Source organism: Burkholderia sp. PR2, from assembly GCF_052372875.1.
Classification (GTDB): Bacteria; Pseudomonadota; Gammaproteobacteria; order Burkholderiales; family Burkholderiaceae; genus Burkholderia; species Burkholderia diffusa.
In genome coordinates this window covers 1,885,628-1,941,137 of record NZ_JBQRWH010000001.1, presented here as the reverse complement: position 1 = coordinate 1,941,137, position 55,510 = coordinate 1,885,628, and the positions used below count along the sequence as shown (strand labels likewise).

The window sequence follows — 55,510 nt, the reverse complement described above, 5'->3', positions numbered from 1 at the left end:
GCCGGTGTCGGTGCCGAGCGCGGCGTCGACGACACCGAGCCCGACGAGCGACGCCGATCCGCTCGACGAGCCGCCGGGAATGCGCGTCGGGTCCTGCGGATTGACCGGCGTGCCGGTGGTGTCGTTGATGCCGGTCATGCCGAACGCGAGCTCGTGCATGTTCGCCTTGCCGGCGATCTGCCAGCCGGCGTCGAGCAGCAGGCGGACCACGTCCGCGTGCTGCGCGGCGGGCGGCGCGTCGGCGAGTGCGCGGCTGGCCGCGCGGGTCGGATGGCCTGCGATGTCGATCGTGTCCTTGATCGCGATCGTCGGACCCGGGCCGCCCAGCGTGAAGGTATCGATGAAGCCTGTCATGGTGCGATGGCGTGGGAGCGGAGTGAAAGGGTTCAGGATTGCGGCGCGGCGGCGAGTGGCCACGGGCCGTCGAGCACGCGCTCGGTGCGGAAATGGCGGATCAGCCAGGTCGCGCCGCCTCCGGCCGGCGCGAAGTCGACGCTCAGCCGCGCGGCGATCAGCTCCGCCGTGCCGTCCGCGTAGCGCGACGCCTGCAGCATGATCCAGCGGCCCCGTGCGCTCGCATGGTCGGCGCCGACGTCGATCGACTCCGACGTCAGGAAATGCAGGTTCGCCGCGAAATGCGGATCGGGCGGCAGATAGCGACGCAGCATCGCGACGATCGCATCCGTGCCTTCGAGGCGGCCGAACTTGCGCGCGTACTGCGGGCCGATGCCTTCCCACACCGCGTCGGACGTGAACAGCGCAGCGAGCGCCGGGCCGTCGCCGGCGTCCTCGGGCACGTCGCACAGCGCCATGTAGCGCGTGATCGTCGCGCGCACCGCGCGTTCGGCGTCGAGCGCCGCTACGCGCCGTTCAAGCGCTTCGAGCGCCGCGATCGAGCGCGAAGAATCGGGGCCGGTCATCGCGCGCCTCACGCTGCGGGTTTCGCGGCCGGCGGCACGGTCAGCGCGCGGCCGACCCGCGCCTCGATCTTGCCATAGCGCCACAGGTTGTATTCGCCGACCGGCGTCGTGCGGTACAGGTTGCAGACCGCGACCGTCGTGTCGAAGTCGGCGACGTCGGCCATGATGTAGAACGTCCACGGCGCGCCGTCGGCCTGGCCGACCACGAGGCGGTCGTCATCCATCACGCCGAGCACGCGCACGCCGGGCATCGCCTCGACGGCGGCGAGCATCGCGCCATACGCTTGCCACACTTCGCCGATCTTCTCGCGCGGCAGGTCAAAGAAGTTTTGCGACACGCCGCAGCAGAACAGCACGCGCAGCGGCAGCGGATTCGAATCGGACATGACAGGTTCTCCTGAAGAATGCGTTGAGCGGCGTTGAAGCGAATCGATGCGAATCGACGCGGATTACAGATAGCCGGGAAACGGCGTGACGCCGGTGAACACCGCGCCCGCGCCGTCGAAGTTGCCTTCGCCGAGAAACGCGTGCTGCGTGACGACCATCGCGTCGCGCAAGAGGCGCTGCAGTGGATGCGTGCGATAGATCGCGGCCGTGCCGCCGAGGCGGTACGCGCGCTCGACGACGCTCGCGCCTTCGCGTGCGATATGCGTGGCGGCGAGTCTCAGCAGGCTGACCTGCTCGGGCGTGACCGGGTTGCCGGCCAGAATCGATTGCCAGACCGAGTCGGTCGCGTCGTAGAAGAACGCGCGCGCCGAGCGCAGCTGTGCCTCGGCCTTCGCGAGTTCGATGCGGAAATACGCGCGATCGGCGAGGCGCGGCGCGCCGGTGGTCGTCTGGCGGCCGCCCGACATGCGGTTCGCGACGTCGAGCGCCGCGCGGGCCAGCCCGAGGTTGACCACGGCGAGCACCTGCGCCGCATATGCGACGGTCGGATAGCGGTACAGCGGCTCGTCGACGGTCGCCTCGCCGCCGCGCACGAAGGTCCACGCTTCGGGCACGAAGCGGTCGTCGACGCGCAGGTCGTGGCTGCCCGTGCCCTGCATGCCGACCACGCTCCAGTTCTCGACGATCTCGACTTCGGTGGCACGGAACACGGCCGTGCGGGGCTTGTTCGGCGCGGCATCCTGCGCGCCGGGCACCGCGATGCCGACGCCGAGCCAGTCGGCGCCCTTGCAGCCGCTCGCGAACTTCCACGTGCCCGTTACGCGCCAGCCGCCGGGTGCCGCCTGCGCCGGCTGCACGGGGAACAGCCCGCCCGCGAACACCTGGTCGGGGCCGCTCGCGTACAGCTCGGCCTGCGTGGCGAGCGGCAGCGCGGCGAGATAGGCGTTGGCCGAGCCGAAGCTCGCGACCCACGCGGCCGACCCGTCGGCGGTCGCGATCCGCTCGATCATGCCGAGGAACGCGGTGGGCGCGAGCGCATCGCCGCCGAAGCGGCGCGGCGTGCCCGCGCGATAGATGCCGGCCTCCTTGAACAGCGCGATCACGTCGCGCGGCACATGCGACAGGCGGTCGAACTCGTCGCGGCGCGCGGCGACGGTCTCGATCACCGCGTCGAGCGGCGACATACGTGCGGCCGCTTCGCGGACCGCATGCGGCGAGGGGGGCGCGGCGTCGATGGCGAGGGCGGCGTTGGGCATGGCTGTCTCCTGGGGATGGGGTTCGATTGCGGGGATGGACACGGCATGGACCTAGTCTAGAAACGCCGAAAACACGCAGCAATTGGTGCGTAGGGCTGCGTGACTGGTGTCGCTCCGTGCCGGGCTAAAGAAATCTTCAGATGCGGGCCGCGCACGCCGGTGCTATGTTGGACATCCGGCCGCGCGACGCCGCGTGCCTTCATCCGGATCCGATCATGAGTTTTCCCGACGAAGACGATTTCCACCGGCTGCTCGACGCATTGACCACCTGCGTGCTGCTGCACGACGCGCATACCAAGGCGATCGTGTGGGCGAATCGCGCCGCGTGCATCGCGCTCGGCTTTTCCGTCGAGGAACTGCTGCCGCTGAAGGCGCCGGACATGACGCGTCCCGAACCGAAATACCAGCGCGAGATCGCCGTGAGTGCGTGGGATCGCGCGCTCGTCGACGGGCCGCAGGTGTACGAGTGGTGTTACCGCTCGCGCACGGGCGTCGACATGCTGTCGGAGGCGACCGCCACATACGTGCCGCTGCGCGGTCGCGACGTCGTGATGGTGCAGTTCCGCGACATCAGCGCGGAAGAAGCGGTGCGCCAGCAACTGCGCCGCTACGAAGCACGGCTGCGCGAGTTCATGCAGGACCTCGATGAAGGGATCGCGGTCGTGACGCCGCACGGCGGCGTGCAGTTCATCAGCGAGTCGGGCCGCCGCGTGCTCGGGCTCGCGCCGGACGAAGCGCTCGGCGAGGTGCTCGACTATTGCAGCGCGGCCGACCGCGACCGGCTCGTCGCGCAGCTGCGCGATGCGCCGTCCGCGTGCCCGTCCGAGCCGCAGCGTTACCGGATCGTGCGGCGCGACGGCTCGGCGTGTTGGCTGCGCATCCAGTGCCGGCAGGTCGAGATCGAAGGCGATCTCGACGGGCTGCTCGTGCAGTTTCGCGACGTGAGCGACGAAGTGGCGATCGAGGATGCGCGGCGCGCGCAAGCGCGGATGCTCGAATACGCGAGCCGCTACAACGCGATGGGCGAGATGGCGAGCGTGATCGCGCACGAGCTGAGCCAGCCGCTCGCGGCCGTGCGCAACTTCATCGAGGGCGCAGTGCAGCGGCTGAACGCGCGCGGGGCCGTCGACGACGCGATCTGGGGCCTGCGCAGCGCGGACCGGCAGGCCGAGCATGCGGCGCTGATCATCAAGAGCGTGCGCGAGTTCATCGTGAAGCGCGAGCCGGTCGTCGCGCTCGCCGATTTGCGCGAGATCCTCGCTGACGTCGCGTATTTCATCGAGCTGCGCGCGAAGGAGGCGGGCGTGACGGTGACGATCGTGCAGGCCGATGTGCCGCTGCCGATCCGCTGCGAGCGCGTGCTGATCGGGCAGGTGATGCTCAACCTCGCCTTCAACGCGATCGAGGCGTTCGCCGGCTGCGAGCGCGCACCGTGCATGCTGACGCTCGGCACCGCGAACGTCGACGGGCACGCCGAGCTGCGCGCGATCGACAACGGACCCGGTATCGCCGAAGGTGCGCACGATCGGCTGTTCGACGGCTTCTCGTCGTCGAAGGCCGGCGGCAACGGGATCGGGCTGTCGCTGTGCAAGAGCATCGTCACGCGCCACGGCGGGCGCATCGGCGCGAGCCCGGCCGAAGGCGGTGGGCTCGACTGCCGCGTGACGCTGCCGCTCGCCGGAGCGCACGCGTAGCCGCTGCGCTGCATCGCGTGCATCACATGCGTCACGGCAGGGCAGCGACGCGCGGCACACGGTCAGCGCCCCAGCGCCCGCGCGGTCTGGCCGCCGATCCCGAAGTCGGTGTTCGGGATGTCCTTGATCATCACGCGCGTTGCCTGCAACGGCGCATCGAGCACGTTCGCGGCAGCGTCGGACAGCGCGGCGATCAGCGCGCGTTTCTGCGCATCGGTGCGGCCGGCGATCAGGATCGCGACGATCACCGGCAGCGACGGCGGCGCGCCGTCGGCGGCCGTGCACCCGCCGAGGCCGATATGCGTCGCGGGCAATTCGGTGAGCAGCACGCGCACCGATCCGATCGGCGCGCTTGTCGCGTCGACGGTCGCGCTGCTGAGCCGCGCAATCAGCTCGGCCTTGCAGGCGTCGTCGTGGCCGGCCGGCAGGAAAACTTCGAGTGTGGGCATGGTCGTCCGTAAAGGTGAAGGTGACCGGTTCACCGTTGCGGATTCGGCGGTGAACCGGCGGCGGCTTACAGCAGGAAGCCGATCGCGCTGAGCGCTTCGGTCGAGTCGATCAGGCGCACGACCTTCTCCGCGATCCGCATCTCGCCGTCCGCATCGACACGCAGCTTGTGCGTGACATTGGCCGCGAACAGGGTCGCGACGCCACGCTTGTATGCGACGACAACCTGCGCGGATTTCAGCTCGACGGTGTCGGCGCTGCCGCTTTCCAGCGTGAAGCGCGACACGGTGCGCACCGTGCGCGCCGCGTCGGACGCCGACGCCGAATAGCCGGACAGCATCCGCTGCACGCGCTTCTCGCGCATGTCATGGTCGTCGAACACGTAGTTCAGCGTCGCCGCGAAGTCGGTCGCATCGGGATCGATCGGCACCACGTAATGGCCGGCCGGATCCCACAGGTCGAGCCATGCGCGATAGTCGCGACGGTCGAGCATCTCGGCTTCGCGCCACACGAATTCGACCGCGCGGGCGAAGGTCTGCTCGGAAAAAAGGGCGTTGCGGTCATCCATCACTGTTGCTCCATCATTTTTCGCCATTGCTGGTAGGCCTCGCGCATGCCCGTCTCGTCGGTGGCATGCGCGGTCTTTTCGCCGTTCGCGGCCGTCGTCTCGCGGTTCAGCCCGCGGTTCACGAGGATCGGCACGTCGGGGCCCGCATGCGCGCCGCGCTGTACGCGCTCCCAGGCTTCCGCGTCGTCGGGGCTGCCGAAGCCGAACGGGCCCTGGAAGTGCTCGTGGATGCGCAGCCGCTCGCGGTTCGCCTCGTCCGGGCCGCCGTCCATCGCGAGCGCGACGTGGCGGATCTCGGTCTCGTTCGCCGAGATCGGCCGCAGCACGCGGAAGAACGCCATCGATAGCGCGAGGTTCGGAAACAGGTTCAGGTTGAAGCCGACGCCCATCAGCGAGCGCACGATGCGGCGCACTTCGTCCGGCGCGTGGCGCTCGGCGAGCTTCGCCGCGAGCGGCGCGAAGCGCTCGGGCAGCGGCGCGCCGTCGTCTTCGTCGAGATCGATCAGTTCGGGCATGAGCACCGCGAGGCTGTGGCCGTTGCCCAGCGCGCGGCAAAACGCGTCCTCGCTCGTCATGAAGCTCGTGATCGCGGCGGCCGTCTCGTCGTCGATCGACTTCATCCACGACTTGTGCACGACGGGGAAGTGATAGAGGTCCGTCGTGTTCTCGAGCTGGATCTTCCAGTTGCCCTTGAACTTGAACTTGTGCTCGCCGTTCGCCTTGATTGGGTAGCCTGCACCCTGCTTCATGAACAGGTCGATCCACGGTTTCGCGCCGCCGAGGAAATCCTCGAGCGGTTCGATGGCGTCGTTGAAGCTCGCGAAGATCAGCCCCTGGTACACGCCGACGCGCAGCTTCACGAGCGGCAGGTCGCCCTTCTCGCACACGCCTTCGTAGCCGTCGCCATACGGCAGCGCGCGCAGCGTGCCGTCGAGCGAGTACGACCAGCTGTGATATGGGCACGTGAAGCCTTTCGCGTTGCCCTTGTGCGATTCGCACACGGTCGCGCCGCGATGGCGGCAGCGATTCTGCAGCACGTTGATCTCGCCGGTCTTGTCGCGCACGACGATCACTGGCTGGCGGCCGATCGTCGTCGTGATGAAGTCGCCCGGGTTCGGCAGCTCGCTTTCGTGCGCAACCCAGATCCAGGTGCGGTAGAAGATGCGGTCGAGCTCGGCTTCGAACAGCGCGGGATCGTGATACATCGCGGGTGCGATGCGGTCGGGCTGCGCGAAGCCGTGCAGCGCGCGGGTGTCGATCGTCTGGTAGGAAATGTCGCTCATCGTCGTCGTGGGGAAAGAGTCGCGAGGAAGTGCGGGTCCGGTCGGGCGGACCTCGCACGGATAGCGGGACCAGTTTCGTCGCCGCGTTTTCATCCGTCAAATTGATCTAAAAAAGGCGATCAAATAAGCGCGATGGATAATTAGATGGGCGACTCGCGGCACGGCATGCCCATGCATGCGATTCATGTTCATCATTTTTGGCGGGAATTTGACCGTATTCCGCTGCGCTCTTATCGTGATTCGGACGCAGTGAACAGATTCGATCGCGGACCTGCCGCCCGATGCGGGACAGGCAGGACAACTGAACTTATCCCCCAACACACCATGAACTCACCAGCGCCCCTGTCAGCGGTTTCGTTGCCCGTTTCCCGCAGCACGAGTTCGGTCCGACGCGCGGTCGCGACCGCCGTGCTCGGGCAGGCACTCGAATGGTACGACTTCTTCCTGTACGGGACGGCCGCCGCGCTGCTGTTCGGCAAGCTGTTCTTTCCGGTCGGCAGCGATCCGCTGACCGGCACGATCGCGGCGTTCGGCGGCTTCACGGTCGGCTTCGTCGCGCGTCCGATCGGCGGGCTGCTGTGCGGGCACATCGGCGATCGCTACGGGCGCAAGACCGTGATGATGCTGACGATGTTGACGATGGGCGCGGCGACGGTCGGTATGGGGCTGTTGCCGACCTATCGCGAGATCGGCGTCGCCGCGCCGGTCGCGCTGGTATTGCTCCGCGTGCTGCAGGGGCTCGCCGCCGGCGGCGAGTGGAGCGGCAGCATCCTGCTGATCCACGAGAACGCGCCGGTCGACCGGCGCGGTGCGCTCGCCGCATGGAGCCCGTGCGGCGCGGCGTTCGGCTTCGTGCTGTCGACTGCCGCGTTCCTGCTCGTGCAGCAGTTGCCGGCAGCCGACGTCGAGCGCTGGGGCTGGCGCATCCCGTTCCTCGCGAGCATCGTGCTCGTCGGGTTCGGCCTGTGGATGCGCCGCTCGATCGGCGAGAGCGCGGAATTCGCCGATGCGCGGTCGACACGGAAGTCCAGCGCGACGCCGCTCGTCGACGTGCTGCGCGAATGCCCGCGCGAAGTGCTGACCGTGTTCGGGCTGCGGTTCGGCGAAGGCGCGGTGTCGTACCTGTTCTTCGCGTTCTCGCTCGCGTACGGCAAGTTCATCGGTCTCGATGCATCGTGGCTACTGAGCGGGCTCGTGATCTCGATGCTGCTGATGATTCCCGTGACGCTGCTCGCGGGCCGCCTGACCGACCGGATCGGCCGCAAGCCCGTCTACTTGCTCGGCGCCGTCGCCGTAGTGCTGATCGCGTATCCGTACTTCACGTTGCTGCAGTCGGGCCGCTTCTCGCACGTGATCGTCGCCCTGCTCCTGGCCAACAGCATCGCGATCGGCATTCTCGAAGGCGCGCAGCCGGCGTTCATCAGCGAACTGCTGCCTGTGCACCTGCGGTTCTCGGGGCTCGGAATCGGTCGCGAGATCGCGTCGGTGCTCGGCGGCGGGCTGTCGCCGGCAATCGCGACCGCGCTGCTCGCGCACTACCGCAGCGCGACGCCGATCGTCATCTATCTCGTGCTGCTCGGCGCAATCACGGTCGTCGCAACCTGCATCGCACCGGAAACCCATCCGAAGGCGATGCGCGATGCTGCCCGATCGCGCTGACCGTCGCACCGTCTTTCCTCCATACCTTTCGCCTTTTCAGGACATCACCATGCAAGCTCATTCCGCCATCCGTGCCGTCGTGCCCGACGTGCCCGTGCCGCCGCAACCGGCCGACCGGTCACCTTTGCCTCTCGATACGGTGATCGCCGAGGTCGAACGCCGGCGCGACGAATTCGACCGGCTGTCGCACGTGCCGCGCGACGTGATCGCGATGATGAAACGCGCGGGTATCTTCCGCGCCGGCACGCCGGCGCGCTTCGGCGGCGACGCGCTGCCGCCGCACGTATTTCTCGCGATGCTCGAACGGATCGCGATCGCCGACGGTTCGGCCGCGTGGGTCGCGGCATTCGGCTCGGCCAACACGTATCTCGCCGCGCTGCCGCTCGACACGCAGCGCGCGATCTACGCGGACGGCCCCGACCAGGTGTTCGCGGGCGGGCTTTACCCGCTGCAGCCGGCCCGGCCCGCACCGGGCGGCTACCGCGTGACGGGCCGCTGGCGCTTCGCGAGCGGCTGCAAGGGGGCGGACTGGATCGGTGTCGGCATCGGCGGTGCGCCGGCCGACGGCGGCGCGCCGGGCAAGCCGTTCACGGCCGTGTTTCGCGCCGAGGACGTCGAGATCATCGAGAACTGGCACGTGGTCGGCATGCAGGGCACCGGCAGTCACGACCTGGCGCTGAACGACCGGTTCGTCGACGCAGCCTGGACGTTCGTGCGCGGCGGCGAGCCGACCGTCGACGAACCGCTGTACCGCTATCCGGCGGTCGCGTACCAGGCGCAAGTGCATGCGGCCGTGAACGTCGGCATCGCGCGCGCCGCGCTGGACCTGCTCACCGCGATGTCGGGCGCGACGAAGACGACCACCGGCGCGCCGCGCCTCGCCGATCGTCCGTATTACCGCGAAGGGCTTGCGAAGGCCGAGGCCGACTGGCGCAGTGCGCGGGCGTTTTTCTACGAGACGGCGGAAGCCGCGTGGGCGTCGCTGGCCGCTGGCCGGCCCGTATCGCCGCAGCAGGCGAACCTGCTGCGCCTGAGCGCGACGCATGCCGCGCAGGTGTGCGCGAAGGTCGTGATGCAGGCCTACCAGCTTGCCGGCACGGCCGCGATCTATCGCGAGAACCGGCTGCAGCAGCTGGTGCGCGATTCGATCGTGGTCACGCAGCACGCGTTTCTCGGCGAGGCGACCTACGACGGCTCCGGCGCCGTGTTTGCCGGCATCGTACCCGTTACGCCGTACCCGTGATCGGCACCACGCCGATTCTTCGCAGCAGGAGCACAAGATGAACGAAGCAACGATCCAATGCGACGTCCGCCAGGATTTTCGCGAGGCGATGTCGCGCCTGCCGGCCGGCGTCAATGTCGTCACCACCGACGGTGCGCACGGCCGCTGGGGCATCACCGCGAGCGCGGTCTGCTCGGTGACCGATATGCCTCCGACGATGCTGGTGTGCATCAACCGCGGCAGCCGCGCGCACGACATCATGCGCGGCAACGGGCGCGTCGCGATCAACCTGTTGCCGTCCGCGTGCCAGGAGGTCGCGAGGACGTTCGCCGGCATGACGCCGGCGCCGGGCGATACGCGCTTCGACGACACGCGCTGGCTGGACGGCAAAACCGGCGTGCCGGTGCTGGCCGATGCGAACGTCAGCCTCGAAGGGCGCATCATCGACAGCAAGTCGGTCGGTTCGCATTCGGTGATGTTCGTCGAGGTCGATCACATCGCGCTGCATGCGGCGGCCGACGGGCTGATCTACTTCGGCCGCGCGTTCCACCGGCTCGCGCATCCGCTGGCCGCGCGGGCGGGGTGACGGATGGAAGTCTGCCTGTTCCTGATCGTCGAGCATGGCGCCGATGCCGCCGCTGACGTGCCGCTGGCCGGCATCGGCGATGCCGTGGCGGCGTTGCGCGCCACGCCCGGGCTGGAGCGGCTGGTCGTCCATCGGCCCGTCGCATTGGCCGCCGACCGTGCCGACCCCGTGGCGCGGCCGCCATCGCCCGCATGCGTGCTGCAAGGCTATTTCGCCGAGCTCGACGCGCTCGAAGCGACGCTTGCGCCGACGGGCGCCGCATACGCCTGCATGGTGCGATGGCAGGCGGCAGCTTGGCGCGTCGCGCAGCAGGCGATGGCCGTGCGCCGGATTCAGGTGGCGGGCCCGGGTGTGGGCCCGGGCGCGCGAAGCTGTACCTTCCTCGTCAGCTATGAAGGCGAGGCCGAGGATCCGAACGCGTGGCTGTCGCACTACCTCGATCGTCATCCGCCGCTGATGGCGCAATTGCCGGGCATCCGCGCGATCGAGATCTACACGCGCGTCGATTACCGGAGCGCGCTGCCGGCGCCGCGCGCGCACGCGATGCAACGCAACAAGGTCGTGTTCGACGATGCCGATGCACTGGCGCACGCGCTGGCGTCGCCGGTCCGCCTGCTGATGCGCAGCGATTTCGATGCGCTGCCGCCGTTTTCGGGCGCGACGCCGCATTTCCCGATGGCGAGCGAAAGTTTTGAGATAACATCGGCCGAGTAGTCTGCGCCGCGTCGCGCGACCGCTTGCCGGTCGTGCCGACGCGCCCCCGCCGCGGCTTGCGAGCGCCATGACCAAATCCCATCCGGTCGTCACCGACCTCAACCTGTTGCGGGTGTTCCTCGCGATTTCGGAGCTGCGCAGCCTCACCGTGGCCGGCGAGCGGCTCGGGCTCACACAGCCGGCCGTCAGCCACGCGCTGCGGCGCTTGCGCAATCTCTTCGACGATCCGCTGTTCGTGCGCACGCCGGCCGGCATGGCGCCGACCGACGTGGCGCGCCAGCTGCACGGCCCGCTGACGCGGGCATTCGGAATCATCGATCTCGCGGTGCAACAGGTCGCGCATTTCGATCCGGCCACGGCCAGCCGCACGTTCCGCCTCTCGATGTCCGACATGTCGGAGTTCTATTTCCTGCCGCCGCTGCTCGCGAAGCTCGCGGAAGTCGCGCCGGGCATTCACGTCGAGATCGCGAGCGCGGCGGTCGAGGCGGTCGGCGCCGCGATGCGCAGCGGCGAGATCGATCTCGCGCTCGGCTATGTGCCCGACCCGGGCCTCGGCTGCGTGAGCGAGACGCTGTTCTCGGACGAGCATGTATGCATGGTTCGAGCGGGCCACCCGCTGCGCAAGCGCGCGCCGACGCAGGAAGACCTGACCGCGCTGCGCTACGTCTACGCGAGCAGCAATGCGACCGGCCACCGCATGGTCGAAAAGTGGCTCGACGAGCTGCACGTCGAGCGCACCGTCGTGCTGCGGTTGCCACATTTCATCGTCGCGCCGGAGATCGTTCAGCACACCGATCTGGCGATCATCTTTCCGCGCAGCGTCGCCGAGCGTTTCAATCGCGGTCGCGCGTTCCGGATCTTTCCGCTGCCGTTCGTGCTGCCGCCGATCGAGATCCAGATGCACACGCACGTGCAGTTCGCGGCGGACCCCGGCATCGCATGGCTGCGCGGTGTCATCCACGAGATGTTCCATCGGCCGGAAACCTGACGGCGAATTCTCGCCGCCCGCGTAATAATCCGCTTCACTGATTTAGAATGCGTTCACGCATCAATTGGACGAATAGTGGAGGCGGTCATGACATCGGTCGATCATCTCGATCTGAACCTGCTGCGCGTATTCCAGGCGATCGTCGAGGAGCGCAGCCTGACGAAGGCCGGCGAGCGGCTCGCGCTGTCGCAGCCGGCCGTCAGCTATTCGCTCGGCCGGTTGCGTACGCTGTTCGACGATCCGCTGTTCGTGCGCACGCGCGCGGGCATGCAGCCGACGCCGGTCGCGCTCGAACTCGCGGGCATCGTCGGCAAGGCGCTCGACATGGTGCGTGTGGCGCTGCGCTACGCTGAGCGCTTCGATCCGGCCACCAGCACGCGCACGTTCCGGCTGTCGCTGTCGGACGCGGGCGAGATGGCGTACCTGCCGGCGATCTGCCAGGCGCTGCGCGAGCGTGCACCGCGCGTGACGCTGAGCGTGCAGCCGCTGCCGGTGGAGGAGATCGAGGAAGCGTTGCGCGCGAGCCGGCTGGATTTCGCGATCGGCAACCTGCCGGAGCTGATGCCGCGCACTCGTCACCAGGTGCTGTTCGAGGAGACCTACGTTTGCATGACGGGCCGTCGGCGCGGGCTGCCAGGTGGCGCCGTGCTGAGCCTCGACCAGTTCGTGCGCGCCGCGCACGTCAACGTGAAATCGGTCGAGCACAGCCATCACGCGCTCGACGACGCATTGCGCGCGCAGGGCGTGGGCCGCAACATCGCGCTCGAAGTGCCGCATTTCGTCGCGCTGCCGAGCGTGCTGTCGGTCACCGATCTCTATGCGACGCTGCCGAAGCGGCTCGCGCAGATCCTGAACCGCGATAACGCGTTCCGGCTGTACGACCTGCCCGTCACGCTGCCGCCCGCGCCGGTGACGATGCACTGGCACGAGCATTTCCACGAAGACGAGGGCAACGCGTGGATGCGTGCGCTGCTCGCCGAGATAGTCGAGCGGTTCGACGCGTGACGGCTGCGCGGCGCGTGCGCGCCCGCATGTCGGTTCTTCCATGCATCAAGGCATCAGAGATCGAGGACGAGCACCGCCGATCGCGCACGCGACACGCAGCAGCAGATCACCGTATTGCTCGCACGCTCGGCCTTGCTGAGGCAGTGGTCGCGATGATCGGGCTCGCCGTCGAGCACCGGCACCATGCAGGTGCCGCATACGCCTTCGCCGCATGAGGTATCGACCTCGATGCCGATCCGCGCGAGTGCGTCGACGATCGACGTGTCGGGCGTGACGCGTACCGACTGCCCGCTGCGCTGCAGGCGCACTTCGAAGCCGTGTGCGGGGCCGGCGCCGGCATGGTCCGCACCGATGGCGGCCGGTTCGGCAGCGAAGCGTTCGAGATGAATCGAATCGTCGGGCAAGCGCGTCGCGGCTGCCGCGACGACTGCATCCATGAACGGCCCCGGGCCGCACGTATAGACGTGTGCGTGCGCATCGACCGATTCGACGCAGCGGCCCAGCTCGGCCGCGAGCGCATCGGGCTCGATGCCGTAGTGAAACGTCACGTGCGACGCGAACGGTTCGGCCGACAGTTCTTCGACGAATGCCGCGTGATCGCGGCTGCGCGCGAAGTAATGCAACCGGTAGCGCGCGCCGCGCTTGTGCAGCGCATAGGCCATCGACAGCAGCGGCGTGATGCCGATGCCGGCCGCGATCAGCACGTGCTCGCTTGCGTCATCCGTCAGACGAAACAGGTTGCGCGGCGCGCCGATCGACAGCTCGGCGCCGACGGTCACGTCGTCGTGCAGCGAACGCGAGCCGCCGCGCGACTGCGCTTCCTTCTTCACCGCGAACAGGAAGCTGCCGCGCTCGTCGGGGTTGCCGCACAGCGAGTACTGCCGCGTGATGCCGGACGGCGCGGTGACGTCGATATGGGCGCCTGGTTCGTATGCGTCGAACGGCTGGCCGTCGACGCGCGAAACCCGGAAACAGCGGATATCCTGCGCCGCGTCGATCAGCGCGTCGATCCGGACTTGGTGGCGGTTCGCTTGCATGGGTAAATCCGTGGGGGAGGAGGAACGCGGCGCGGCAGACACCGCGCCGTCATGCGATCGAGAATAGGGAGAGGCATCGCATAAATCAAATCGATTAAAAAGCGATGCCTGAATCAGTGAGATGGATGATGGCCAGGCGACCGATTGCGCTCGATGTTCAGCGGGCGGCGATCGCGTTGGCAGCCTCGGCCGCCTGCGGCGCGGCTGCCGATGCATGGCCGCGTTCGCGATCGAGGCTGCGGCGATAGTGCCGGCACCCGGCTGCCAGCAGCAGCGCGGCGAGCGTGGCCGCCGCTACGTTGACGATCGACATCGAATGGCCGACCGCGGCCGGCGCGCCGAATACGCGATCGGTAAACAGCGCGACCACGGTCGTGCCGATACCGAGCGCGATCAGGTTCGACACGAGCAGGAACAGCGCGGAGATCTGCGCACGCATCTGGTTCGGCGCGAGCGTCTGCATCGCGGCGGTCGACGTCGGCATCGGAAACGACGCGAAGAACATCGCGACGACGAGCATCGCGAGCGACGCCGGCAGGCTGTCGAGCTGCGTGAACAGCGTCGCGGGAATCGCCATGCATGCGGCACCGATCGCGCCGGCACGCATCGGCGCATCGGTGCGGCCGCGCCGCAGCAGCCAGTCGTTGAGCCAGCCGCCGCAGAACACGCCGGCCGTATTCGCGACGAGCAGCACGATGCCGAGCGTGTAGCCGGCTTCGACGGCCGTCATGCCGAAGCGGCGGATGTAGAACGCGGGCGTCCAGCTCAGCAGGCAGTACAGCGTCATCGCGTAGAACGAAAAGCCGAGGTAATGGCACGCGAAGGTTGTGCGATGCGTGCCGACGAAGCGCAGCGAGTCGCGCATGGACACGCGTCGCACGGCGCCCGAGCGATCCTGCGCGAGCCCCTTGCGCTGCGGGTCGCGCACGGTGGCCGCGAACAGCAGCGCGACGAGAATCCCCGGCAGCCCGACGATCAGGAACGTGACCTGCCACGCATGCACCTGCCCGACGACCGGCAGCGTGAACGCGCTCGCGTGCTTGAGCAGCGCGATCACGTAGCCGCCGATCAGGAACGCGACGCCGCCGCCGATGAACGAGCCGAGCGAATACACGGCGATCGCGCGGCCGAGCCTCTCCTTCGGGAAATAGTCGGCGAGCATCGAATACGCGCCGGGCGACAGCGCGGCCTCGCCGACGCCGACGCCCATCCGCGCGACGAACATCTGCACGAAGTGCTGGCTGAACCCGCAGGCGGCGGTCGCGACGCTCCACAGCGCGATGCCGAGCGAGATGATGCGCGGACGTGCGTAGCGGTCGGCGAGATACGCGACGGGCAACCCCATCACCGCGTAGAACAGCGAGAACGCGAACCCGTTGAGCAGGCTGAACTGCGTGTCGGTGAGATGCAGGTCGCGCTTGATCGGTTCGATCATCAGGACGAGCACCTGGCGATCGACGAACGAAAAGACATACGCGAGCATGCAGATGACGACGACATACCATTCGTACGTATAGCGCTTGCCGTCGGCAGCGCGGGCCGTGGGTGCAGACATGCGGATTCTCCAGGAGCGGGCGGTGGAAAAGCGCGGCGCCGGCCTCGCGGGCCGGGTGCCGTCGCGGCGCGAAAGCGTGCGGGTGACACGATTGGAGAGGCAGCGTAGTCGGCCAAATTCGGCCGCCATAGCCGGAGTGACAGCCGCGCCACACGGACATCTACCGACCCGGATAAAGAAAACACCGAGGCCGTGCGCACGGGGCGCCGCGCAGCGCGCGTGCGGCGGGGCGCGTGCGCATCATGCGGCACATCTATAAGCGTTATAGAGCGGATTGCGTCGACGTCCGAAATTGTCGTTCCTAGACTCGGCCCGTTTTTGATCGGCAGCGTTGGCCCTTCGCGGCGAATGCGCTTCACATCAAGCGGCGCGATGCCGACAGGCGCCGCAATCTCCACGGGACGACCAAGATGAACCATCCGAACGGGCGAGCCGACCGGCTTGCCGCACCGCTTGCCATGCTGGCTGCCGCGCTGCTTGCATGCGTATCGCTGCCGGCTGTCGCACAATCGAGCGTGACGCTCTACGGCCGCGTCGATACCGCGATCGAGTACGCGAACGCCGGGCCGAACCACGTTGCACGCATGGGCAGCGGCAACCTGTGGGCATCGCAGTGGGGATTGAAGGGTGTCGAGGACCTCGGCGGCGGCTACGCGACGATCTTCAAGCTCGAGGACGGCTTCAACGCGGCGAGTGGCGCATTGTCGAACAGCAGCGCGCTGTTCGGCCGCGAGGCCTGGGTCGGCATCACGGGGCCGTTCGGTGGCGTGCAGCTCGGCGAGCTCTACACGATCGTGCATACCACGCTCGTCACGTACAGCCTGCCCGGCCTCGGCGCGGGCCTCGCATGGGGCAACGCGACGAACAACTTCGTCGGACCCGCGTTCCTGCGCGTGCGCAACGCGATGCGCTACACGTCGCCGCGTTATGCGGGCTTCATGCTGCGCGCGATGGCCGCGCGCGGCACCAACGGCGCGGCCGGCCGGCCGGCATCGCTCGGCGACACGTACGGCGCGGGCCTCAACTACGTGCGCGGCGGGTTGTCGGTCGACGTCGACTACATGCAGCAGAAGTTCAGCCCGGTCGCCGCACCCGCGCTCGGCGACACGAGCCCGGCCGCGAACGGCAACTACACGGTCGGCGCGATCTCGTACGACTTCGACGTCGTGAAGGTCGCTGCGCTGTACATGCGGCATCGCGGCGGCCCGGATGTCGCGGCCGCGATCGACAGTCAGAGCGCGTATCCTCACAGCGACACGATGGAACTCAGCGCGACGGTGCCGATCGGGCACGCGTCGCTGCTGCTGAGCATCGGCCACTACCGGAAGGTGGCCGACAGCGATGGCAACGCCGATTCGTACGGCATCCGCTTCGACTATCCGTTGTCGAAACGCACGGTGCTGTACACGGGTGCCGCGATGGTGCGCAACGGCGCACATGCGCGCTTCGTCGTGAACGGCGCGGCGGGCGGCGGCGTCGCGGTCGCCAAGCCCGGCGCGACCGCCAGCTCGATCGTCGCGGGCATCCTCACGTCGTTCTGACCGCCGACGGCTGGCCCTGTCCGCCTGCGCCGCTACGCGCAGGCGGGTGGTTGCGGCGCGAGCCATGCATCGAACGGCGCCTGCCGGCCGATATCGAACAACTCCAGCAGCAGCGCACGCAGCCACCGATGGCCCGGGTCCGCATCGAAGCGCCGGTGCCAGTACGCATTGACCGCCCACTCGCCGGCACCGGCGATCTCGTACAGTGCGCACGGCTGCCGCGCGGCGAACGTGATCGCGATCGTTTCCGGCAGGATCAGCGCATAGTCGCCCTGTTCGAGCAACGCAGGCACCACCATGAAGTCGGGGAGCGCCGCACGCACGCGCGGCATCAGTCCGTGCCGCACGAGCAACTGCATCGACTGCGGATGCGTGGACACCGCGACGAAGCGCAGCGTGTCCGGCGCGTCGCCGTCGAGCACGAAATCGTCGGGCATCGCGACGCGCTGCGCGGTGCGGCGCGGCATCAGCAGCACGCAGCGCTCGTGCAGCAGCGCGGTGCGCTGGAAGTGGCTCGACGCGTCCGCGAAATGTCCGAGCGCGAAATCGATGCGGCCCGATTCGAGCGCGACGTTGAGCTGGCATTCGTCGACGTGCAGCGTCTCGATCACCGCGCCCGGTGCGCGCCGGTCGAATTCCGCGAGCAGCGTCGGCAGGAACGCGCTCGCCGCGAAGTCGCTCATGTGTAGCCGGAACACGCGCTGCGTGCTGTCTGGCACGAACCGCGAGCCTTCGTCGAGCACGTCTTGCAGGATCGCGAGGGCCTTGTCGACCGACACGGCGAGCCGTTGCGCGCGCGGCGTCGGCTCGACGCCGGTGCCGGTGCGCACGAACAGCGCGTCGCGAAACATCAGCCGCAACCGGCCGAGCGCGTAGCTGACCGACGGCTGCGTGACGCCGAGCCGCAACGCCGCACGGCCGACATGCCGCTCCGTATAGACCGCGCGAAACGTCTTCAGCAGATTCAGGTCGAGGTCCTGCACGCGCAGGCCGTCGGGCGCGTCCGCGTCGTGCGGCGCGGCTTCATGGCGGGCTGGCGGCCGGCCGGTGGCGGAATGCGTCATCGTGCTTGCCTCGCGGTGACGGAAGGTGCGTGGCCGTAACGCCGCGCGTAGGCCTTCGCGAAATGGCCGAAGCCATGAATGCCGTGCGCGAGCAGCACGTCGGTCACGCTGCGTGCGTCGCCGCGTTCCAGCGTGGCGTGCACCGCGGCCAGCCGGCGCTCGCGCACGTATGCGGCCGGCGTGGTGTTCAGGAACGCGCGAAATGCGTGCTGCAGCGTGCGCGGCGCGACGCCCGCGACGGCTGCCAGCGCGGTGAGCGCGAGCGGATCCCCCAGATGCGCGTCGACGTGGTCGCATGCGCGGCGCACGTGCGCCGGCAGCGGCGGCGTGCCGCGCGCCAGCGCAGCGCTGTACGAATGCGGCAGGTGCGTGAGCAGCAGCGACATCAGCCAAGCGGTGAGATCGGCGCCGAACGTCGTCGTCGACGCGCCGATGTGCGGCTGTGCGCCGAGCCGGCACAGGTATTCGAAGGTCGGCAGCACGAGCGCGACGCCCGTGCCGTTGCCGCCGGCGGCAAGATCGAACTGCAGCGGCCGCGTGAGCGTCGCGTGCAGCATGTCCCGCAGCTTGCGTTCGAGTGCGCCGCGTTCGAGTCGCAGCACCAGGTTGCGGCAATCGGGACTTGTGCACAGGCGGCTCGCGCGCGCCGGCGACGACACGGTCAGCTGGCCCGGGCCCGCCCGCGCGACGCCATCGCCGGCCCGCAGTTCGCACGCGCCCGACAGCGTCAGCCGGAACAGGAAATGATCGGCATCGTCGCCGAAATCGATGCGCGTTTCGCGGCCGTAGCAGAGTTCGAGCAGCGCGCCGTGATGCAGCGGCACCTCATACAGCTCCGCATGAAACGGATCGCGGCCGCGCGCGGCCATCCGGTGCGGCCCGAGCCGGTGCGCGACCGCGCGTTCGACTTCGTCGGGCGCATGCAGCGTGCCGAGCCGGTTCGGCGCATGTCGGGAGAGCGCGATATCCATATGGTGGCCTCGTATTGGATGCGTGAGCGCGGCGGCGTGCGTGTTGTTGCGATTGCGTTGCGCGAACGGGCGTGCCGTTGCGCGTTTCGAAGCGACGCGATATGCGCCACCGCGTAGTCTCGGAACCATTCACTCACCGGGAGACAACGATGAAGGTATGTGTACTGGGCGGAGGCCACGGCTGCCATGCGGCCGCGATCGACCTGTTTGAGAAGGGCCACGACGTGACGTGGTGGCGGCGCGACCGCGAACCGCATGCGCGGCTGCGCGAGCTCGGCGCGTTGCACGTGACCGACTATCGCGGCAAGCGCGCGGTGCCGCTCGGCGACGCGCCTGGCGCGATCCGCCTGACCGACGATCTCGCGGCCGCGCTGCGCGGCGCGCGGCTCGTCGTGGTGCCGCTGCCGGCCGTTTCGCACGACGCGCTCGCCGCGCAGGTCGCGCCGCTGCTCGAGGACGGCCAGGTCGTGTTCCTGCCGCCCGGCACGTTCGGCAGCTTCGTGTTCGCGCGCGCGGCGGCCGACGCCGGCAACCGTGCGCGCGTTGCGTATGCGGAGACGGGCACGCTGCCGTATCTGGTGCGCAAGCACGGCGAGAACGCGGTCGTGATCAGCGCGTATGCGACGCGCCTGCCGACCGGCGTGTTTCCTGCGAACGCGGCCGGCTGGGCGTTCGACGTGCTGCGCGCGGGCTATCCGCCGGTCGAGCCGGTCGAGGATGCGCTGTCGGGCGCGCTGATGAATGCGGGCCCGGTGATCCACCCGCCGCTGATCCTGATGAACGCCGGGCCGCTCGAACACTTCGACGCGTGGGACATCCACAACGAAGGCACGCAACAGTCGATCCGCCGCGTGACGAACGCGCTCGACGCAGAACGCATCGCCGTGCGCGAAGCACTCGGCTATCGCGCGCCGCATTTCCCGCTCGCGGACCACTATGCGACCGACGGCGACGAATGGATGTACGGGCGAGGCGCGCACGGCAAGCTGACCGACAGCGGCGACTGGCGCGAGAAGATCGATCTGTGCACGCATCGCTACATGCTCGAGGACACCCGGCTCGGGCTGTCGTTCATCGTGTCGTGCGGGCGTTGGGCGAACGTGCCGACGCCCGTTGCGCAGGGGCTGCTGAGCGTCGCGTCGGCGGTGACCGAGCGCGACCTGTATGCGCAAGGCCGTACGCTGGACGGGTTCGGCCTTGCCGCCCTGTCGCGCGATGCGATGCGCGCGCTGCTCGATGCGGGATACGCCGCATGACGCCCGCCACCGACGTGACGCGCGTGCACGTGCTCGGCGCCGGACGCATGGGGCAGGGGATAGCGCTCGTCTTCGCATTCGCGGGCCTCGACGTGACGCTGATCGACTTCAAGCCGCGCGACGCGCAAGGATGGCGTGTGTTCGAGGATCGCACGCGAGGCGAGATCCTGCGGCCGCTGCATGCGCAGGTCGCGCTCGGGCGTATCGACGACACGCACGCCAGGGCCGTGGTCGCGCGTATCGCACTGGTCGCGCAAGACGGCGCAGCAGACGCCGTGCGCGGCGCCGGCATCGTGTTCGAATCGCTGCCCGAAGTGCTCGATGCAAAGGTCGACGCGCTGCGCTGGCTGGGCGAGCATGTCGATGCGTGCGCAACGATTGCGTCGACGACGTCGACGTTCGTCGTCACCGAGCTGCAGCGCCATGTTGCACACCCTGAACGGATGCTGAACGCGCACTGGCTGAACCCGGCGTTGCTGATGCCGCTCGTCGAGATCAGCCGCAGCGGCGCGACCGATCAACGGGTCGTCGATGCACTGGCCGCGCTGCTCGAGCGCGTCGGGAAGAAGCCGGTGATCTGCGGGCCGGCGCCGGGCTACATCGTGCCGCGCATCCAGGCGCTCGCGATGAACGAGGCCGTGCGCATGGTGGAAGAGGGTGTCGCGAGCGCCGAGGACATCGACACCGCGATCCGCACCGGCTTCGGCCCGCGCTTCGCGGTGCTCGGGCTGCTCGAGTTCATCGACTGGGGCGGTTGCGACATCCTGTACTACGCGTCGACGTATCTCGCCGGCGAAATCGGCCCGCGCTTTGCGCCGGCCGACAGCGTCGTGCGCAACATGGAAGCCGGGCGCGACGGCGTGCGCACGGGGGCTGGCTTCCACGACTATGCGGACGTCGACGTCGCCGCGTACATGCGGCAGCGGCTTGGCGAGTTCGGGCGCTTGCTCGATCATCTGGGGCTGGCGCCGGTGTTCGACGGCGCGGGGCGGGCATCGGGCATGTAGCCGTCGCGGCAGGGCCGCGTGGGCGTCGGACGGTGCTGGCAGGGTGGGGATGCCTGCGCCGCACGACGCGCTGCTGCATCGGCCACGGCCGGCTGGCGCACGTGGCCCGACCTGCGTGCGGGCGCGCCGCACGCTCACGCCCCGTCGCCGTGCGAATCGCCAGCCCGCACGACGCGCGTCTCGCGCATCGCGCATAGCGTCACGACGGTCACGAGGCCGAGCGCAACGAGGAACAGCGACACAGGCCACGAAGCCTGGTAGCGCGCGAGCAGCGCGGTCGCGATCAACGGCGACATCCCGCCCGCGAAGATCGACGCGACTTCATGACCGAGCGCGACGCCCGAATAGCGCACCTCGGTGCTGAACAGCTCGCCGACCAGCGCGGGCAGCGTGCCGATCATCGCGCCGTGGCTCACCGCGGTTCCGACCGTCAGCGCGAGCCACACGAGCGGCGTCGCGCGCGTGTCGAGCAGCCAGAAGAACGGGAATGCACACGCGATGAGGCTCAGCGCGCCGATCAGGTACACGGGCTTGCGGCCGATCCGGTCGGACAGGCGGCCCCACGCGAGCATCGCGGCCATCTCGACGACCATCGCGATCATCACGCCGGTCAGCATCACGCCGTTCGGGATGCCGACATATCTGCCGTAGACGAGCGAGAACGCGAGGAAGATGTACGCGCCGCCGTTTTCGGCGACACGGAGCCCCATCGCGAGCAGGATTTCCTTCGGATGGCGGCGGAGGCATTCGACGACCGGTAAATGCGTGTGCGCGCCGCGCTTGCCGGCCTGCTCGTAGTCGCGGCTTTCCGGAAGGTGACGGCGGATATAGATGCCGATCGCGAAGATCGCGATGCTCGCGAGGAACGGCAGCCGCCAGCCCCAGGTGCGGAACGCGTCGTCGGGCAGTGCCTGTGCGGCGAGAAACGCGGCCGACGACAACACGAAGCCGCCGCCGACGCCGAGCTGGCTCCACGCCGCGTAGTAGCCGCGCTGCTCGGGCGGTGCGTTCTCGCTGATCATCAGCACACCGCCGCCCCATTCGCCGCCGGACGCGATGCCTTGCAACAGCCGCAGCACGACGAGCGCGGCCGGTGCCCACAGGCCGACCTGCGCGTAGGTCGGCAGCAAGCCGATCGCGAACGTCGACGCGCCCATGATCAGCAGCGTCCACACGAGTGACGCCTTGCGGCCGTAACGGTCGCCGACATGGCCGAACACGATCCCGCCGAGCGGCCGCGCGACGAAGCCGAGCGCGAACGCCGCGAACGCGGCGAGGCTGCCGGCGAGCGGCGACGCGCCCGGTGGAAAGAACACGTGGCCGAACACGAGCGCGGCGGCCGTTCCGTAGACAAAGAAGTCATACCATTCCATCGCGTTGCCGGCGACGGAGGCGATGACGATTCGGCGAAGCTGCCGGTCGGCGAGCGGCCGGGCGGCGCTCGGGGACTGCACGGTGTCGGTCGGGTACATGGCGGACTCTGAAGGGGGCGGGTGCGTGCCGTCTCTGGAACGCATGCGGCACTGCGGGCTAGTGTTGTCGGCACTGCCGCCCCGGTCAAATCCGCAGAAAAAGGGGAGTGTCATCACTCCCGCAAATGATGGTCGCGGCGCGCACGGCCGTGCCCGCGCGCGCCGGCGCCTGTTAACGCTCGATCTGCCGGTTCCAGCGCGTGTCCCACTGCGCGCGGCGCGCGTTGATCGCCGTCCAGTCCACCACCGTCACCTTGCGCACCAGATCGTCGACGTTGCCGAGGCTTTGCTGCATCGCGGCGGGCATCTTCGCGAGACGGTTGGTCGGGATCTGCTTGCCGGCCTCGGCCGCCTTCGTCTGCGCCGGCGCGGACAGCAGGAACTGCGCGAGCTTCTGGGCCAGTTGCGGATCCGGGTTGTTCGCGACCACGCACAGGTCGACGAGCAGCAGCACCGGGCCTTCCTTCGGGTTCGCATACGCGACCGGAATGCCCTTGTCCTGCAGGTCGCCGACGCCGGTCGGCGTCAGCGGGAACAGGCCGGCCTCGCCGGTCTGCACCATCTCGGAGATCTTCGCCGAGTTAGGGATGTACTCGACGACGTTCGGCCCGACCGTGCTCGCCCACTTGCTGAAGCCGGGCTCGACGTTCTGTTCGTTGCCGCCGAGCAGCCGGTTGATCGCGAGGAAGCCGTGCAGCCCGAAGGTACTGCTCGACGCCGACTGGAACACGACCTTGCCCTTGTATTTCGGATCGGCGAAATCCATCCACGACGTCGGCGGCGCCCAGCCTTTTTCCGCGAACAGTTTCCTGTTGTACGCGATGCCGGTCATCCCGAGCTGCACGCCCGCGCCGACGTCATCCTTCATCCGCGCGAACGGGTACAGCTCCTTCAGCACCGGCGAATCGTCGAGCTTCTGGCACACGCCGAGGCTGACCGCGCGCGCCATCACGCCGTCGTCGAGGAAGGCGACGTGGATCTGCGGCTTGTTGCGGTTCGCGAGCAGCTTCGCGAGCACGTCCGATGACGTGCCGGGTACCACGACGACCTTCACGTTGTTCGCCTTCTCGAAGTCAGGCAGCACCTGGCTCGTGTAGGCCTTTTCCATCGGCCCGCCGTTCATGCCGACGTAGATCGTCTTCGTTTGCGCGAACGCGGGCGCGCCGGCGCCTGCGATGCAGAGGGCGGCAGCCGCCGCGATCGTTCCGAGCAGTTTCATCGTTGGGTCTCCTCTTGACGGAAAGGGGCGGTCGGCATGGTTCGCGGAGCGAAGCGGCCGATCGAGAATGCATCGAGTGGCGTGGCGGTTTCGCCGGTCGTGACGAGATCGGCGAGCACCTCGCCGACGCCCGGCGCGAGCAGGAAGCCGCCGCCGGAAAAGCCGAACGCATGCAGCAGGTTCGGCGTGGTGCGGCTCGCGCCGATGATCGGGTTGTGGTCCGGCGTGCAGCCTTCGACGCCGCTCCACGTGCGGATCAGCAGCGCGTCGCGCAAGGCGGGCAGCAGCGCGCACGCATCGCGCATCACCGAGCGTGTCGTATCGACCGACGGCTGGCCGAACTCGCAGTCGCCCCTGCCGCGCCCGCCGCCGATCACGCAGTTGCCGCGCGCGACCTGCCGCGCGTACACGCCGCCGCCGTACACGCCGAGGTTGTGCGTGATGAACGGCGGCAGCGGTTCGGTCACCCACATGTTCGGATAGATCGGCTCCATCGGCACGGCTTCGCCGAAGCGTTCTGCGATCGCGTTCGCCCATGCGCCGGCCGAATTGATCAGCCACGTTGCGGTGCATACGCGGTCGCCGACATGAACGTGAAAGCGCGTGCCGTCGTGACGGACATCGTCGACCGGCGCGTGCTCGAATACGTCGGCGCCTGCCGCGCGGGCTGCACGCGCGAACGCGGGCGACACGACGCGCGGGTTCGCGTGTCCGTCGGTCGCGCACAGCGAGCCGCCGACCGCCGCGCGGCCGAGCCATGGATAGCGGCGACGGAACGCATCGCCGCGCATCACCTGCAGCGGCAGGCCGTGCTCGCCGGCGAGCGCCGCATAGGCGTCGAGTGCATCGAGATCGGCGTCGCTGCGCGCGAGGCGCAAATGGCCCGACACGACGAACTCGCCGTCGATGCCGATCAGCTCCGGCAGGCGATCCCAGATGCGGCGTGCGCGCAGCGCGAGCGGCAGCTGTTCGGCCGGGCGGCCCTGGCAGCGCACGCCGCCGTAGTTCACGCCGCTCGCCTGTGCGCCACAGTCGCGGCGCTCGAACAGGGCGACGCGCAAGCCGCGCCGCGTCAGCGCCAGCGCGGCCGATGCACCGACGAGCCCGCCGCCGACGATCGCGACGTCGTAGTGGCGAAGGTCACTCATCGCGCGCCTCGTCGGGAATCGCCGCGACATCGTCACCCGCGAGCGCGGCGGAGATCGGAAACGGCTTCACCGGCGGTTGCGCGCGCAACCGACCGACGTCCGCGAGCGAGCGGCCGGTTTCCGCGGCGAGCACGAGTGCGGTCGCGTCGCCGCACATGCGGCCCTGGCAGCGGCCCATCCCGGCGCGTGTCAGCGCCTTCAACCGATTCAGCTCGGTCGCTTCGCCGCCGCGAATGCAGCGTCGCAGCGTGCCCGCGTCGATTTCCTCGCAGCGGCACACGATCGTGTCGTCCGGGCAGCGCGCGGCGAGTGCGGCGGGCGGCGCGAACGCTGCTTCGAGGCCCGCGCGGAACGTGCCGAGCCGGGCGAGCGTGCGTTCCAGCATCGCCGCGTCGGGTTTGCCGGAACGCGCGGGCGACGGCGTCTCGATGCCCGCATCGTCGAGTAGCGCCAGTGCCGCGCGTCGCCCGGACGCCTCGGCCGCGTCGGCGCCTGCGATGCCGGCACCGTCGCCCGCGACGTAGATGCCGCGCACCGACGTGCGGCCGGCCGCGTCGCGTTCTGGCAGCCATGCGCGGTTGAGCGGATCGAAACGGAACCGGCAGCCGGCGAGATCCGCAAGCTGCGTTTCCGAACGCAGACCGAAGCCGAGGCCGAGCGCATCGCAGTCGAGCAGCCGCGGCGGCGCGTCACCGCCGGCCGCGCGCCAAGCGAGTCCCGTCACGTGCCGCTCGCCGAGCACGCGCTCGAGCGTGACGCCCGTTTCGATCGCGACGCCGTGCGCGCGCAGCCAGCCGATGTAGTAGAGCCCCTTCGCGAACGTGGACGGCATGCGCAGCAGCGCGGGAGCGGCCGCCGCCTGCTGGCGCAGCGGGCTCGTGTCGAGCACCGCCGCGACCTGCGCGCCGGCCTTCGCGTACTGGTAGGCGACGAGGTACAGCAATGGTCCCGTGCCCGCGAACACGATGCGGCTGCCGATCGCGCAGCCCTGTGCCTTCAGCGCGACCTGTGCGCCGCCGAGCGTGTAGACGCCGGCGAGCGTCCACCCCGGCACCGGCAGCATGCGATCGGTCGCACCGCTCGCGACGATCAGGTGCGAGAACGGCACGGTCGTCTCGCGGCCGTCCTGGAGTGCGTCGACGCGGCCCGCGCCGCACGCCCATGCGAGCGTGTCCGGCCGGTAATCGACGTGCGGCAGCAGCGCGGCCATGGTCCGGTGCACGGCATCGGCCTTCGCGGCCTCGAAGCCGTACAGCACGCGCTTGCCGCGCGCGAACGCACCGTCGGCCGGCGGCTGACGATAGATCTGTCCGCCCCAACGCGCGTTCTCGTCGATCACGACGGGGCGCAGCCCCGCGTCGACCAGCGCCTCGGCCGCGCGCACGCCGGCCGGTCCCGCGCCGACGATCACCGGTCGCAATGCGTCGTTCATGATGCATCTCCGGCTGCGGCGGGCTGCGCGCCGGTGAGAATCCGCATGCCGTCGGCGATCGGTGTCGAGCATGCGCGCACGCGTGTGCCGGCCTCGGTGCGCACCCAGCAGTCCTGGCACGCGCCGATCAGGCAGAAGCCCGCGCGCGGCTTGCCGCTGAATTCGCTCACGCGCACACGGCGCTGCGCGACGAGGATCGCGGTGAGCACGGTGTCGCCGGCGAGCGCGTGCGCGGGACGGCCGTCGAGCGTGAACGCGACGGCGGCGCGCTCGCATTCGGCGATGCGCACGAACTGCGCGCCGTCGTCCGCGATGCCGGTGGAACGGGAAACGGAAGTCGTCATCAGTGTTGGCCGATCAGGATGCGGTTCAGGCCGTACACGCGATCGAGCAGCAGCATCGCGCCGGCGGTGATGAAGATGACGAGCGCCGACACCGACGCCATCATCGGGTCGATCGATTCGGTCGCGTACATGTACATGCGCACCGGCAGCGTGACCGTCTGCGGCGACGTGACGAAGATCGACATCGTCAGTTCATCGAAGCTGTTGATGAACGCGAGCAGCCAGCCGCCGGTGATGCCGGGCACGATCATCGGCAGCGTGATGCGGCGGAACGTCGTCCACGGATCGGCGCCGAGCGAGCACGCAGCCTGTTCGACGCTGCGATCGAGGCCGGCGACGGATGCGAGCACGAGCCGCATCACGAACGGCGTGATGACGATCATGTGCGCGAGCACCAGCCACGCGAACGAGCCGGTCGCGCCGATCAGCGCGAAGAACCGCAGCAGCGCGATGCCGAGCACGAGGCCGGGGATCACGAGCGGCGACAGCAGCAGGCCGTTCAGGAACGCGCGGCCGGGAAACGCCGCACGGCCGATCGCGAGCCCGGCGGGCAACGCGATCGCGAGCGACAGCATCGCCGACGCGAACGCGAGCTTCACGCTGTTGGCAAATGCGGTGACGAAGTCCGGATAGTCGAGGATCGCGCGGAACCAGCGCAGCGACAGGCCGTGCGTCGGCAGCGTCAGTGTTTCGTCGGGCGTGAACGCGACGAGCACGACGATCACGAGCGGCGCGAGCACGAACAGGATCACGAGCGTGTGGAACGCCAGGGCGAACGGGCCGTTCTTTCTCATCGGGAAGCGCCTCCGAGGCTGCGCGCATAGCGGCGTTCGAGCACGCGGTAGTAAGTGAGCATCACGACGAGGTTCGCGACCAGCAGCAGCACCGCGATCGTCGCGCCCAGCGGCCAGTTCAGCGAGCCGAGGAATTCGTCGTAGACGGCGGTCGCGGCGACCTTCAACCGGCGTCCGCCGAGCAGGCCCGGAATCGCGAACGCGCTCGCCGACAGCCCGAACACCATCAGGCTGCCGGACAGCACGCCGGGCATCAGCTGCGGCACCACGATGCGACGCAGCGTCGTGAACGGCGACGCGCCGAGCGACAGCGCCGCGTGCTCGGTCTGCGGATCGAGCCGCTGCAGCGCGGTCCACACGGGGATCACCATGAACGGCAGCATCACGTGCACCAGCGCGATCACGATCGCGAACGTCGTGTATTCGAGCTTGTACGGCCCGAGACCGACGAGCCCGAGCGCCTGGTTCACGAGCCCGCTCGTGTTGAGCAGCATGCTCCAGCCGAACGCGCGCACGACGACCGACACGAGCAGCGGCGCGAGGATCGCGAGCAGGAACAGCGAGCGCCACGGGTCGCGCATTTTCGACAGCACGTACGCTTCGGGCGTGCCGATCGCGACGCAGATCGCGGTGGTCAGCGCGGCGATGCCGAACGTGCGCGCGAAGATCGTGTGGAAGTACGACGAGCCGAGCACCTCCGCGTAGTTGCCGAACTGGAACGCGGCGATCGGGCCCGTGGCCGGATCGTAGCGGTAGAACGTGAGCGCGAAGGTCATCGCGAGCGGCACGAGCACGAGCGCGGCGAAGAGCAGGAACGCGGGCGCGCACATCAGCCACAGCGGCGCATGGGCGCGCCATGACGCACGCAGCGTGCGGCCACTGGTGGCGCGGAGCGGCGCCGCATCGACCGACGCAGCGGCTCCGGCCGATTGCGCGAGCGCGGCCGGCGTGCCGTCGGTCGGGAGCGGTCGGGCAGGTTGTCCCATTCAGGCCTCCCGCCGCATCACGCGCACCGCATCGCTGTGCCAGTCGACGCCGACCGGCGCACCTTCCGCGAGCGGCTCCGCGCCTTCGTTCTGGCAACACACGAGCACTTCTCCGAGCGCGCTGTCGACGCGGTACAGCCACTGGCTGCCGAGGAAGAAGCGGCTCGTGACCGTCGCGGCGAAACGGCCCGCGCCCGGCGCGCACAGTCGCAGTTTTTCAGGGCGGATGCACACCGACACGGCGTCGCCGATGCGCACGTCGCGCTCACGCGCCGGCAGGTGCGCGGTGCGGCCCGTCTCCGCGAGATCGTGGCCGAGGTCGATGCGGATTGCGTCGCCGTCGTGCGCGACGACGGTGCCGGGCAGCAGGTTCGCCTTGCCGATGAACTGCGACACGAAGTGGTTCTCCGGGCGCTCGTACGCGCGGTACGGCGTATCGGTCTGCGTGATGCGGCCGGCTTCCATCACGACCACGCGATCGCTGATCGACAGCGCTTCCGATTGATCGTGCGTGACCATGATCGTCGTCGTGCCGATCTTGCGCTGGATGGCGCGCAGTTCGAACTGCATCTCTTCGCGCAGCTTCGCGTCGAGGTTCGACATCGGCTCGTCGAGCAGCAGCACCGGCGGTTCGATCACGACCGCACGCGCGATCGCGACACGCTGCCGCTGGCCGCCGGACAGCTCGCGCGGAAAGCGGTGCGCGAGCGCATCGAGACGCACGAGCGCGAGCGCCGCGCGGATGCGCTCGGCGCGCTCCGCCTTGTCGACGCCGCGCATGTCGAGGCCGAAGCCGACGTTTTCCGCGACGCTCATGTGGGGAAACAGCGCATAGCTCTGGAACACGATGCCGAGCCCGCGGCGGTTCGGCTTCATGTGCGTGATGTCCTGACCGTCGAGCGCGATGCGGCCGCGCGTGACGTCGACGAAGCCGGCGATCATCTGCAGCGTCGTGGTCTTGCCGCAGCCCGACGGCCCGAGCAGCGACACGAATTCGCCTTGTTCGACCGACAGGTTGACGTCGGCGACGGCGGTGAGCTCGCCGAACGATTTCGTCAGATCCGTAAGCGTGAGAAACGACATGGGGAGCTCCGGGTTCGCACACCGGATGGCCGGTGCGTCATTGACGCGGACTCTAGCCAGCCATATTGGGGAGCGTCAATTTCGAATTCTGCTCAGCGGGATGAATTTCTGAAAAATTCCGGTTGGCGGAATACTTTTGGACATGGAAGAAAAATCGTTCCGTTGAATGAAGGCTGGCCAGGGGGTGAAAAGCACGCGTCAATCCCGTGCACACCCGGATGCCCGACGCATTTCGGCGGCACGACAATGGCGTCTGGCATATTCCGTTCAATGAAATCATCGAGGAGAACTCGCATGCAGGAACCGCATTCGCGCGGAACGTCGCGTGCCGCACGCATGCCGTCCCCGGACGAGGACGCCGCTGCCGATGCCGCCGATGCGGCCGGCGCGCCGGGCACCGGCATGCTGCAGCGCGCGTTCGCGATCCTGCGCGCGCTGGCCGGCATGCAGCAGGACGGCGTGCGCGTCACGCACCTCGCGAGGGCCGTCGGCCTCACGCAAGGCACGGCGCACCGGATCCTGCAATCGCTGATCGCGGAAGGGATGGTCGAACAGGACGAGCAGTCGAAGCTGTACCGGTTGAGTGTCGACTTCTTCGCGCTCGCCGCGCTGGCCGGCAACCCGAGCAGCATGCGTACGCTGTGCCGGCCCGCGCTGCTGCGGCTGTGCGCGAGTCTCGGCGAGACGATCTTCCTGCTCGTGAAGAGCGGCTTCGACGCCGTGTGTCTCGATCTGTGCGAAGGGCCGTTCCCGATCCGCTCGTTTACCGGCGACATCGGCGGGCGCATCGCGCTCGGCGTCGGGCAGGGCAGCCTCGCGATCCTCGCGTTCCTGCCGGAAGCCGAGCGCGAGGAAGTGATCCGCTTCAACGTGCCGCGCATTCGCGGCTACGGCGTGCTCGACGAGGTGTACCTGCGCACCGAGATCGAACGCGTGCGCCAGCTCGGCTATGCAGGGCGCAACAGCGGCGTGCTCGACGGGATGGCCGGCGTCGCGGTGCCGATCCTCGACCGCACCGGTTATCCGGTCGGTGCGCTGAGCGTCGGCACGCTGGCGTCGCGCCTCGGTGACGACCGGATGCCGATGGTCGTCGAACTGCTGCGGCGCCAGGCCGACGCGATCGGCCCGCGCACGAACCCGTTCGATGCCGCATTGCGGCGGCCGATGCACGGGCTATCCGGGAAAACCGCGTAGCCGCCGCATAGCCGCATCACGCGTCGCCGTTTCGTCAGCTTGCTTGCACGCGCCATTCACGTCTGAGCAAAGTGCGCCACGTCACGCGGGCCTCAAGGCTTTCTGTTTGCTTGCAGGCGCGCGCTTTTCCCGCCCACCTCCGCTTCATTCGTCTCCATTCGATTTTCAACTGCCGGCCAGTTGAACATTTCATTTCTTGATGCGATTGCGGCTGGATACCATCCAGCCACTGTCCATACAAGCCGACCGGCGCGTATGGCCAGCATCGAGAAAACACAACACAACATCGACAAGACGGTTTGGAGAGGAGAAGACGGAGATGGTGCGAACGATGGGCAGGAAGACGGGCGTCGCGTGCATGAGCGCGGCCATTGCGATGATGTTCGCCGGCGCCGCGCATGCGCAGTCGACGGTGACGCTGTACGGGATCGTCGACGCCGGCGTGACCTACACGAACAACGCGAAGGGCCATGCGCTGTGGCAGTTCACGGGCGGCAACGAATCGGGCCCGCGCTGGGGCTTGATCGGCACCGAGGATCTCGGCGGCGGCCTGAAGGCGAACTTCCGGCTCGAGAACGGCTTCAACGTCGCGAACGGCGCGCTCGGGCAGGGCGGCCGGATGTTCGGCCGCTCGGCATGGGTCGGCCTGAGCGGCGCGAGCTGGGGTGCGGTGACGCTCGGCCGCCAGTACAACTCGACGCAGGACATCCTCGGTTCGCTGCAGATGAGCAGTTTCCTCGCGCAGTACTCGACGCATCCGTTCGACAACGACGACATCAACAACATGTTCCGCACCAACAACGCGGTCAAGTACGTGTCGCCGACGATCGCGGGCCTGCAGGCGAATTTGATGGTCGGGTTTTCGAACTCGACGGGCTTCTCGAACGACAACACGTGGAGCGCGGGCGTCACGTATGCGAACGGGCCGCTGAACGCGGGTGCCGCCTATGCGCGCGTGAACCATCCGGCGGCCAGCGCGACGGGCGCCGTCGCGTCCGACAACTATTACCCGGGCTCGGCGTCGGTGTTCGGCGCCGGCCTGTCGAACGCGGTGCGCCAGCAGATCTGGGGCGCGGGCGGCAGCTATGCGATCGGGCAGGCGACGCTCGGGCTGCTGTACACGGGCTCGAACTTCGGCCAGGCGACGGGCGGCGCGCTGCGTTTCAGCAATTACGAAGGCAGCGTGCGCTACCTGATCACGCCCGCGTTGATGGCCGCGGCCGGCTACACGTATACGAAGGTCGCGCGCGGTGGCGACGACGGTCACTACCAGCAGGTGTCGGCCGGCGTTCAGTACCTGCTGTCCAAGCGCACCGACGTGTACGTGAACGGCTTCTACCAGAAGGCGTCGTCGGGTGTGGGCCATGCGTGGATCGACGGCACCGACGGCCCGTCGTCGACGACGTCGCAGGTGGCGGCGGTGGTCGGCATCCGCCAGAAGTTCTGATGCCCTGACGCGTTCGCGCGTCTTCCGGAGGAGACATAGATGAAATTCAAACTATTGCTGGCGGCGTTGCCGTTCGTCGGGATGTACACCGGCGGCTCGATCGCCGAGGTGCGGCCGCTGCTGTTCGGCCTGCCGTTCCTGCTCGTATGGAACCTGATCTGGATGGCGGCGACCGCCGCGATCCTCGCGATCCTGTTCCACCTCGACGAGCGCGGCGAGGGCCACAAGGCCCGCGACGGCCGCACGGGAGACGCGCGATGAACGCATCGATCCTCATCATCGCGGCGTTCGCCGTGTTCGCGCTCGCGATCGGCGTGATGGCACGGCGCGGCCGCAAGCTCACGCTCGAACAGTGGGCGGTCGGCGGGCGCGGCTTCGGCTCGCTGCTCACGTTCCTGCTGATGGCCGGCGAGGCGTTCTCGACGTTCTCGTTCCTCGGCGCGAGCGGCTGGACCTACAGCAAGGGCGTGCCTGCGTTCTACATCCTGTCGTACGGCTGCCTCGCGTTCGTGATCGGCTACTGGATGCTGCCCGCGGTGTGGCGCTACGCGAAGGAACGCGGGCTCGTGTCGTTCGCCGATTACTTCGCGTCGAAGTACGACAGCCGCGCGATCGGCGTACTGGTGTCGGTGGTGGCCGTGTTCGCCATGGTGTCGCTCCTGATGATCCAGCTGCGTGGCCTCGGCGTGATCGTGTCGGAGATGTCGTACGGGCTGATTCCGCAATCGGCCGCGATCTGGATCGCCGCGTCGCTGATGGCGGTCTACATGGTCGTGTCGGGCATTCACGGCTCCGCGAGCATCGCGATCTTCAAGGACGTGCTGATCCTCGCGATCGCGATCTTCCTCGGCCTGTACCTGCCGATGCACTATTACGGCGGGCTCGGCGAGATGTTCGCGAAGATCGACGCCGCGCATCCCGAACTGCTGCGCATGCCCGAGCACGGCTTCAACCTGAGCTGGTACAACTCGACGATCCTGCTCACGTCGCTCGGCTATTACCTGTATCCGCACGGCTTCACCGCGATCTACGTCGCGAAGGACGAACGCGCGCTGCGCCGCAACGTGATCCTGATGCCGCTGTACCAGGTGCTGATCGCGTTCCTGTTCCTCGTCGGCTTCGCGGCCGTGATGACCGTGCACGGGCTCGAAGGCGCGCAGACCGACCTCGCGCTGCTGCGCCTCGTGAAGCAGACGTTCCCCGCGTGGTTCGTCGGCATCGTCGGCGGCACGGGCCTGCTGACCGCGCTGGTGCCGGGCTCGCTGATCATGCTGAACGCATCGACGACGATCGCGCGCAACATCTACCGCGATGGCTTCGCGCCGAATGCGACCGATCGCGAGGTGACGAGCGTCGCGCGAATCGCGCTGCCGATCTTCACGCTGGTCGTCGTCTACTTCGTGCTGCGCGGCGGTGCCACCTTCGTCACGCTCGCGATCTTCTCGTCGAGCCTGCTCACCCAGCTCGTGCCGATGCTCGCGTCGAGCTTCCTGAAGCGGCCGTTCGGCACGCGGGAAGGGGCATTCGCCGGGATCGTCGCCGGTGCGATCGTAATCGCGATGACGAACTACTACGGCGTGACGCTCGCCTCGCTGTTCCCCGGCGCATCGAGCACGTTGACGTCGATCAACCCCGGGCTGGTCGCGCTCGCCGTGAACGCCGTCGTGTTCATCGCGATCAGCGCGGCGCAGCGCAAGCTGAAGGCGCGAGTGGCGGCACCCGTCCGCTCCGCATGACGTCACGATCGACATGCCGCCGTCGAGCCGCCGGGCAGCCGCCCGGCGGTTTTTCCGTTCGGCGGCCCCCTAACCATTTCGCATTCCAACAGGACACCAGGCGATGACGACCGAGGACAAAGCCGACGACCGGCGCGAAGCAATCGATACGCTGATCGCGAACGGCTGCGTGATCACGATGGACCCGCAGCGGCGCGTGATCGAGAACGGCGCGGTTGCCGTGAAGGGCGATCGCATCGTCGCCGTTGGCGACACCACTGGGTTGCAGGCGCGTTTCCGCGCCGCGCGCACGATCGACGCGCGCCGCAAGGCCGTGCTGCCGGGCCTGATCGATTCGCATGCGCACGCCGGCCACGCGATGCTGCGCACGATCGGCGGCGCGGACGGCGACGCGTGGTCGGCCGCGGCCGAGACGATCTATACGCGCGCGTCGGACGAGGCGTTCTGGGAAACCGAATCACACCTCGCGGCGCTCGAACGGCTGAAGGCCGGCGTGACGACGGGCGTGTCGCTGCTCGGCGGCGGCAACTCGATCATGCGCGTCGACGATCCCGTCTACGCGCGGCGCCATTGCGATGCGGTCGTGCGTACCGGCACGCGCTCGATCGTGGCGGTTGGCCCGTCGCGCCCACCCGCGCCGCGCGCGTACACGCGCCACGGGCCTGACGGCAGCGAGACGCGCGACGTCGATTTCGACACGATGTACGACGTGTGCGAGCGCATCGTCGACGCATGCCATGGCGATGCCGGCGGCCGGATCCGGATCGCGCTCACGCTGCCGGTGTACGGTCCCGAGCACGACCCCGAAGTCGCGCGGTACGAGCGCGACTTCCGCGACCAGGCGGCGCGCTACGGCGCGCTGGCGCGCGCACGCGGCCTGACGTTCACGCAGGACGGGCATCGCGCGGGCACGCTCGCGTTCGCGCATCGCGAACTCGGGCTGCTCGGTCCGACGGCGTTCATGTCGCACAGCATCGACCTGACCGACGACGACATCGCGGCGTGCGTGGAAACCGGCACCGCGATCGTCCACAATCCGAGCGCGATCATGTCGATCATCGGCCGCTGCCCGGTGCCCGAGCTGATCGATGCGGGGGTGACCGTCGCGATCGCGTCCGACGGCGCGGCGCCAGATCGCGGGTACGACATGTTCCGACACATGTGGCAGTGCATGCACTACCATCGCCGCCACTTCCGCGACCCGGACGTGCTGCCGCACGGCAAGGTGCTGGAGATGGTGACGATCGACGCGGCGAAGGCGCTGTCGCTCGATCGCGAAATCGGTTCGCTCGAAGCCGGCAAACTCGCCGACGTCATCCTCGTCGATCTGTTCCGCCCGCACATGATGCCGATGAACATGCCCGTGTATCGCGTGACGTGTTTCGCGAACGCGGCCGACGTGTGCATGACGATGGTCGGAGGACGCGTGCTGATGGACGATCGCCGTGTGTTGTCGGTCGACGAGAACGAGATTCTCGAGCGCGTGACGACGGTCGCGGAGACGATGATCGCGCGCAGCGGGTTGCGGCACCTGCTCGACGAGCCGAAGACGCTGTGGGGGCGCAGTCGCTACTGAACGCCGCCGTGGCGGCAGTGGTTTGCGCGGTGCAATGACGGCGAGGTCGGCCCGGTTCGGGCCGGGTTTTTTTCTGGTTTCGCCGCCGACGGACATGCTAGGATTTCCGTCAAACAACTCCGGAGACTGCTATGCCGTTCATCTGCGAAAACGTTGAATGCCGCGCCGTGCTGGCTCGCGGTCAGGTCAAGCCCAGTCGCGAAGAAGCGGGGTGGTGTTTCTACTGCCCGGACTGCAAGGCCAGGAACGAGTTGACGATTGCCGGCGTGCCGGACGGTCCTGTCGAGTGGCATCAGCCGGAGAGAGCCAGTCCCCCGCACAAGGTCGTCGCGACGGCGCGCCCGCTGGAAGACGGCGGGTTCGCAGCCCAGCTGCGCGTTCAGCGGGCGCTCGCCGTGAAAGGAACCTACGCGGCCGAAGAGCGCTGGGAGCAGCTCGGCGTATTCCCCGACGCACAGGAGGCCGTCGCGCACGCGAAGTCCTTCGCGATGGACCTGCTGGCACGGGCGGCCTAGGCGCGAGCGGCCCGCCGGACGATCCACATTTTGCCGGCAACGACACCGGGCCGCGGCTCGGGTGTCGTGCCGCGCCGGCAGGCCCGACACCGGTCGGGCCGGTCACATCACGCGACCGCCACATCTCGAAGACGGAATTGCGCGACGGCATCGCTCAGTCGTGCGCTCTGATCCTCGAGCGACAGCGCCGCGGCGGCTGCTTCTTCCACCAGCGCGGCATTGCGCTGCATCGTCTGCTCCATCTGGATGACCGCGGCATTCACCTGCTCGATGCCGGCCGATTGCTCGTCGAATGCGATGCTCGTTTCGCCCATGATCGCATTCACGCGCTCGACCGCGGCGACGAGATCGTTCATCGCCGAGCCGGCGAGTGCGACGAGGCCGCTGCCGTCTTCGACGCGCTGCGCCGAGTGGCCGATGAGTTCGCGAATCTCCTTCGCCGCCGACGCGCAGCGCTGCGCGAGCCCGCGCACCTCGGTTGCCACCACGGCGAAGCCACGCCCCTGTTCGCCCGCGCGTGCCGCTTCGACCGCGGCATTCAACGCAAGGATGTTCGTCTGGAATGCGATGCTTTCGATCACGCCGACGATGCCGGAGATCCGCGTGGAGCTGTGCGAGATCGCCGACATCGTTTCGACGACGCGCTGCATCGCGTCGCCGCCTTTCGATGCGATGCCGGCCGCGCCTTGCGCGTAAGTGCGCGCATCGCGCGCGTTGTCCGCGTTCTGCCGGACGGTCGCCGTCAGCTGTTCCACGCTCGCCGCCGCCTGCTGCAGCGACACGGCCTGCTGCTCCGTGCGCGCGGACAGGTCGACGTTGCCGCTCGCGATCGTGCGGACGTCGCCGACGATCGTCTCCGTGCTCGAGCGCACCTGATTCACGGTTTCGACGAGGCCGTCCTGCATCCGCTTCAATGCATTCAGCAAATACGCCATTTCGTTTTCGCCGGGAATGACGACCGTGCCGGTCAGGTCGCCTTTCGAAATCCTGTCGAAATGCGCGACGGCGAGATGGATCGGCGCGATGATCGCCGTCGCGAGCACGCGCTGCGCCAGGAAGCCGACGATCAGCGCGAACAGGGCGACCGCCACCATGGCCCACACGATCCGGTGGAAGCGCTCGCCGGCTGCATCGTAGCGCGCCTTCTGGCGGGCGACCTGGAACGATTCGAGCGCGTCGATCGCTTCCTGGTAGGCGGTGAAGAGTGCCGGCGGCGCGGTGCGGTGCGTGTCGAGGAAGTCGAATGCGTTGTCGTGATCGAGTTGCGACATCGCCTTCAGGAACACCTGGTCGAGCAGCGTGCGACGGCGATTGCGCAGTGTGTCGAACAGCGCTTGCTCGTCGGCGTCGCGCGTGTGCAGGCGCGTGTACGCGTCCAGTTCGTCGTCGCTCTGCTTGAGGAGCGTGTGCAGTTGCGCGATTTCCGCCTTCGCGGGCTGGCCGGCGCTGATGATCTGCGCGACGTCGCTCACGCGTTCGCGCAGCACGAGCATGCGCTCCGAGCTGGTTTTCAGGTGCAGCAGCGACGCGGTGTCGTCGCGGTACATCGCTTCGAGCGAGCCGTTGCCCGCGTAGAGGGCGGCGATGCACGCGCCGACGACCAGCACGAGCAGCGCCGTATAGCCGGCGATGGTCGCGACGAGTCCGCCGCGGATGGTGAGTTTTCGCATGACGTTCCCTTGCCGGCGGCCCGACGGGCGGCCGACGGCGGATGTGGATTCCGGATCACGAACGACGACGGCGCGCCGCGTCGAAATGCGGGGCGCCAGGGTTGCGAACGGGTTAACGGCAGGCGCGGCGCGGAGGTTTTATCTGCACGCGACGCGAATCTGGACGAATGCGACAGAAGGGCGGCGGTGGAGGGCGGATACGTTGCCGTGGTGAACGGCGTGCCGACGGCCGAGGCACGCATCGCCACCGCGAAGCGACGCGCACTCGCCGTTGGCGATCGCGAGCGGGCGGGAGGCGCCGGGCATGGCCGTCGTGCGTTCGCCGTCGGCCGTTGCGGTCATCGCGGGGCATCGTTCGCGCCACATGTCGATCGCGCGGTGGTCGTCAGACGATCGAGCGGCGCAATTGCACAGGCGGCTGGTCAAAGAGAACTTCGCGGACCGGTTGCCGAAAGCAGGAACGGGGCATCGCGCTCGCGCGCGACGCCCCTTCGCATCGGCAGGCGGCCGCAGCCGGTCGCATCCGTCAGTTGTAGATATCGAACGAGAAATACTTCTTCGCGATTCGCTGATACGTGCCGTCCTGAATCAGGCTCGCGAGCGCCTGGTTGATCTGCGTGCGCAGCGCGTCGTCATCCTTGCGTACGCCGATCGCGGAGCCGACGCCGAGCGTCTTCGGATCGTGCAATGGCGGCCCCGCGAATTCGAAGTTCGCCCCCTTCGCCGTCTTCAGGAAGCCGAGATCGGCCTGCACCGACGATTGCAGCGACGCGTCGAGGCGGCCCGCAATCAAATCCTGATAGACGAGATCCTGCGTCTGGTACGTGCGCACGATTACGCCCTTCGGTTCCCAGTACGTGCGCGCATAGGTTTCCTGCGTCGACCCCTGCTCGACGCCGACGCTCTTGCCGGCCAGCGACCCGGCCGTCGGTTGCAGGTTCGAGCCGCGTCGCGCGACGAGGCGCGGCGGCACGTTGTTGATCTTGTCGGTGAACGCGATCTGAGCGAGGCGCTTCTCGGTCACGCTCATCGACGACAGCACGCCGTCGAATTTGCGCGCCTTCAGCGCGGGGATCATCCCGTCGAAGGCGTTTTCGACCCACACGCAGCGCACCTTCATGCGTTCGCAGATCGCGTTGCCGAGATCGATGTCGAAGCCGACGAGCTTGCCGTCCGGTGCGAGCGATTCGAACGGCGCGTAGCTGGGATCGACGCCGAGGCGCAGGACGGCCGGGTCTTTCGCGGCGGCGGCGCCTGCCGTCAGCGCAAGCGCGACGGCGATGACGAGCTTTTTCATGATTGTCTCCATGATCGATTGATGTCGTGTGCGGTGAAGCGAATGTGCGGCCGGTGGGCGTGACGGCCCGCGCCCGGCCATGCGCGGGCGGCTGGACGAGCGCCGGCGGATGCCGGCGATCGTCCGGATCGGGGAATCCGGTGGCTCGGTGTCAGTGCGCCGCGCTGGCGATGCACGCCATGCTGCGCCGGTAGCCGTCGGGAGAGAACGCGGCGTTCAACGCGGCCATCAATGCGATCACGCCGACATGCAGCCACCACGCGATCGCGAAGCCGCCGCCCGCGTCGCGCAGCCAGCCGATCAGCCAGGGGCTCGCGGCGACGATCAGGAAGCCGATGCCCTGCACGAACGCGGCGAGCGCGCCCGCGAGCCGCGCATCGGGCAAGTGGTCGAGCGTGACGATCAGGCTCATCGAGAAGAATCCGCCGAGCCCGACGCCGACGCTCGCGACCGACAGCCACGGCGCGAGCGCAGGCACCGTCGCGAAGCCGACGAAGCCGACCGCCTGCAACGCGAGCGTGAGCCACAGCACGGGGCGGCGATCGTGCGAGCGTTTCGCGAGCAGCGGCATCGCGAGCGCGCCTGCCGCCTGGAACAGCGCCATCCAAGCGAGCAGGTTGCCGCTCGCCTGCGAGCTCATGCCGACGCTGTGATAGAACGCGGGCAGCCACGCGACGAGGCTTGCGTAGCCGCTGTTGCTGAGGCCGAAGAACAGCGCGAGTTGCCATGCGCGCGGAATCCGGGCGAACGCGGTGACGGGCGCCGATACCGTCGCGGCATGCACCGCGTCGCGCGGCGCCTTCGCGCGCCATAGCGCGAGCGTCACGAGCGCGGGCACGGCCCAGACGGCGAGCGACAGATGCCAGCCGCCGTGCGCGGCGAGCCACGGGCTCGCGACCGCGCCGAATGCGCCGCCGCCGACGAGCGCCGCCGAATAGAGCCCCATCGCGAGCGGCAGCCGGTCGGCGAACCAGCGCTTGGCGAGGCCCGGCGCGAGCGACTGGACCACCGCGACGCCCGCGCCCGCGACGACCGCCGTGACGACCAGCCCGGTGCTGTTTCCGGTCCACAGCCGCGCGATGCAGCCCGCGGCGATCAGCGCCAGCGCGGTGGCGAGCGCGCGCTGCTCGCCGACGTGTCGTGCAAGCCCGACGCCGACGCCGGCGACGACGCCCATCAGCACGAACGGCAGCGTGGTCAGCAGCGCGGCCGCGCGGAAACCGAGGCCCGTGTCGGCACGCACGATGTCGAGCACGGGGCCGAATGCGGTCAGGAACGGACGCAGGTTGAGGCCGGCGAGCACCAGCAACGCGAGTGCGCCGCAGGATACGGAGGCCGCGTGCGGGCGGGAAACGGCGTGTGCGGTGCCGGGGTCGGTCATCGGAATGCTCCAGGGGCCAGTGGCCTTGTGATGCGATGCCGAAAGGGTAAAGGCGTGCTTACCCAGGTGAAAATTAAATATTCGACTGGGTGTCAGTGCGGAATGTGATGGCGGGGCGCGGCGTGACGGGGCCCGATGGGCGACGCCGTCGGGGCGGGCGGCGTGGCCGTTTCGGGCGCGGCGCCGGGTGCGAATCCGGGAGCGGCTCCGGGCGCAGATTCGACACGCTAGGCGGCCGGCACGTGCGGTCCGTCGTCCCGTTCGCGGGCCTTTTCACGCGCGGCGACGAGTGTCCGGATGCGCGCACGATCGGCCGGCGTCGCCGGCGTGAAGATCACGAGACTCAGGTCCGGGCGGCCGGTCACCGAGAACGCCGAGTATTCGAGCGCGATCCGGCCGGCTCGCGGGTGACGAATCTCCTTCGTCCCTTCGTCATGCGAATGAATGTCGTGGTCGCGCCACATCGCGTCGAACTCGGCGCTCGTCGCGCGCATCTCGTCGACGAACGTCTGCACGGCCTGCGTCGCCCCGCCGCGCGCGATGTCGGCGCGAAACGCGCCCACCGCGAACCGCGCGACGCGTTCCCAGTTCTGCTGCGCGTAGCGCACCCCGGCATCGACGAAGATCAGCCGCAGGATGTTGCGCGCGGGCGGCAGCAGCGTCGCATAGTCGGTCAGCGTCGCGGCGGCCGCGTCGTTCCACGCGACGACGTCCCACGTCGCCGTGCGCACGATCGCGGGGCTGGCGTCGAGCGAATCGAGCACGTGCTGCAGGCGCGGCGTGACATCGCTGCTCGCGTGATACCGCACCTCGGGCGGATGGCCGAGGCCGATCAGGAACAGATGCTCGCGTTCGGCGTCGTTGAGCAGCAGCGCGCGGGCGAGCCGGTCGAGCACGTCGGCCGACGGCGCGCCGCCGCGGCCCTGTTCGAGCCACGTGTACCACGCGGCGCTCACGTGCGCGCGCTGCGCGACTTCCTCGCGCCGCAGGCCCGGCGTGCGGCGGCGCGCGACGGGCAGCCCGAGCGCGGCCGGATCGAGTTTCTCGCGGCGGTCCCGAAGGTACGCGCCGAGCAGGTTGTCGGATGCGTCAGCCATAGCCTGTTAGTTCGTTTACCGGTAAACCGTCACGTCTTCACCGCGCGCGACGGTCGACAGATAGTAAGCCTCTCGTTCATTCGGAGGTGTCGAAATGCGTGTCTTTGTTACGGGAGCGTCGGGCTTCGTCGGCTCCGCGGTCGTTGCCGAACTCGTGGCCGCCGGGCATGCGGTGCTCGGTCTCGCGCGGTCCGACGCGGCCGCCGCGGCGGTCGCGGCCGCGGGCGCCGATGTCCATCGCGGGTCGCTGGAGGATCTCGACAGCCTGACGCGCGGTGCCGAGGCCGTCGACGCGGTGATCCACACGGGATTCAATCACGACTTCTCGCGCTTCGCGGAAAACTGCGAGCTCGACCGCCGCGCGATCGAGACGATCGGTGCGGTGCTCGCGGGGTCGGCGCGGCCGCTGGTCGTCACGTCGGGCCTCGCGCTCGTCGCACCCGGCCGCGCGGCGACGGAGGACGATCCACATGTGCCGGTGTCGGCGACCTATCCGCGCGCGTCGGAAGCGACGGCGGCGGCGCTGGACGCGCGCGGCGTATGCGCGTCGGTCGTGCGCCTGCCGCCGTCCGTGCACGGCGACGGCGATCATGGCTTCGTGCCGCGCCTGATCGCGTTCGCGAGGGAGAAGGGCGCCTCGGCGTATCTCGGCGACGGCGGCAACCGCTGGCCGGCCGTGCATCGGCTCGATGCGGCGCGCGTGTACCGGCTCGCGGTCGAACGCGGCGCGCCCGGCGCGCGCTATCACGCGGTCGACGATACGGGCGTGCCGTTCCGCGAGATCGCGGAGGTGATCGGCCGCCGGCTGAACGTGCCGGTCGTGTCGAAATCGGCCGCGCAAGCCGGCGAGCACTTCGGCTGGTTCGCGATGTTCGCTGGAATGGATGCGCCCGCAACGAGCGAGCGCACGCGGGCGTCGCTCGACTGGGCGCCGGTGCAGCCGCGGTTGCTGGCCGACATCGACCGGCCGCGGTACTTCGAGACCTGATGCGCGAATGCGCGAGGCGTGCCGTCGTTTCCGACCGGCACGCCCGGCGGCGCAACGTTCAGACGGTCACGACGATCCTGCCGACCTGCGCGCCGGCTTCCATGCACCGACGGGCCTGGGTGATGTCGTCGAACGCGAACGGCCCTCTTCGCACACGGTTCGACGCCGGGGCGCCGCGCGCAACGCACGCAGCGCACGCAACGTACGCAACGTACGCAACGCAAGCGCGAACCGGACGCGCGGGATGCAGCGGATGCGCGCCCGCCGGTCGCGCCTCATTCGACCGGATGCAGGTCCTGCAGCAGCGTCGGCACGAGCTCCGACACGGTCGGGTGAATGTGCATCGCGCGGCTGATCGTCGTGTACGGCGCGCCGGCGGCCATCACGTCCAGCAACCCGTGCACGACTTCGTCGCCCGTCACGCCGAGGATCGACGCGCCGAGGATCGCGTGGTTGTCCGCGTCGACGATCACCTTCATGAAGCCCTGGCTCTCGCCTTTTTCGACCGCGCGGCCGACCCGCGTCATCGGCCGCGTGCCCACCAGCAGCCGGCGGCCGGTCTGCCTCGCTTCCGCGAGCGTCATGCCGACGCGGCCGAGCGGCGGGTCGATGTACATCGCGTACGCGGTGATGCGGTCGGACACCTTGCGCGGATCGTCGTCGAGCAGGTTGGCCGCGACGATTTCATAGTCGTTGTACGCGGTGTGCGTGAATGCGCCGCGTCCGTTGCAGTCGCCGAGCGCCCAGATGCCGGGCACATTGGTGCGCAGCTGGTCGTCGACCGTGATGTAGCCGCGCGCGTCGACCGCGACGCCTGCCTGCTCGAGCCCGAGATCGTCGGTGTTCGGCACGCGGCCGACCGCGAGCAGCAGGTGCGAGCCCGCGACCTCGCGGCGGCCGCCCGTGCAGTCGAGGACGACCACGACGCCGTCGCCGTCGCGCCGCGCGGTCAGGCAGTTCGCATCGAGCTGCACGTCGATGCCTTCGTTCGCGAGAATCTCGTGCACGGCCTGCGAGACGTCCTCGTCCTCGCGACGGATCAGGCGCGACCCTTTCTCGACGATCGTGACCTGCGCGCCGAAGCGGCGGTACATCTGACCGAATTCGAGCCCGACGTAGCTGCCGCCGACGATCACGAGATGCTCGGGCAGGAAGTCGACGTCCATCATCGTCGAGTTGGTCAGGTACGGCACCGAGTCGAGGCCCGGCATCGGCGGGATTTGCGCGCGCCCGCCGACGTTGATGAAGATGCGGCCGGCTTCGAGCACTTCGTCGCCGACGCGTACCGCGTTCGCCCGCTCGAATCGGGCATGACCCTGAAACACGGTGGTGTTGTCGAGCCCCCGCACCCATTGCTCGACGCCGTGGTTCGAGCGGCCGGAAATCTGGTCCTTGCGCGCCTTCACGGCCTTCATGTCGACGCTGACGGTGCCGACCGACACGCCGTATTCGGCCGCACGACGCGCAAGCTGCGCCGCGTACGCGCTCGCGATCAGCGTCTTGGTCGGAATGCAGCCGGTGTTCACGCAGGTGCCGCCGAAGCGGCCGCGCTCGACGACCGCGACTTTCATGCCGGCGCCCGCGAGCCGCGCGGCGAGCGGTGGACCGGCCTGGCCCGTGCCGATGACGATCGCGTCGAAGTGTTGCGTCATGACGTCCTCCTGCGCTGGTTCAACGTGGGAACGGTGGCGCGCAAGACGCATGCCGCGTCGGCGCGCGCCCGAACGGCGACGAGCGCTTATGGTAGACCGGTTGGCGGGGGGAGGCGAGTTGCGTCGATGCAAGCGGCGGAGCCTCGTTCGCCCACGGTTTTTCAGTCCTTGCGCCGCCATTGGCCGAACGTCACCGGCCGGTGCGCATCGGCGCGCATGACGGTGACTTCGTCGGGCTTGTCGTCGAGCGGAAACGATTCGGTGTAGATCTCGCTGGAGAACAGCCAGCCGTGGGTGCGCGGGTCGTAGCGGAACGTCACGTAGTCGCTCCAGTGCTGCCCGCACGCGACGAAGTTCTGCACGGTGAAATAGCGGCCTTTCACCGAGAGGCCGCTGTCGGCGGCGTCTTCGGGATCGAACGGATCGCACTGGCCGCCTTCGTTCGCGCGCAGGACCACGTGGTCGTTGCGCGCGGCGAGCCGGTACGCGTGATCGGGCCGCTCCTCGAAGATCAGCAGCGGGCGGGGCGACGGCTGCCCGCGCGAATCGGCCGCGCGATGCACGACGACGAGAAAACTGCGCCGTCCGTCGCCGAGGTCCGGCCCTTCCTGCGCGACGAACGGCTGGTAGCCGGACGGCAGTTGCGTCGCGATGGATTGCGGCAGGCCGTCGGCCCGTGCGCCGGACGACAGCGCGGCGAGCAGCGCAAGGAGGGCACGGTGCGCGGTCGTGCCCATCACAGATCCCGCCCGAGAAACTCGGTGCCGGGCACCGGATTGAACGCAACGGGCGGTGCCGGCGTGAAGTCGAGCGAACCATACAGTTGCCTTGCGGCGACGAATTCCGGCAGCACGTCGAGACACATCCGCGCATAACCGGCCGCCTTCGCGTCGCACAGCCGCCGCTCGACGAGCTGGCGGCCGACGTTCAGCCCGCGCGCCTCGGGACGCACGTATACGCGCTTCATCTCGCACGTCGTCGCGTCGATTTCGCGAAACGCCGCGCAGCCGACCACGCGCCCGGCGCGCCACGCGAGCAGCAATTGCCCGCGCGGCGCCGCGTATTTGCCCGGCAGCGCGGCGAGTTCCGGCTCATAGTCCTGGAACGCGAGGCTGACCGTGGGGCTCGCGATGTACTCGCGGAAAATCGCTTCGACGACGGCGGCATCGTCGGGATAGCGGGCGGCGCGAATCTCGATCATGGGGGCGTGGCGCGATGGCGGGAGCGGCATCCAGCATAGCAGTGCGCGGATGCTTCCGGCGGCCCGCGAAGCGTGCCAGAATCGTCGACTTCACCGTTGGGAATCGACACGCAGGCGCCGGCGCTTCGGCGTCGCTGATCAAGGAGACTTCGATGACTGCATCGGCTGCTGTACTCGCCATTCTGGCCGCGCTGTGGCTTGGCGCGATGATTCCGGGCCCGAGTTTCGTGCTGGTCGCCCGCAATTCGATCGGGCTGTCGCGCCGCGACGGGCTGGCGACCGCGCTCGGCATGGGCGTCGGCGGGATCGCGTTCGGCGGCGTCGCGCTGGCCGGGCTCTACACGCTGCTGCAGGCCGTCGAATGGCTGTACGTGGGACTCAAGCTGGCGGGCGGCGCCTACCTGATCTACATGGCGTCGAAGATCTGGCGCGGCGCCGACAGGCCGATCGCGATGGAAGATGCGCAGGCCGTCGTCGCCGGCAGCGCGCGCAAGTCGTTCTGGATCGGCCTCACGACCCAGCTCAGCAACCCGAAGACGGCAATCTGGTACGGCAGCATCTTCGCGGCGCTGTTGCCGCAGCATCCGCCGCTCTGGTGCTACCTGGCGCTGCCGCCGCTCGTGTTCGGCGTCGAATTCGGCTGGTACACGATCGTCGCGCTGTGCTTCTCGACCCGCCGGCCGCGCGAACTCTACCTGCGCGCGAAGAAGTGGGTCGACCGCGTCGCGGCCGGCGCGATCACGCTGCTCGGCCTGCGGCTGATCCTGAACGCGCCGAAGGCGGGGATCTGACGGCAGGCGGTGTCGCCGGGGGGCGCGCCGCCGTTGCATTCCTGACAGGCATGCCGCCACGGCCGCTCATTCCGGCACATGGCGTGGCGGGCGCAGCCCCGGCCCCGACTCACCGCGCCCTGCGCGCGCCAAGCGCGCGTCACACCGCCGGAAATCGTTCGAGCAGCGCCGCGAACCGCGCGTCATCCGGAAACGCCGTCACTTCATACCGCACCGGCCGGTGCGCGGTGGCCGTCATCAGGTCGCCGCATGCGTCCCGCAGCGCGGCCATCGGCACGTGGGCCGACTGCCGCGTCGCTTCACGATAGAGCACGACGATATCCGTCTCGGGCAGCAGCGTCGGCACGCCGTCGCTCCACACGCCGACGCTGAACAGCTCGCCGTTCTGCCGCCGGTACACGGTGTACGACGCCACGAAGACGTCGGTGCCGTCCCGCTTGTGCAGATCGTCCAGCAGCGTCCGCTGATCCTGATAGTCGCCCGCGAGTTCGTCCACGCGCAGCGCGTGCAGCTTGGCTTCCAGCCCTGCCGGGACGAAATTCCGCCACGCGGCGCCGTCCCAGCGCAGCATCAGCGGCGGCAGCGGACGCGGCTGCGCGCGCGCCTGTTCCGCGAGTTCGACCATCGTCGCGAGCCCGGCCGCGTTGCGGTCGCCGGTGAGCAGCAGCACGGCCCGGTTCGGCGCCATCACCACCGGCGCGCCGGAGATCGGCTGGCGGTGCAGCAAGTCGGTCAGCAGGAGCCGCGCCGCGTCGTAGTAGTCGCCGAACTGCGAAACGAACACGCCGTCGCGCAACGCGGCCCACGGCGCCGACGACGCACCGCGCAGGTTGTCGATCGCGATGTCGCATGCGTCGTCGAAGCTGACGCCCCATTCGGCGAGCCGCGCGCTCGTCAGCCGCGCGACGCTGAATTCGCCGTCGTACGCGATGCCGATCTCGAGGTTCTCGCACAGCGTCCGGAACGCGACTTCCGACGCGGCGGGCTGTCCGGCGAGCTGCAGCGCGACCGTGCCGCGCTCGGTCGCGCTGCGGATCACGGGGCGCAGCCGTGCGCGGACGTCCGCGAAGTTCGCCGGAATCTCGTGCTGCATCATCGCGCTCGCCTGGCGCTGCAGCGTCGCTTCGCGCTCGGCCGGCTTCGCGTCCGCATAGTCGCGGAACAGGTTGTGCAGGTTGATGATGTTCGACGGGACATCCGCTTGCACGAGACGGCCCTTGTCGTCCTCGTGAAGCCACTCGCGCGTGTCGCCGGTCGCGCGCAGCGCGGCGATCAGGCGGTCGGCGAAGTCCTGCCGGCTAGGCGGTTTGCTGAAGCGCTCGCGCAGGCGCGCGACGAAGTCGGAAAGCATCGTGAGCGGTCGGGCAGGCCCGTCTGTTATCAGTCGTTGTCATGGGCAGCGGCGCCGGTCTCCCGGGGCGCCGCCTGCGTCCCGCGGATATCGGCCGGATATCCATGGTGCGGGCGGCCCGCGCGCCGGCTGCAGGGCGGCGCGGGCCCGCATCGGGCACGAATCGGGTGCGAATCGCGCGGCGGGTGTCGCGATGGTACCGCACGTCCGTGACGGAATCGTATGCGGGCGAACAGGATGTCTGGCGTGAACCGGCGCCCGCCGGGGCTTCGGAAGGCGTCCGGATGCGTGGCCGGCGCCGCACCGGCGCACCGGGAAACCCCGGCGATCGGCCTGCGAGCCTTGTGCTGCGGGCGTTCGCGCCGGTTGCGCGGCGTACCGGGCCGAGCCGCTTCCGCGATTCTGGCGGTCGACCTCCCGACGACGTGTAAACTGCTGCCTTTTTTGACGGTTTGCAGCATGGTGCAAGCACCCCCGCGCCCGGCACTGAGCGGCCCGACGCTCGTCCGGCTGCTCGCGCGCCTGACCGATGCCGACGTCGCGGAATCCCGGCTGACGCTGTCGGACCGCCTGAGCCAGTGGCTCGGCTGGACCGACGCGATCACGCTGTCGTCCGCGCTGAATGCGAGCCCGCCCGGCGTCGCGGCCGGCGTGCGTGGTTACGACGCGGAGCGTGACTGCGCGCGCGTGCGCCACGACCTCGCGCAGGCGATCACGGCCGCCCTCCGCCCGCGCACGCGGCGGCGTCCCGGCGAGTTGCCGCCGCCGTCCGCCGACACGGCCGACTTCGCGGATTTCCGCCAGAGCTGTCTGTCGCTCCAGCAGGAAATGGAGACCGCGATCGGACAGTTGCGCGGCCGCTTGCGGGTCGCGGTCGCCGCGCGCTCGTCCGGGATGGCGCGGCTCGCGACGCTCGACGCGATCATGGAGCGCGTGCTCGGCGCGCGCGAGCGCAGCCTGCTGTCCGCCGTGCCCGCGCTGCTCGGTACGCGCTTCGAGCGGCTGCGCGACGCGGAACGGCAGGCACTGGCCGACGCGCAAGCGGCGGCCGATGCCGAGGGCGACGCCCCGCCCGCCGCGGCGATCGTGCCCGGCACGTGGCTCGACACGTTCCGCAACGAGATGCAAAGCATCCTGCTCGCCGAACTCGAAGTCCGGTTTCAAACGGTAGACGGGCTGCTCGCGGCCCTTCGTACCTGCTAATCCCTACGCTATGTCCAGAATTCGTCTTGATCTCGTTGTCTTCATCGCCGGTCTGCTCGCAGTGTGCTGGATCGGCATCGGCTATGTCGCGTCGAACCCGCTCGCGACGGCCGTCACGCTGCTGATCGGCGCGTGCTACGTCGCCGGTGCGTGGGAACTGCGGCGCTACCGGCAGGCCACCGCCACGCTGTCGCGCGCGGTGGCCGGCCTGACCGAACCCCCGGCGAAGCTCGACACGTGGCTCGATACGCTGCCCCCGGGCCTGCGCGGTGCCGTGCGGGCACGCGTCGAAGGTGCGCGCGTCGCGCTGCCGGGCCCGTCGCTCACGCCGTATCTGGTCGGCCTGCTCGTGCTGCTCGGCATGCTCGGCACGCTGCTCGGGATGGTCGTGACGCTGAAGGGCACGGGCGCCGCGCTCGAAAGCGCGACCGACCTCGACGCGATCCGGGCCTCGCTGATCGCGCCGGTGAAGGGTCTCGGCTTCGCGTTCGGCACGTCGATCGCGGGTGTCGCGACGTCCGCGATGCTCGGGCTGCTGTCCGCGCTCGTGCGCCGCGAACGGCTCGACGCGGGCCAGCAGCTCGACGCGAAGATCGCGACGACGCTGCGCGTGCATTCGTCCGCGCACCAGCGCGACGAATCGTTCCGGCTGCTGCAGCGCCAGGCCGACGTGATGCCGGCGCTGGTCGACCGGTTGCAGACGATGATGACGACGCTCGAGGCGCGCAGCGTCGCGCTGCACGATCGCCAGATCGAAAGTCAGCAGACGTTCTTCGATCGGACCGAGCGCGCGTATGCCGGCCTGGCATCGAACGTCGGCGACGCACTGAAGGAAAGCGCCGCCGAGAGCGCGCGCGTGGCCGGGGCCGCGCTGCAGCCGGTCGTCGCGGCGACGATGACGGGGCTTGCGCAGGAGATGGCCGCGCTGCGCGACACCGTGACGAGCGCCGTGCAGCGTCAGCTCGACGGGCTGACCGACGGTTTCGAGAAGACCACCGGGAACGTGACGGCCGTGTGGAACCGCGCGCTCGACGAGCAGCGCCGCGCGGGCGATGCAGTCGCGCAGCAGTTGCAAACGACGCTCGGCCAGTTCACGGACACCTTCGCGCAGCGTTCGACGGACCTGCTCGACGGCGTCGCGACGCGCCTCGAATCGACCGAAAGCCGGCTGTCCGACGCGTGGCGCGATGCGCTCGCGCGCCAGGAACAGGTCGGCGAGACGCTGGCCGGCCAGCATGCGCACGCGCTCGGCGAAGCCGCCGCGACGTTCGAGCGGCATTCGAGCGCGGCGCTCGCCGCGATGCGCGAGTCGCATGCGGGGCTGCAAACGCAACTGGCCGCGCGTGACGAGGAACGCCTGTCTGCGTGGAATGCGTCGCTGGCCGCGATGGCAGCGAAGCTCGGCGACGAATGGCAGCGCGCGGGCGTGCATAGTGCAGGCCGCCAGCAGGAAATCTGCGATGCGCTGGCGCAAACGACGCGCGATCTCACCGCGCAAGCGTCCACGTTCGAACAACGCTCGGCCGACCTGCTGTCGACGATTCGCGAATCGCACACGGGCCTGCAAACGCAACTGGCCGCGCGCGACGAAGAACGTCTGGCGGCATGGAGCGATTCGCTGGCCGCGATGGCAGCGAAGCTCGGCGACGAATGGCAGCGCGCCGGCGTGCACAGCGCAGGCCGTCAGCAGGAAATCTGCGACGCGCTTGCACAAACCACACGCGATCTCACCGCGCAAGCGTCCACGTTCGAACAACGCTCGGCCGACCTGCTGTCGACGATTCGCGAATCGCACACGGGGCTGCAAACGCAACTGGCCGCGCGCGACGAAGCACGTCTGGCGGCATGGAACGATTCGCTGGCCGCGATGGCAGCGAAGCTCGGCGACGAATGGCAGCGTGCGGGCGTGCACAGCGCGGGCCGTCAGCAGGAAATCTGTGATGCGCTCGCACAAACGACGCGCGATCTCACGGCACAAGCGTCGACGTTCGAACGACGCTCGACCGACCTGCTGTCGACGATTCGCGAATCGCACACGGGCCTGCAAACGCAACTGGCCGCGCGCGACGAAGCACGTCTGGCGGCATGGAACGATTCGCTGGCCGCGATGGCAGCGAAGCTCGGCGACGAATGGCAGCGTGCGGGCGTGCACAGCGCAGGCCGTCAGCAGGAAATCTGCGACGCGCTTGCACAAACCACACGCGATCTGACCGCGCAAGCGTCCACGTTCGAACAACGCTCGACCGACCTGCTGTCGACGATTCGCGAATCGCACGCGAGCTTGCAAACGCAGCTGGCCGCACGCGACGAAGCACGCCTGTCCGCATGGAACGACTCGTTGGCCGTGATGGCCGCCACGCTGCGCGACGAATGGGCGCAGACGAGCGCACAGGCCGCGGCGCGCCAGCAGGACATCTGCGACACGCTGACCCGCACCGCGAACGACATCACCGCCCAGGCGCAGGTGCACGCGAGCGACACGATCAACGAAATTTCGCGCCTCGTGCAGGCCGCGTCGGAAGCGCCGAAGGCCGCGGCCGACGTCGTCGCCGAACTGCGCCAGCGCCTGTCCGACAGCATGGTGCGCGACACCGCGATGCTCGACGAGCGCAGCCGCCTGCTCGCGACGCTCGAGACGCTGCTCGGCGCGGTCAACCACGCGTCGACCGAACAGCGCACCGCGATCGACGCGCTCGTCAGCACGTCGGCCGACCTGCTCGACCGCGTCGGCGCGCGCTTCAACGACACCGTCGATGCCGAAACGCGCAAGCTCGATTCGGTGGCCGCACAGGTCACGGCGGGAGCGGTCGAGGTCGCGAGCCTCGGCGATGCGTTCGGTGCGGCCGTGCAGGTGTTCGGCGAATCGAACGACAAGCTGCTGAACCACCTGCAGCGCATCGAGGCCGCGCTCGAGAAATCGCTCGCGCGCAGCGACGAGCAGCTCGAGTATTACGTCGCGCAGGCGCGCGAGGTGATCGACCTGAGCATGATGTCGCAGAAGCAGATCGTCGAGGACCTGCAGCAGATCGCCGGTCGGCGGGCATCGGTCGGAGCGTAACGCATGCACGACGAAATCGACGACGGCGCGCCGTCCGCGCCGGTGTGGCCCGCGTTCGCCGACCTGATGTCGGTGCTGCTCGGCGCGTTCGTGCTCGTCCTCGTCGGCGTGATCGGCATGCAGCTGCAGCTCACGTCGAAGCTCGAGGAAGCCGTGCGTGCGCGCCAGCAGGAGGCGCAGCAGCGCAAATCGCTCGAGGAAGCGCTCGCCGGGCCGCTCGCGGCCGGCCGCGTGACGCTCGTGAACGGTCGGATCGGCATCAGCGGCAGCGTGCTGTTCGCGCTGAATTCCGATCAGCTGCAGCCCGAGGGCCGCGATCTGCTGAAGACGCTCGCCACGCCGCTGGCCGCGTACCTGAAGACGCGCGACGAGATCCTGATGATCAGCGGCTTCGCCGACGACCAGCAGGTGCGCGCCGGCAACCGCCAGTTCGCGGACAACTGGGAACTGTCGGCCAAGCGCGCGCTGACGGTCACGCGTGCACTGATTGACGCCGGCGTGCCGGCGCCGTCGGTGTTTGCGGCTGCGTTCGGCTCCGAGCAGCCGGTCAGTTCGAATGCGGACGACGAAGGCCGCGCGAAGAACCGCCGCGTGGAGATCGCGCCGGTGCCGCGCAAGACCGCATCGAACGGAGGGCGGGCGAAGTGACGGACGACGCGACGCACGTGCGCGCGACGCTCGACGCGTGGCGCGAGCAGGGCGCCGACCGGCTCGATCCGGTGCGCTTTCATCGGCTCGACGCGCTGGAGAGACGCGCGGCCGCGCTCGACGGCGACGCGCGCGCCCTGCTCGATGCACGGCTCGCGACGCTGCTGGAAGCGTTTGCGGAGATTGTCTCGCGAGCCGGCGAAACGTCAGCCGCGAGCGGGACGGCGCAAGCAACCGCACCGGCGCCCGCGCGCAGCCTGCTCGGCGGGCTCGTCGAGCAGCTCGCGCGCGATGCGCAGGCCGACAGGCGCGGGATCGATCCCGCGCTGATCGATTACTTCCGCACGATGTGGTCGAAGGTCCGCACCGAACAGCAGTATCGCCAGTCGCTCGACCAGGTGCCGCGCAACGCGGGACCGCTCAATTCGAACAGCCTCGTGCATCGGTCGCTCGCGACGATGCGCGAGTTGTCGCCGGAATACCTGCAGCAATTCCTGTCGTACATCGATGCGCTGGCGTGGCTCGAGGATCTCGCCGGCGGCGGCGCGCAGCTCGAGAAGGAAGCGCCGCGCGCGAAGGCCGCGAAGCCGGCGAAACCCGCGAGGAAGACCACGCGCACCAAGGCGCGATAACACACGCTTTCAGCCACGTCGGTCGTCGCCTAGCGACCCGGCGACTGCGCGTCGATCGCCGCGCGCAGTGCATGCAACGCGTCGGTCAGCGCCGACGCGAACGGCGGATGCGCGGCGATGCCCGCAGCGTCGAGCTGGCTGCCGAGGATCGGCAGCGTGATCGACGCGCGCTCGACGATGCGCGCCGACATGACGAACAGCGTTTCGCGCAGCGCCGCGTCCGCATGCGTCGCGCGCGGCGACGCGTTCAATACCGCGACCGGCTTGTACACCACGGCTTCGCATCCCACGACCCAGTCCAGCGCGTTCTTCATCACGCTCGTCATGCCGTGCGCGTATTCCGGGCTCGCGATCAGCACGCCGTCCGCGGCGTTCAGCCGCTCGATCAGGTCGCGCACCGCGGCCGGCGATGGATATTCGGTATCGGGATTGAACAGCGGAAACTCGCCGAGACGATCGAAACGCGTGATGCGCATCCCGCGCGGCGCGACGCGTGCGGCTGCATCCAGCAGCGCCGCGTTGTACGACTGCGCGCGAAGGCTGCCGCACAGCGCGACGATGTCGATGCGGCGCTCGGAATCGGCTCGGGGTTCGGTGGCCATCGAGGAGCGTAGGGAATGGTGGCTTGCGCGGCGACGCCGCGCGGATCCGACGGATTATCGCATCGGTGCGTGAGCGACGTGGCGCGCGTTCGCGACGCGGCGCAGGTGCTGCCATTCACGATCTTCCTGCGGAAACTTCACGTCCTGACACGCCGCGGCGAGCGTATCGATCATCCCGGTTGCGCGTGCCAGGTCGCCAAGTGTCCATCCGTTGCCGAGCAACAGCCGGCGCGTATGCAGCGCACCGTACACGTCGTCCGCGACGGCTTCGCCGAGATAGCGCAGCGCGCGGCCTTCGACGTCGACGAAGCCGTGCCGGTAGTCGTGCGCGAGCGCGGTCCACAACTGCGCCGCGCCGATCGACTGACGTGCGCCGCTGATCAGGCACAGGCCCGCGTCGAGCCCCCATCGATACAGCGTCGTCGCGAGCCCCTTGCGTTGCGCGGACCCGCGCAGCCGCGTATGCGGCGCGCGCAGGTAGCGGTCCGCGCGGCGCGGCAGTTCGGGGAGCCGGTTGAAGATCGTGTAGCCGGCGAGCTGCCGGGCCGACGGATCCTCGACGTAAAGGAAGTATTCGCCGTCGGCCTCGCGGTGGCGGACGACCAGGCCCGAGTCGCCGAGCGCGACGGCCGGCAGGCCGTGCAGGCGATGGCCCGGCTGGTGCAGACGCGCGTAGAGCGTGTCGAGTTCATCGTCGATGTCGTGCTGGGAATGCTGTACGTCGATACGCATGGCAAAAGGCGCCCGTCCCGGGCGCATCGGGAAAGAGGTTCATCGCAATGGGAAAGGAAATGGCAGCGGCCCCCGGGCTCGGCGAGCGAGCCGGGGCCGCGAATCAGCTGGGGATGTGCTGGAAACCGGCGGCGATCGCGGCGAGGCCCGCGATGCAGAGTGTGAACAGGATCAGGACTTTGTGGATCACGCCTCTCTCCTCATGAACGCGCGGCGCCGAAGGGCGGTGCCGCGGAGACGGTGACAGCGGGCATGGCCCGCGCGCAGACGGTCAGCACCATACGCGACGGGCACAGGGCGGGCAACCGGACTGCGGGAGAAAAGCGACGAAACGCGGGGAATCGGGGTGTTTCGCGACAATTGGTCGCAAGGGGGCTCGGTGCGGTCCTGAGCTTGCGCGTCGCCGTTCGACTTCAGGTGTATCCGCTCAGGAACACGTGCGAAATCGCCTCTTTGTTTCGCACGCGTTCCGCCGGGCTACCATGATCGAGGCGCTCATCGAACCGATGATCGCGAGACCGCCTCATCCCGCCCGCCGCCCCCCGAACGCCTGCCTGATCCGCGCGAACAGCCCATGCTGCGCGATCCACTCGGCATACGCGCGATAGTCAGGATCGCGCATCAAATGCCTCTCCTCCGTCTTCGCCCGCGTGTAGTAGATCAGGTTGACCGCGACGAGCCCCGCGCAATGCATCAGCCCGACCTGCCAGCCGAGCGGCTCGACGAACGGCACCGACACCATCCAGTACGACAGGTTCTTCGTGATGTATGCGGGATGCTTCGTGAAGCGGTACGGGCCCGATGTGATGATCCCGCGGTTCGTGAGGTTCGAGAACCGCAATCCGAACGAGATCGTCGATAGCGCATAGGTCATCAGCAGCAGGATGATCACCGCACCCCAGATCACGCGCAGCGTCGGCGCGGACAGCAGCCAGTTGTCCCAGAACAGCGAACCTTCGTAGCGGATGTAGTTGTTCGAGATCAGCGACCAGAACGGCTGGTAGCACATCAGCGCGGCGACCCAGCCGAGCGTGGTCGGCTCGACGGTGCGCACGTGGCTGTCGAGGATGCGGAACGTGCAAAGGTAGCCGACCGTGCCGA

The 55,510-nt window shown here is 68.9% G+C and carries 52 protein-coding genes (2 of these 52 cut by a window edge); 22 read left to right on the top strand and 30 right to left on the bottom strand.

What is annotated here, in order from left to right; genetic code table 11:
- The 4 genes from ACT2FV_RS08470 to ACT2FV_RS08455 all read right to left on the bottom strand — a co-directional run.
- Positions 1-354 carry the start of an amidase gene (locus ACT2FV_RS08470; protein WP_444503635.1) on the bottom strand. Its footprint begins 771 nt before the window's first position, so 354 of the gene's 1,125 nt are visible here — the first part of the coding sequence; the start codon lies at positions 352-354; its stop codon lies beyond the left edge, outside the window.
- A gap of 32 nt (positions 355-386) precedes the next feature.
- The gene (locus tag ACT2FV_RS08465) at positions 387-920 is read right to left on the bottom strand and encodes a nuclear transport factor 2 family protein (protein WP_124620835.1); all 534 of its coding nucleotides are present in this window, start codon (positions 918-920) and stop codon (positions 387-389) included.
- A gap of 8 nt (positions 921-928) precedes the next feature.
- Positions 929-1,306, bottom strand: coding sequence for a hypothetical protein (locus ACT2FV_RS08460; RefSeq protein ID WP_011356094.1), 378 nt, complete (start codon positions 1,304-1,306; stop codon positions 929-931).
- Positions 1,307-1,369: 63 nt separating this feature from the next.
- Positions 1,370-2,563, bottom strand: coding sequence for an acyl-CoA dehydrogenase family protein (locus tag ACT2FV_RS08455; RefSeq protein ID WP_124620837.1), 1,194 nt, complete (start codon positions 2,561-2,563; stop codon positions 1,370-1,372).
- Between the two features lie 140 nt (positions 2,564-2,703).
- Here ACT2FV_RS08455 and ACT2FV_RS08450 point away from each other — a divergent pair, with 140 nt between their 5' ends.
- Complete coding sequence (locus ACT2FV_RS08450; RefSeq protein WP_444503634.1) at positions 2,704-4,257, top strand: ATP-binding protein; 1,554 nt, start codon at positions 2,704-2,706, stop codon at positions 4,255-4,257.
- 62 nt (positions 4,258-4,319) lie between these two features.
- On the opposite strand, the gene ACT2FV_RS08445 is transcribed toward ACT2FV_RS08450, so the two are convergent.
- The 3 genes from ACT2FV_RS08445 to ACT2FV_RS08435 form a co-directional block, all read right to left on the bottom strand.
- Positions 4,320-4,706 carry a tautomerase family protein gene (locus ACT2FV_RS08445; RefSeq protein ID WP_444503633.1) on the bottom strand — a complete coding sequence of 129 codons (387 nt, stop codon included), beginning with the start codon at positions 4,704-4,706 and terminating at the stop codon, positions 4,320-4,322.
- A 65-nt stretch (positions 4,707-4,771) separates the two neighbouring features.
- Positions 4,772-5,275, bottom strand: a complete 504-nt coding sequence (locus ACT2FV_RS08440; RefSeq protein ID WP_444503632.1) for an aromatic-ring-hydroxylating dioxygenase subunit beta — start codon at positions 5,273-5,275, stop codon at positions 4,772-4,774.
- Positions 5,272-6,555, bottom strand: coding sequence for an aromatic ring-hydroxylating oxygenase subunit alpha (locus ACT2FV_RS08435; RefSeq protein WP_444503631.1), 1,284 nt, complete (start codon positions 6,553-6,555; stop codon positions 5,272-5,274). The genes ACT2FV_RS08440 and ACT2FV_RS08435 overlap by 4 nt, the downstream gene beginning before the upstream one ends.
- Before the next feature lie 324 nt (positions 6,556-6,879).
- On the opposite strand from ACT2FV_RS08435, the gene ACT2FV_RS08430 reads away from it, so the two are divergent.
- The 6 genes from ACT2FV_RS08430 (at position 6,880) to ACT2FV_RS08405 (ending at position 12,729) form a co-directional block, all read left to right on the top strand.
- Positions 6,880-8,214 (top strand): MFS transporter, encoded by a 1,335-nt coding sequence (locus tag ACT2FV_RS08430; protein WP_151050460.1) that lies wholly within the window; start codon positions 6,880-6,882, stop codon positions 8,212-8,214.
- Between the two features lie 49 nt (positions 8,215-8,263).
- Entirely contained in the window at positions 8,264-9,457 is a 1,194-nt protein-coding gene (locus ACT2FV_RS08425; protein WP_444503630.1) for an acyl-CoA dehydrogenase family protein, read from the top strand.
- Positions 9,458-9,494: 37 nt separating this feature from the next.
- A complete protein-coding gene (locus ACT2FV_RS08420; protein WP_444503629.1) occupies positions 9,495-10,022 on the top strand; it encodes a flavin reductase in 528 nt (175 codons plus the stop codon).
- Between the two features lie 3 nt (positions 10,023-10,025).
- A complete protein-coding gene (locus tag ACT2FV_RS08415; protein ID WP_444503628.1) occupies positions 10,026-10,736 on the top strand; it encodes an ethyl tert-butyl ether degradation protein EthD in 711 nt (236 codons plus the stop codon).
- 67 nt (positions 10,737-10,803) lie between these two features.
- Entirely contained in the window at positions 10,804-11,724 is a 921-nt protein-coding gene (locus tag ACT2FV_RS08410; protein WP_444503627.1) for a LysR family transcriptional regulator, read from the top strand.
- 87 nt (positions 11,725-11,811) lie between these two features.
- Positions 11,812-12,729, top strand: a complete 918-nt coding sequence (locus tag ACT2FV_RS08405; RefSeq protein ID WP_124901430.1) for a LysR family transcriptional regulator — start codon at positions 11,812-11,814, stop codon at positions 12,727-12,729.
- A gap of 53 nt (positions 12,730-12,782) precedes the next feature.
- Here the strand turns inward: ACT2FV_RS08405 and ACT2FV_RS08400 are convergent, their stop codons facing one another.
- Together ACT2FV_RS08400 and ACT2FV_RS08395 are read right to left on the bottom strand one after the other, a co-directional pair.
- A complete protein-coding gene (locus ACT2FV_RS08400) occupies positions 12,783-13,766 on the bottom strand; it encodes a PDR/VanB family oxidoreductase (RefSeq protein WP_444503626.1) in 984 nt (327 codons plus the stop codon).
- Positions 13,767-13,923: 157 nt separating this feature from the next.
- Positions 13,924-15,321: a spinster family MFS transporter gene (locus ACT2FV_RS08395; RefSeq protein WP_124620851.1), complete on the bottom strand. Its 1,398-nt coding sequence runs from the start codon at positions 15,319-15,321 to the stop codon at positions 13,924-13,926.
- A gap of 410 nt (positions 15,322-15,731) precedes the next feature.
- Here ACT2FV_RS08395 and ACT2FV_RS08390 point away from each other — a divergent pair, with 410 nt between their 5' ends.
- Positions 15,732-16,862, top strand: coding sequence for a porin (locus ACT2FV_RS08390; protein WP_444503625.1), 1,131 nt, complete (start codon positions 15,732-15,734; stop codon positions 16,860-16,862).
- Positions 16,863-16,894: 32 nt separating this feature from the next.
- On the opposite strand, the gene ACT2FV_RS08385 is transcribed toward ACT2FV_RS08390, so the two are convergent.
- Positions 16,895-17,926, bottom strand: coding sequence for a LysR family transcriptional regulator (locus ACT2FV_RS08385; protein WP_444503624.1), 1,032 nt, complete (start codon positions 17,924-17,926; stop codon positions 16,895-16,897).
- A complete protein-coding gene (locus tag ACT2FV_RS08380; RefSeq protein WP_444503623.1) occupies positions 17,923-18,897 on the bottom strand; it encodes an AraC family transcriptional regulator in 975 nt (324 codons plus the stop codon). Before ACT2FV_RS08380 ends, ACT2FV_RS08385 begins: the two co-directional genes overlap by 4 nt.
- A gap of 149 nt (positions 18,898-19,046) precedes the next feature.
- Here ACT2FV_RS08380 and ACT2FV_RS08375 point away from each other — a divergent pair, with 149 nt between their 5' ends.
- On the top strand, positions 19,047-20,153 hold the full coding sequence (locus tag ACT2FV_RS08375; protein WP_444503622.1) for an NAD/NADP octopine/nopaline dehydrogenase family protein: 1,107 nt from the start codon (positions 19,047-19,049) through the stop codon (positions 20,151-20,153).
- Positions 20,150-21,160, top strand: a complete 1,011-nt coding sequence (locus tag ACT2FV_RS08370) for a 3-hydroxybutyryl-CoA dehydrogenase (RefSeq protein WP_444503621.1) — start codon at positions 20,150-20,152, stop codon at positions 21,158-21,160. Before ACT2FV_RS08375 ends, ACT2FV_RS08370 begins: the two co-directional genes overlap by 4 nt.
- A 134-nt stretch (positions 21,161-21,294) precedes the next feature.
- Here ACT2FV_RS08370 and ACT2FV_RS08365 read toward each other — a convergent pair whose 3' ends face one another.
- From ACT2FV_RS08365 to ACT2FV_RS08330, 8 genes are all read right to left on the bottom strand, one after another.
- The gene (locus tag ACT2FV_RS08365) at positions 21,295-22,632 is read right to left on the bottom strand and encodes an MFS transporter (RefSeq protein WP_059601302.1); all 1,338 of its coding nucleotides are present in this window, start codon (positions 22,630-22,632) and stop codon (positions 21,295-21,297) included.
- A 172-nt stretch (positions 22,633-22,804) separates the two neighbouring features.
- A complete protein-coding gene (locus ACT2FV_RS08360; RefSeq protein WP_124620866.1) occupies positions 22,805-23,851 on the bottom strand; it encodes an ABC transporter substrate-binding protein in 1,047 nt (348 codons plus the stop codon).
- The gene (locus ACT2FV_RS08355; protein WP_151050501.1) at positions 23,848-24,999 is read right to left on the bottom strand and encodes an NAD(P)/FAD-dependent oxidoreductase; all 1,152 of its coding nucleotides are present in this window, start codon (positions 24,997-24,999) and stop codon (positions 23,848-23,850) included. The genes ACT2FV_RS08360 and ACT2FV_RS08355 overlap by 4 nt, the downstream gene beginning before the upstream one ends.
- Positions 24,992-26,431: an FAD-dependent oxidoreductase gene (locus ACT2FV_RS08350; protein ID WP_444503620.1), complete on the bottom strand. Its 1,440-nt coding sequence runs from the start codon at positions 26,429-26,431 to the stop codon at positions 24,992-24,994. Before ACT2FV_RS08350 ends, ACT2FV_RS08355 begins: the two co-directional genes overlap by 8 nt.
- Positions 26,428-26,775, bottom strand: coding sequence for a (2Fe-2S)-binding protein (locus tag ACT2FV_RS08345; protein WP_444503619.1), 348 nt, complete (start codon positions 26,773-26,775; stop codon positions 26,428-26,430). The genes ACT2FV_RS08350 and ACT2FV_RS08345 overlap by 4 nt, the downstream gene beginning before the upstream one ends.
- Complete coding sequence (locus tag ACT2FV_RS08340) at positions 26,775-27,569, bottom strand: ABC transporter permease (protein WP_444503618.1); 795 nt, start codon at positions 27,567-27,569, stop codon at positions 26,775-26,777. Before ACT2FV_RS08340 ends, ACT2FV_RS08345 begins: the two co-directional genes overlap by 1 nt.
- Positions 27,566-28,555, bottom strand: coding sequence for an ABC transporter permease (locus ACT2FV_RS08335; protein ID WP_444503617.1), 990 nt, complete (start codon positions 28,553-28,555; stop codon positions 27,566-27,568). Before ACT2FV_RS08335 ends, ACT2FV_RS08340 begins: the two co-directional genes overlap by 4 nt.
- A complete protein-coding gene (locus tag ACT2FV_RS08330; protein ID WP_444503616.1) occupies positions 28,556-29,638 on the bottom strand; it encodes an ABC transporter ATP-binding protein in 1,083 nt (360 codons plus the stop codon).
- Between the two features lie 294 nt (positions 29,639-29,932).
- On the opposite strand from ACT2FV_RS08330, the gene ACT2FV_RS08325 reads away from it, so the two are divergent.
- From ACT2FV_RS08325 to ACT2FV_RS08300, 6 genes are all read left to right on the top strand, one after another.
- On the top strand, positions 29,933-30,832 hold the full coding sequence (locus tag ACT2FV_RS08325; protein ID WP_151050491.1) for an IclR family transcriptional regulator: 900 nt from the start codon (positions 29,933-29,935) through the stop codon (positions 30,830-30,832).
- A gap of 331 nt (positions 30,833-31,163) precedes the next feature.
- Positions 31,164-32,279, top strand: a complete 1,116-nt coding sequence (locus ACT2FV_RS08320) for a porin (protein ID WP_444503912.1) — start codon at positions 31,164-31,166, stop codon at positions 32,277-32,279.
- Between the two features lie 39 nt (positions 32,280-32,318).
- Positions 32,319-32,540 (top strand): DUF3311 domain-containing protein, encoded by a 222-nt coding sequence (locus tag ACT2FV_RS08315; protein ID WP_124901417.1) that lies wholly within the window; start codon positions 32,319-32,321, stop codon positions 32,538-32,540.
- Entirely contained in the window at positions 32,537-34,015 is a 1,479-nt protein-coding gene (locus tag ACT2FV_RS08310) for a sodium:solute symporter family protein (RefSeq protein ID WP_059601323.1), read from the top strand. The genes ACT2FV_RS08315 and ACT2FV_RS08310 overlap by 4 nt, the downstream gene beginning before the upstream one ends.
- Positions 34,016-34,118: 103 nt before the next feature.
- On the top strand, positions 34,119-35,591 hold the full coding sequence (locus tag ACT2FV_RS08305; RefSeq protein WP_151050489.1) for an amidohydrolase family protein: 1,473 nt from the start codon (positions 34,119-34,121) through the stop codon (positions 35,589-35,591).
- 131 nt (positions 35,592-35,722) lie between these two features.
- Positions 35,723-36,106 (top strand): hypothetical protein, encoded by a 384-nt coding sequence (locus ACT2FV_RS08300; RefSeq protein ID WP_124620888.1) that lies wholly within the window; start codon positions 35,723-35,725, stop codon positions 36,104-36,106.
- Between the two features lie 107 nt (positions 36,107-36,213).
- Here the strand turns inward: ACT2FV_RS08300 and ACT2FV_RS08295 are convergent, their stop codons facing one another.
- The 4 genes from ACT2FV_RS08295 to ACT2FV_RS08280 form a co-directional block, all read right to left on the bottom strand.
- A complete protein-coding gene (locus ACT2FV_RS08295; RefSeq protein ID WP_444503615.1) occupies positions 36,214-37,776 on the bottom strand; it encodes a methyl-accepting chemotaxis protein in 1,563 nt (520 codons plus the stop codon).
- A 526-nt stretch (positions 37,777-38,302) separates the two neighbouring features.
- The gene (locus ACT2FV_RS08290; protein WP_059601335.1) at positions 38,303-39,073 is read right to left on the bottom strand and encodes an ABC transporter substrate-binding protein; all 771 of its coding nucleotides are present in this window, start codon (positions 39,071-39,073) and stop codon (positions 38,303-38,305) included.
- 151 nt (positions 39,074-39,224) lie between these two features.
- Positions 39,225-40,454 (bottom strand): cyanate transporter, encoded by a 1,230-nt coding sequence (locus tag ACT2FV_RS08285; protein ID WP_444503614.1) that lies wholly within the window; start codon positions 40,452-40,454, stop codon positions 39,225-39,227.
- 227 nt (positions 40,455-40,681) lie between these two features.
- Positions 40,682-41,551 (bottom strand): helix-turn-helix transcriptional regulator, encoded by an 870-nt coding sequence (locus ACT2FV_RS08280; protein WP_151051917.1) that lies wholly within the window; start codon positions 41,549-41,551, stop codon positions 40,682-40,684.
- Between the two features lie 94 nt (positions 41,552-41,645).
- Between ACT2FV_RS08280 and ACT2FV_RS08275 the strand changes: the two genes are divergently transcribed.
- Complete coding sequence (locus ACT2FV_RS08275) at positions 41,646-42,539, top strand: SDR family oxidoreductase (protein ID WP_444503613.1); 894 nt, start codon at positions 41,646-41,648, stop codon at positions 42,537-42,539.
- A 275-nt stretch (positions 42,540-42,814) separates the two neighbouring features.
- Here the strand turns inward: ACT2FV_RS08275 and ACT2FV_RS08270 are convergent, their stop codons facing one another.
- From ACT2FV_RS08270 to ACT2FV_RS08260, 3 genes are all read right to left on the bottom strand, one after another.
- Positions 42,815-44,191, bottom strand: coding sequence for an FAD-containing oxidoreductase (locus ACT2FV_RS08270; RefSeq protein ID WP_444503612.1), 1,377 nt, complete (start codon positions 44,189-44,191; stop codon positions 42,815-42,817).
- 161 nt (positions 44,192-44,352) lie between these two features.
- On the bottom strand, positions 44,353-44,928 hold the full coding sequence (locus ACT2FV_RS08265) for a hypothetical protein (protein ID WP_444503611.1): 576 nt from the start codon (positions 44,926-44,928) through the stop codon (positions 44,353-44,355).
- Positions 44,928-45,392 carry a GNAT family N-acetyltransferase gene (locus ACT2FV_RS08260; protein WP_444503610.1) on the bottom strand — a complete coding sequence of 155 codons (465 nt, stop codon included), beginning with the start codon at positions 45,390-45,392 and terminating at the stop codon, positions 44,928-44,930. The genes ACT2FV_RS08265 and ACT2FV_RS08260 overlap by 1 nt, the downstream gene beginning before the upstream one ends.
- 152 nt (positions 45,393-45,544) lie before the next feature.
- Between ACT2FV_RS08260 and ACT2FV_RS08255 the strand changes: the two genes are divergently transcribed.
- Entirely contained in the window at positions 45,545-46,183 is a 639-nt protein-coding gene (locus ACT2FV_RS08255; RefSeq protein ID WP_059601350.1) for a LysE family translocator, read from the top strand.
- A gap of 139 nt (positions 46,184-46,322) precedes the next feature.
- On the opposite strand, the gene ACT2FV_RS08250 is transcribed toward ACT2FV_RS08255, so the two are convergent.
- Positions 46,323-47,534: a hypothetical protein gene (locus ACT2FV_RS08250; protein ID WP_444503609.1), complete on the bottom strand. Its 1,212-nt coding sequence runs from the start codon at positions 47,532-47,534 to the stop codon at positions 46,323-46,325.
- Between the two features lie 459 nt (positions 47,535-47,993).
- Between ACT2FV_RS08250 and ACT2FV_RS08245 the strand changes: the two genes are divergently transcribed.
- The 4 genes from ACT2FV_RS08245 to ACT2FV_RS08230 are packed head-to-tail and all read left to right on the top strand — an operon-like array spanning position 47,994 to position 53,075.
- Positions 47,994-48,737 (top strand): DUF3348 domain-containing protein, encoded by a 744-nt coding sequence (locus tag ACT2FV_RS08245; RefSeq protein ID WP_124620909.1) that lies wholly within the window; start codon positions 47,994-47,996, stop codon positions 48,735-48,737.
- A gap of 10 nt (positions 48,738-48,747) precedes the next feature.
- Positions 48,748-51,795, top strand: a complete 3,048-nt coding sequence (locus ACT2FV_RS08240) for a DUF802 domain-containing protein (RefSeq protein WP_444503608.1) — start codon at positions 48,748-48,750, stop codon at positions 51,793-51,795.
- 3 nt (positions 51,796-51,798) lie between these two features.
- Positions 51,799-52,443, top strand: a complete 645-nt coding sequence (locus ACT2FV_RS08235) for an OmpA family protein (protein ID WP_059601358.1) — start codon at positions 51,799-51,801, stop codon at positions 52,441-52,443.
- On the top strand, positions 52,440-53,075 hold the full coding sequence (locus ACT2FV_RS08230) for a DUF2894 domain-containing protein (RefSeq protein ID WP_151048401.1): 636 nt from the start codon (positions 52,440-52,442) through the stop codon (positions 53,073-53,075). Before ACT2FV_RS08235 ends, ACT2FV_RS08230 begins: the two co-directional genes overlap by 4 nt.
- A gap of 29 nt (positions 53,076-53,104) precedes the next feature.
- Here ACT2FV_RS08230 and ACT2FV_RS08225 read toward each other — a convergent pair whose 3' ends face one another.
- From ACT2FV_RS08225 to ACT2FV_RS08215, 3 genes are all read right to left on the bottom strand, one after another.
- Positions 53,105-53,677 (bottom strand): NADPH-dependent FMN reductase, encoded by a 573-nt coding sequence (locus tag ACT2FV_RS08225; RefSeq protein WP_151048402.1) that lies wholly within the window; start codon positions 53,675-53,677, stop codon positions 53,105-53,107.
- A 54-nt stretch (positions 53,678-53,731) separates the two neighbouring features.
- Positions 53,732-54,409: a histone acetyltransferase gene (locus ACT2FV_RS08220; RefSeq protein WP_174920232.1), complete on the bottom strand. Its 678-nt coding sequence runs from the start codon at positions 54,407-54,409 to the stop codon at positions 53,732-53,734.
- 523 nt (positions 54,410-54,932) lie between these two features.
- A protein-coding gene (locus ACT2FV_RS08215) for an isoprenylcysteine carboxylmethyltransferase family protein (RefSeq protein ID WP_444503607.1) crosses the window boundary here: on the bottom strand, positions 54,933-55,510 show its final stretch. The gene runs 706 nt beyond the window's last position; the window shows 578 of its 1,284 coding nt (coding positions 707-1,284); its start codon lies off the right edge, out of view; its stop codon occupies positions 54,933-54,935.

Excerpts from the sequence above, each read along its gene's own strand:
- ACT2FV_RS08465 (WP_124620835.1), bottom strand. The coding sequence starts at position 920 with ATGACCGGCCCCGATTCTTCGCGCTCGATCGCGGCGCTCGAAGCGCTT.
- ACT2FV_RS08460 (WP_011356094.1), bottom strand. The coding sequence starts at position 1,306 with ATGTCCGATTCGAATCCGCTGCCGCTGCGCGTGCTGTTCTGCTGCGGC.
- ACT2FV_RS08455 (WP_124620837.1), bottom strand. The coding sequence starts at position 2,563 with ATGCCCAACGCCGCCCTCGCCATCGACGCCGCGCCCCCCTCGCCGCAT.
- ACT2FV_RS08450 (WP_444503634.1), top strand. The coding sequence starts at position 2,704 with ATGCGGGCCGCGCACGCCGGTGCTATGTTGGACATCCGGCCGCGCGAC.
- ACT2FV_RS08445 (WP_444503633.1), bottom strand. The coding sequence starts at position 4,706 with ATGCCCACACTCGAAGTTTTCCTGCCGGCCGGCCACGACGACGCCTGC.
- ACT2FV_RS08435 (WP_444503631.1), bottom strand. The coding sequence starts at position 6,555 with ATGAGCGACATTTCCTACCAGACGATCGACACCCGCGCGCTGCACGGC.
- ACT2FV_RS08430 (WP_151050460.1), top strand. The coding sequence starts at position 6,880 with ATGAACTCACCAGCGCCCCTGTCAGCGGTTTCGTTGCCCGTTTCCCGC.
- ACT2FV_RS08425 (WP_444503630.1), top strand. The coding sequence starts at position 8,264 with ATGCAAGCTCATTCCGCCATCCGTGCCGTCGTGCCCGACGTGCCCGTG.
- ACT2FV_RS08420 (WP_444503629.1), top strand. The coding sequence starts at position 9,495 with ATGAACGAAGCAACGATCCAATGCGACGTCCGCCAGGATTTTCGCGAG.
- ACT2FV_RS08415 (WP_444503628.1), top strand. The coding sequence starts at position 10,026 with ATGGAAGTCTGCCTGTTCCTGATCGTCGAGCATGGCGCCGATGCCGCC.
- ACT2FV_RS08410 (WP_444503627.1), top strand. The coding sequence starts at position 10,804 with ATGACCAAATCCCATCCGGTCGTCACCGACCTCAACCTGTTGCGGGTG.
- ACT2FV_RS08405 (WP_124901430.1), top strand. The coding sequence starts at position 11,812 with ATGACATCGGTCGATCATCTCGATCTGAACCTGCTGCGCGTATTCCAG.
- ACT2FV_RS08400 (WP_444503626.1), bottom strand. The coding sequence starts at position 13,766 with ATGCAAGCGAACCGCCACCAAGTCCGGATCGACGCGCTGATCGACGCG.
- ACT2FV_RS08395 (WP_124620851.1), bottom strand. The coding sequence starts at position 15,321 with ATGTCTGCACCCACGGCCCGCGCTGCCGACGGCAAGCGCTATACGTAC.
- ACT2FV_RS08390 (WP_444503625.1), top strand. The coding sequence starts at position 15,732 with ATGAACCATCCGAACGGGCGAGCCGACCGGCTTGCCGCACCGCTTGCC.
- ACT2FV_RS08385 (WP_444503624.1), bottom strand. The coding sequence starts at position 17,926 with ATGACGCATTCCGCCACCGGCCGGCCGCCAGCCCGCCATGAAGCCGCG.
- ACT2FV_RS08380 (WP_444503623.1), bottom strand. The coding sequence starts at position 18,897 with ATGGATATCGCGCTCTCCCGACATGCGCCGAACCGGCTCGGCACGCTG.
- ACT2FV_RS08375 (WP_444503622.1), top strand. The coding sequence starts at position 19,047 with ATGAAGGTATGTGTACTGGGCGGAGGCCACGGCTGCCATGCGGCCGCG.
- ACT2FV_RS08370 (WP_444503621.1), top strand. The coding sequence starts at position 20,150 with ATGACGCCCGCCACCGACGTGACGCGCGTGCACGTGCTCGGCGCCGGA.
- ACT2FV_RS08365 (WP_059601302.1), bottom strand. The coding sequence starts at position 22,632 with ATGTACCCGACCGACACCGTGCAGTCCCCGAGCGCCGCCCGGCCGCTC.
- ACT2FV_RS08360 (WP_124620866.1), bottom strand. The coding sequence starts at position 23,851 with ATGAAACTGCTCGGAACGATCGCGGCGGCTGCCGCCCTCTGCATCGCA.
- ACT2FV_RS08355 (WP_151050501.1), bottom strand. The coding sequence starts at position 24,999 with ATGAGTGACCTTCGCCACTACGACGTCGCGATCGTCGGCGGCGGGCTC.
- ACT2FV_RS08350 (WP_444503620.1), bottom strand. The coding sequence starts at position 26,431 with ATGAACGACGCATTGCGACCGGTGATCGTCGGCGCGGGACCGGCCGGC.
- ACT2FV_RS08345 (WP_444503619.1), bottom strand. The coding sequence starts at position 26,775 with ATGACGACTTCCGTTTCCCGTTCCACCGGCATCGCGGACGACGGCGCG.
- ACT2FV_RS08340 (WP_444503618.1), bottom strand. The coding sequence starts at position 27,569 with ATGAGAAAGAACGGCCCGTTCGCCCTGGCGTTCCACACGCTCGTGATC.
- ACT2FV_RS08335 (WP_444503617.1), bottom strand. The coding sequence starts at position 28,555 with ATGGGACAACCTGCCCGACCGCTCCCGACCGACGGCACGCCGGCCGCG.
- ACT2FV_RS08330 (WP_444503616.1), bottom strand. The coding sequence starts at position 29,638 with ATGTCGTTTCTCACGCTTACGGATCTGACGAAATCGTTCGGCGAGCTC.
- ACT2FV_RS08325 (WP_151050491.1), top strand. The coding sequence starts at position 29,933 with ATGCAGGAACCGCATTCGCGCGGAACGTCGCGTGCCGCACGCATGCCG.
- ACT2FV_RS08320 (WP_444503912.1), top strand. The coding sequence starts at position 31,164 with ATGGGCAGGAAGACGGGCGTCGCGTGCATGAGCGCGGCCATTGCGATG.
- ACT2FV_RS08315 (WP_124901417.1), top strand. The coding sequence starts at position 32,319 with ATGAAATTCAAACTATTGCTGGCGGCGTTGCCGTTCGTCGGGATGTAC.
- ACT2FV_RS08310 (WP_059601323.1), top strand. The coding sequence starts at position 32,537 with ATGAACGCATCGATCCTCATCATCGCGGCGTTCGCCGTGTTCGCGCTC.
- ACT2FV_RS08305 (WP_151050489.1), top strand. The coding sequence starts at position 34,119 with ATGACGACCGAGGACAAAGCCGACGACCGGCGCGAAGCAATCGATACG.
- ACT2FV_RS08300 (WP_124620888.1), top strand. The coding sequence starts at position 35,723 with ATGCCGTTCATCTGCGAAAACGTTGAATGCCGCGCCGTGCTGGCTCGC.
- ACT2FV_RS08295 (WP_444503615.1), bottom strand. The coding sequence starts at position 37,776 with ATGCGAAAACTCACCATCCGCGGCGGACTCGTCGCGACCATCGCCGGC.
- ACT2FV_RS08290 (WP_059601335.1), bottom strand. The coding sequence starts at position 39,073 with ATGAAAAAGCTCGTCATCGCCGTCGCGCTTGCGCTGACGGCAGGCGCC.
- ACT2FV_RS08285 (WP_444503614.1), bottom strand. The coding sequence starts at position 40,454 with ATGACCGACCCCGGCACCGCACACGCCGTTTCCCGCCCGCACGCGGCC.
- ACT2FV_RS08280 (WP_151051917.1), bottom strand. The coding sequence starts at position 41,551 with ATGGCTGACGCATCCGACAACCTGCTCGGCGCGTACCTTCGGGACCGC.
- ACT2FV_RS08275 (WP_444503613.1), top strand. The coding sequence starts at position 41,646 with ATGCGTGTCTTTGTTACGGGAGCGTCGGGCTTCGTCGGCTCCGCGGTC.
- ACT2FV_RS08270 (WP_444503612.1), bottom strand. The coding sequence starts at position 44,191 with ATGACGCAACACTTCGACGCGATCGTCATCGGCACGGGCCAGGCCGGT.
- ACT2FV_RS08265 (WP_444503611.1), bottom strand. The coding sequence starts at position 44,928 with ATGGGCACGACCGCGCACCGTGCCCTCCTTGCGCTGCTCGCCGCGCTG.
- ACT2FV_RS08260 (WP_444503610.1), bottom strand. The coding sequence starts at position 45,392 with ATGATCGAGATTCGCGCCGCCCGCTATCCCGACGATGCCGCCGTCGTC.
- ACT2FV_RS08255 (WP_059601350.1), top strand. The coding sequence starts at position 45,545 with ATGACTGCATCGGCTGCTGTACTCGCCATTCTGGCCGCGCTGTGGCTT.
- ACT2FV_RS08250 (WP_444503609.1), bottom strand. The coding sequence starts at position 47,534 with ATGCTTTCCGACTTCGTCGCGCGCCTGCGCGAGCGCTTCAGCAAACCG.
- ACT2FV_RS08245 (WP_124620909.1), top strand. The coding sequence starts at position 47,994 with ATGGTGCAAGCACCCCCGCGCCCGGCACTGAGCGGCCCGACGCTCGTC.
- ACT2FV_RS08240 (WP_444503608.1), top strand. The coding sequence starts at position 48,748 with ATGTCCAGAATTCGTCTTGATCTCGTTGTCTTCATCGCCGGTCTGCTC.
- ACT2FV_RS08235 (WP_059601358.1), top strand. The coding sequence starts at position 51,799 with ATGCACGACGAAATCGACGACGGCGCGCCGTCCGCGCCGGTGTGGCCC.
- ACT2FV_RS08225 (WP_151048402.1), bottom strand. The coding sequence starts at position 53,677 with ATGGCCACCGAACCCCGAGCCGATTCCGAGCGCCGCATCGACATCGTC.
- ACT2FV_RS08220 (WP_174920232.1), bottom strand. The coding sequence starts at position 54,409 with ATGCGTATCGACGTACAGCATTCCCAGCACGACATCGACGATGAACTC.